Source organism: Variovorax sp. S12S4 (genome assembly GCF_023195515.1).
Classification (GTDB): domain Bacteria; phylum Pseudomonadota; class Gammaproteobacteria; order Burkholderiales; family Burkholderiaceae_C; genus Variovorax.
Genome location: NZ_JALPKR020000001.1, coordinates 1 through 53,450 on the forward strand (window position 1 = coordinate 1; position 53,450 = coordinate 53,450).

Here is a 53,450-nt window from a genome sequence, read left to right on the forward strand (position 1 = left end):
CGCCGGCGTCCAGGCCGATCTTCATCACGATGAGCTCCATCAGCCCGCGCGCATTCATGAGCGAACCGGTGGCAAGGCTGTCGCGCCATCCGTAGCCCGCCATGCGCGCGCCGATGGCCCCACCGGCCAGCTTGCCGATGGTGGCCACGCCGACGATCAGCAGCATTGCGCCCACGCTCGCGCCCGTAAAGGCATTGGCGGTGGTTCCCAGCCCCGCCAGCGCGAAGAACAGCGGCATCAGCACCACGATGGAAATCGGCTCGATGCGCTCGGTGAGCGAATTCAGCAAACGGTCGTCGCGCGGCAGGCAGGCGCCGAACAGGAAGGCGCCGAACACGGCATGCAGGTGCAGCCATTCGGTTGCCAGTGCGCACACCAGGAGGCCGATCATCAGCGAGGCCATCATGGTGGTCGAAGGCTCGCCGTTGGGCGCGCGCGTGCGCAGCAGCCATGCGAAGGCCGGCTTCATGCCGAAGAACAGCACAGCCAGCAGCACGACCACGCCTGCCGTGGTCTTGAGCAGGCCGGTGTAGCCCTCGCCCCGCGCCCGCGAGGGCCACCACCAGCGCCAGCAAGATCCACGCGAACACGTCGACCACCGCCGCCGCGCTCAGCGAAAGCTGGCCGAATGGCGTGCGCGTGAGCCCGCGGTCTTTCAGGATGCGCGCCATCACAGGAAACGCGGTTATCGAAAGCGCCGCTGCCATGAACAGCGCAAACGGCCAGAAGCCCACCCCCGCCGGCGCCAGCGACGGATGCAAGGCCGGCGAGATTGCAATGCCCAGCACCATCGGCACGGCAACGCTGAGCGCCCCCACGTAGCCGGCGGCCTTCAGCTGCGCGCGCACGCCCTGCGCGGCCCGCAGTTCGAGCCCCACCACGAACATGAAGAGCACCAGGCCCACCGTCGAAAGCGACGACAGCCCCTCGAGGTGGCTCTTGGAGAAAAGCTGCGCATGCAGCGAAGGAAACAGCGCCCCCATGACGACCGGCCCGAGCATGAGGCCGGCCGCCATTTCGCCGACCACGCTCGGCTGGCCCACGTGGCGAAGCACCCAGCCGCAGATGCGCGCTGTGCTCAGGATGACGATGAGTTGCAGCAGGAGAGAGGTGGCGGACATGGACCAGAGCGCGGGTGAAGGGGAATACGCGATGTTAGTTTTGTTCAGACGCTTCGAACCAACGATCGGCCCATTGATTGAGCGGCTTGAGCCGCTTGACGAGTTCACCGCCCGATTCGGTCAGCACGTAGCCCGCGTCGGCCAGCGCAACGATGCCGCCCGCGCGCAGTTCCTTGAGCCGGTCGTTCAGCACCGAGGGCGACATGTCACCCGTGCTCACACGCAAGGCCCTGAAGCTTTGCGGCATGCCATCGCGCAGTTCCCACAAGATGCGCAGCGTGCCCTTGCGGCCCAGTTGCTCGAGCAGCCGCATCACCGGTCGGCGCGATGCAGCAGGGGCCATTGGTTCATGCGGGGCTTCGGCTTTGCTCATGAGGCGAGTTTCAAAAAATCAGGTCCTGGGCTTCTCTTGCGCTACGCATTTCGTAGCGATAGACTGCAAACGTCGCTACGCTTTTCGTAGCGATTTGAACCGCATTCTACGAAGGATTCGACCATGACGACCCTCGCGGCAACAGACAACAGCGCGCCCCGCATCCGGCCGCTCGAAGCGCCTTACCCCGAACCGATTGCCGACCTGCTGGCGCGAATGAACCCGCCCGGAAGAGCAGAAGTTCTAGCGCTGTTCCGCGTGCTGGCCATCAACCCCGAACTGGCCGAGCGCACGCTGGGACTCGGCCGCTATCTTCTCGGCCGCAAAGCCGCAATCGACCTGCGCGACCGCGAGGTGGTGATCACGCGCGTGTGCGCGCGCTGCGGCGCGGAGTACGAATGGGGTGTGCACATCGCGGCGTTTGGCGATGCAGCCGGTTTCAGCGCCACCGACAGGCGCGTGATGGCCTCGGTCACCGAAGACCTCGAACTGCTCGCACCCCGGGACCGCCTGCTGGTTCAGCTGGTCGATCAGCTGCACGACACCAGCCATGTGGACGACGCGCTGTGGGAGGCTCTGGGCGCCCACTGGAGCCCACCGCAGCTCATCGAGCTGATGATGCTTGCGGGCTGGTACCACGCCGTGAGCTACGTGTGCAACGCGGCGCGCGTGCCGCTTGAAAAATGGGCCGCACGCTGGTGAGGCCAGGCTTTCGATCGCCTGCTCCCCGGTAGCCTCAGCCGCCGTCACTCGCCTTCGGCATGCGCATCAACCGCAGTCCGTTGGCCACCACCAGCAGGCTCGCCCCCATGTCCGCGAACACCGCCATCCACATGGTGGCGCTGCCGAACACCGCAAGCACGAAGAACACGCCCTTGATGCCCAGCGCCAGCGTGATGTTCTGCCACAGCACCGAGTGCGCCCGGCGCGACAGGCGAATGGTCTCGGGCAGGCGGCGCAGGTCGTCGTTCATGATGACCACGTCCGCCGCCTCCATGGCCGTGTCGGTGCCGGCGCCGCCCATTGCAAAGCCGATGTCCGCCTGGGCGAGCGCGGGCGCATCGTTGATGCCGTCGCCCACCATGCCGGCCACGCCGTGGCGCTGCTGGAGCGCCTTGACAGCGTCGAGTTTTTCTTCGGGCAGCAGGTTGCCACGCACGTCGTCGATGCCCGCATGCGCGCCGATGGCCCGGGCCGTGGCGGCGTTGTCGCCGGTCAGCATCACGGGCGTGACGCCGAGCGAGCGAAGCTCGGCCATGGCGGCCTGCGAAGAGGGCTTGATGGTGTCGGCCACCGCAAACAGCGCGAGCACCTCCGGCCGGAGGCCAGCAGCGTGACGGTGCGCCCGGCTTCTTCATGGCGCTTCAGCTCGGCTTCGAGCGCCGGGGTGCACAGCCCCCGCTCCTCGATCAACCGATGGTTGCCGAGCACATAGGCTTGGCCCCCGTGCGTGGCCTGTACGCCGCGCCCCGGCAGGGCCGTGAAGTCTCCGACCTCCAGCGCTTCGATCTCCAGGCCCTCGGCAATGGCCTTGGACACGGGGTGATCAGAACGGCTTGCGATGCTTGCCGCAACCGCAAAGACCGCATCCTTGTCAGCCGCGGTCCCGATCAGGCTCGACTCGACCAGCCGCGGCTTGCCTTCGGTGATGGTGCCCGTCTTGTCGAGCGCCACCGCCTTCAGCTTGCGCGCCTCTTCGAGGTAGGTGCCGCCCTTGATCAGAATGCCGCGCCGCGCCGCCGAAGCCAGCGCGCTCACCACGGTGACGGGCGTCGAAATGACGAGCGCGCAAGGGCACGCGATGACCAGCAGCACCAGCGCCTTGTAGACGGCCTGCAGCCAGGTCCAGCCCATGAGCCAGGGCGTGAGCACCGCCACGGCAATGGCCAGCACGAAGACAGCGGGCGTATAGACCGACGCGAACTTGTCGACGAAGCGCTGCGTGGGCGCACGTGAGCCTTGCGCCTCTTCGACCGCATGGATGATGCGGGCCAGCGTGGTGTTGGCTGCCACCGCCGTCACGCGGAATTCAAGCGCGGCCGTCTGGTTGATGGTGCCCGCGAACACCGCATCGCCAGCCGACTTGTCGACCGGAATGCTCTCGCCGGTGACGGGTGCCTGGTCGATGGCGCTGGTTCCCTGGGTGACGACGCCGTCCAGCGGCACGCGCTCGCCGGGGCGGATGCGCACAACGGCGCCCAGCGCCACGGTGTCGGCCTTCGCCGTATTCCAGCTGCCGTCGGGCTGCCGCACTCGGCCTGCTCGGGCGCCAGCGCCAGCAGCCCCTGGATGGCATTGCGCGCGCGATCGACGGCACGGGCCTCGATCATTTCGGCAATGGCATAGAGCGCCATCACCATCGCGGCCTCGGGCCATTGGCCTATCAGGAAGGCACCCGTCACGGCCACGGCCATCAGTGCATTGATGTTCAGCCGCCCGCGCACCAGTGCCGCAAAGCCCTTCTTGTAGGTATCGAGCCCGGCCAGGCCGATGGCTCCGAGCGCAAGCGCCATCTCCATCGCAGTGAACCCGGCGCCCTCCGGCGCGAGAAAGGAAATCGTCTCGGCCGCGATGGCCAGCACCAGCGCGGCAACCAGCCGCATAAGTTCCGGCGTCATGAAGCCGGTGGCGCGCGCCGTTCCGTCGGCGGCAGGCTGCCCGCCCGCCACGTCGTTCAGCGGCTCGGGCTTGAACCCCGCCTTGCGAATGGCGGCCAGCGCATCGGGCAACGTGGCCTCATCGGCCGTAATGGCCATGGTGCGTTCGCCGAGCCGGAAGCGCAGCCCGCTGATGCCCTGAACGGGCTCGAGCGCGCGCCGGATTTCCGACTCTTCCACGGCGCAGTCCATCGTGGGAATACGAAAGAGCAAGGCGCCCTTCGGAACATCGGCGGTGTCGACAGCTGCGATGGGGGCGGCGGTCGTTGATCCACACGCGGAGTTGCCGCAGCAGGCCGTTTCGGCAGGCGCGTGGGCGTGCGGCGCCAAGGGTTTCAGGGCATTCTGGTTCGTCATGAAGACAATTGGAAACCCTGAAGCAGGTGTAGAGTCAAACGACAAATTCCTTCACTTCGTTCTTGCCGCATCATGAAAATCGGAGAACTGGCCAAGGTCGCGAACACGCCGGTCGAAACCATCCGCTATTACGAGCGCGAGCAGCTGCTGCCCGAGCCGGCGCGCACCGAAGGCAACTACCGCATCTACGACGACGAGCACGCGCAACGGCTGGGCTTTATCCGCCGCTGCCGTTCGCTGGACATGACGCTCGATGAAATCCGCAGCCTGCTGCGGTTCCGCGATGCGCCGGGCGAAGACTGCGGCCAGGTCAACCAGCTGCTGGACGACCACATCGGCCACGTGGCCGCCCGCATCTCGGAACTGAAGCTGCTGGAAAAGCAGCTGAAGGCGCTCCGCCAGCAATGCTGCGGGGCCGAGTCGGCGCAGAACTGCGGCATCCTGCAAGAGCTGGACACCGCCACGCTCGCCACGGAGCCCTTCGGGCAGCACGCGGGGCATGTGCACGGCTCGCTGCACAGCACATCCGCCAAACGCTCGTCTTGATATGCCCTGACGTGATCCAGGGCGCGATCACATCGACCGCGTGCTCACACGCGAAGCAACCCGCGAAAGCCTCTTGCCGCGTAGTAAGACTGGGCACCGTTGTGATACACGAACACCTTGCCATAGCGGTAGTCGCCGAAGAGCGCTCCGCCAAGTGAGCGAACGTCAGGCGGCGTCTTGATCCAGCTGGAAGTCTTCGCATCGAACTTGCCGAGCTTCTGCAGCTCCCGGTACTGCTCTTCCGTCAACAGCTCGATGCCCATGGCGGCCGCCATGCCGAGCGCGTTGTCCTGCGGCTTGTTTTCCTTGCGCGCGTCGAGCGCCTCACGGTCATAGCAGAGGCTCCGGCGGCCTGTCGGGCTCTCGGGGGCGCAGTCGCAGAACACGATTTGCCCGGTTTTCTTGTCCTGGCCGATCACGTCCGGCTCACCGCCGGTTTCTTCCATGGCGCCAATCGACTTCACCGCAGCGGGGTTGCTTTCGAGCCTTGCCTGAACGTCGGCCCATGCGACGCCCTTGTGGCGTTGCATGTGCTTCTCGAAGCGGGCTTGCAATGTCTGGAGCAGTTCTTGCGTCTTCATGGTTCTGCTATTTGCCTATGAGCTGGGTGAGCTTCTCCGCCTCGAAGCTCTCGTCGCGCGCCGCGTCGCAGGGCACGCAGTCCTTGGTGCCGGGGTGCGCGGACAGCTTCTCGATGGCCTGCCAAAGCAGCGCGATCTGGTGCTCCTGCCCCGCGGCACTGTCGATCAACCCGCGCATGGCCTGGCTGAGCGGGTCGTCCTCCTGCGTGATGCCGTAGGCCGAGAACTTCTGCGGCGCAGCGACATCGGCGCTCTCGCCCGCCTTCGACGGAATGATGCGCGCGGGAATGCCCACCGCCGTTGCCCCGGCAGGCACCGGCTTAATGACCACCGCGTTGCTGCCGATCTTGGCGCCGTCGCCAACCTCGAAGCCGCCCAGCACCTTGGCGCCCGCGCTCACCACCACGTTGCGCCCCAGCGTCGGGTGGCGCTTGGCGCCCTTGTAGAGCGAGGTGCCGCCCAGCGTCACGCCCTGGTAGATGGTGCAGCCGTCGCCGATCTCAGCGGTTTCGCCCACCACCACGCCCATGGCATGGTCGAAGAACACCCGCTCGCCGATCTTGGCGGCCGGGTGAATCTCGATGCCCGTGAGCCAGCGGGCCACATGCGCGATAAAGCGGGCCGGCCACTTGAAACCGTGCGTCCAACAAGCGTGCGCCCAGCGATGCAGCACCACGGCATGAAAGCCGGGGTAGACCGTGATCACTTCCCAGGCGCTGCGCGCGGCCGGGTCGCGTTCGAGGATGCACCGGATGTCGGCGCGCAAACGAGAGAACATCGCTGCCTTTGTTGTCGTTATATCGATAGGGGCCGCGCAGTCTAAAGCCGGCAGTCTTTCGCGCACGCGCGATGGGGTTTTAGCCCTTGCGCGGGCCGTTTGCGGCGTCGGCCATGGCCTTGGCGATGCCCCGCAGGATGTGGATCTCTTCGGGCGTGGGCTGGGCGCGGTTGAAAAGCTGCTGAAGCCGGGGCATCAGCTTCTTCGGCGCCTCGGGGTCCAGAAAGCCGATGTCCACCAATGAGCGCTCCCAGTGCTCGAGCATGCCCGCCACCGCCTTCGCATCGGCCGCCTGCACCGGCGCCGTGGCGTCGCGCACCGCGTAGCCGCCCAGCGCAAGGCGCCATTCATAGGCAATCACCTGGATGGCCGCCCCCAGGTTGAGAGAGCCGAACTTCGGGTCGGTGGGAATGCTCAGGGCCACGTTGCAGCGGTAGACGTCTTCATTGCGCATGCCAAAACGCTCGGAACCGAAGAGAAAAGCCACATGCTGGTCGCCCTGCTGTGCCAGCGGCTCCAGGTGTTCCCGCGGGGTGCGCGTGGGCGGGCCGAAGTCGCGCGGCACCATGGCGGTGGCGCACAGGTGGGTCACCCCGTCGAGCGCCTCGTCCAGCGTTTCGACGATGCGGGCGTTGTTCAGCACGTCGAGCGCGCCGCTGGCCCGCTGGATGGTTTCTTCCCGCCGCAGCACGTTGGCCCACCGGGGCGTTACCAGCACCAGGTCGTCGAAACCCATGGTCTTCATGGCATGGGCGGCGGCGCCCACATTGCCTGCGTGGCTGGTCTGGATCAGGATAAAACGGGTGCGCATGGAGGGTTTGGAGGCACGAAACGGGCGGAGCCGGTAAAATGACCGATTCTCGCCGCCCGCATCGCCGGGCCGCAGGGTCGCCTCCAGGGGACCTCCTCCACCGTTCTTCTCACAATCCAGAATGTCGTCCCCCAACCTGCATCCCATGCTCAATGTGGCCGTCAAGGCCGCACGCGCCGCCGGCGCCATCATCAATCGCGCCGCACTCGACGTCGAAGCCGTGCGCATTTCGCAAAAGCAGGTCAACGACTTCGTCACCGAAGTCGACCACGCCAGCGAGCAAGCCATTATTGAAACGCTGCTTGGCGCATACCCGGGGCACGGCATCCTGGCCGAAGAATCGGGCACCCAGCACGGTGCAAAAGATTCCGACTACGTCTGGATCATCGATCCGCTCGACGGCACCACCAATTTCATCCACGGCTTTCCGGTCTACTGCGTTTCCATTGCGCTGTCGGTGCGCGGCAAGATCGAGCAGGCGGTCATCTACGACCCGAGCCGCAACGACCTGTTTACCGCCACCAAGGGCCGAGGCGCCTACATGAACGAGCGCCGCATCCGCGTCTCGAAGCGCACCAAGCTCAGCGAATGCCTGGTTTCGACCGGCTTTCCGTTTCGCACGGGCGACAACTTCAAGCAGTACCTGGCCATCATGGCCGACATGATGCCCCGCATGGCGGGCCTGCGCCGCCCTGGCGCAGCCGCTCTCGACCTGGCCTACGTGGCCGCCGGCTTTACCGACGGCTTCTTCGAAACCGGCCTCAACCCCTGGGACGTGGCCGCGGGCTCGCTGCTGGTCACCGAGGCCGGCGGCCTGATCGGCAATTTCACGGGCGAGCCCGACTTTCTGGAGCAGCGCGAATGCCTGGCCGGCGCCCCGCGCATCTACGGCCAACTGGTGCCGCTGCTTGCCAAGTATTCCAAGTTTGCCGGCATCGATGACAAGATGCGCGCCAGCGACCGCGTGCGCGCCGTGTCGGACGCAGCGCGCCCCAACGCCGACGAATCGGTCGACCTGTATGCGCGCAGCACGGTGCCCGACCTGCCCGCCGCATCGCTCGACGGCGAAGCGCCCGCTCCCGCGGCCGCGCCGGCAGCACCGGTGTCGCGGAAACTCACGCGCATTCGCCGCGACGCGCCTGCCGACGGCAGCCCCTCCGAAGGCGACGCTTCCGCCAAGTGATGCAGGGGCCCGGTGCCGCCCTTCGCTTTCGTGCGGCGCTGCGTGTTGCGCTGAGCCAGTACGTCGCCAACGGCTTCAGCGTTGCGCTCGGCCTGCTGGTCATCTCGGCCGGCGCGCATTTTTGGCTCGGCACCATTGCCGCTTCCGCAGCCGCGGTGGGCGTGATCGTCACCGCCCCGCCCGACCTGCCCGGCCCGCGCCGCGGCAAGTTCTTCCAGATGCTGCCGGCCCCGCTGATCGGGCTGCCGCTCTTCTTTCTGGTGCAGCTGCTGCACACCGCGCCCATTCGCCTTGGGCTGGTGCTGGTGCCCGCCACCTTCGTCGCCTTTCTGGCCATGGCATGGGGCAAGCGCGGCATTCCCATTGCCATTGCGGTGATGTTCTCGATGGTTTTCTCGATGGCCACGCCCGCGCCGAGCGGCATGGCCGAGGCGTTGGAGCGCACCTGGCACTTTGGCCTTGGCGCCGGCCTCTACGTGATCTGGGCCAACCTGGCCAACCATGCGCTTAACGGGCGCTACCGGGTGCAGTCGGTGTCGGACGTGCTGTATTCGCTGGCCGCGCTAATGCGCACCGAGGCCACGCAGTTCACGCCGCGCGACGACACGAGCGACATCCGCGAAACCCCTGCACCCTTGCTCGGCCGGCTGCTGCGCGAACAGGCCGCGCTGGCCGACCAGCTGCAGGCCACGCGCGACATCGTGCTCGAGTCGCCGCGCACGCCGCGCCGGCAGCGGCTGGCCGCCATGCTGGTGATCGTGCTCGAAATGCGCGACCAGCTGCTTGCGAGCGAGCTCGACCTGGACGCGCTCAAGAGCCACCCCGCGCATGCCGAGGCACTCATCGAGATGCGCCGCGTGCTCGAAGAGCTGGCCGACGAAACCACCGCGCTCGGCGACTCATTGCTCATGGGCCGCCACCCCGAGCCGGTGGCCGACCGCCGGCCGCGCCTTGCATCGATTCACCTTCCCGCCGAAGAGCACGCGGCAAGCCACGGCATGCCCGGCCCCAACGCCGCCATGCTCGCGCGCGGCCTGGCAAGCCGCATCGGCCACATCAACGACGAGGTGCTGCGCCTTTCGGCCATGGCGCGCGGCGATGCCGAGCCCAACCTGGCCGTGGTGCGGGCCAACTGGCAGATGTTCGTGAGCCCGACCGACTGGTCGCTGCGGCCCTTTCTCACGCTGTGGAGCTGGGACGCGCCGCCGCTGCGGCATGCCATTCGCGCCGCGCTGGCCATTGCGGCCGGTTACGCCATTGCGGTGTCGCTGCCCTGGGGTTCGCATGACTACTGGATCTTGCTGACCATTGTGGTGGTGCTGCGCGGCAGCCTTTCGCAAACGCTGGAGCGGCGCAACAGCCGCGTGGCCGGCACGCTGCTGGGCTGCGTGCTGGCGGTGGGCCTGCTTTCCGCGCACCCGTCGCCGCTGCTGCTGCTGGCCTTCGTTACGGTGTCGCAGGCCATTGCGCACAGCTTTGCGGTGCGGCGCTACCTGATTACGGCAGTGGCGGCCACCGTGCTCGGCCTGTTGCAGGCGCACATGCTCAACACCGGCGCCGCGCCCATCTTTGCGCTCTTCGAGCGCATTGCGGATACGCTCATCGGCGCCGCGCTGGCATGGGGCTTCTGCTATGTGCTGCCGTCATGGGAGCGCGGGCAGATTCCGGCGCTGGTGGCGCGCACGCTCACGGCGCAGGCACGCCATGCACGCCTGGCGCTGGGCCTGGGCCAGCTGCAGGCAGTCGACAGCAGCCCCGAGCTCGAATGGCGGCTTGCGCGCCGCGAGGCCTACGACAGCCTTTCAGCGCTGGTGCAGGCCACGCAGCGTTCGCTGTCAGAGCCGCGTGCGGTGCAGCCGCCGCTCGAGCCGCTGGAGCACCTGCAGGCGCACAGCTACCAGTTGCTCGCGCAGCTCAGCGCCGTAAAATCGATGCTCGTGCTGCGGCGCGACCGGCTCACCCCGGGCGAAATCGAAGGCCCGCTCGCGCGCACTGCACAGCGCATCGAAGCAGCCATCGGCACCGCGCCCACCACCGGTCCCACGCTGCCCGAAAGCCCCGGCTCCACCACCGTGGGCGGCCCGATTCCCCTGCCAGACCCCTTCGACAACGACATCAGCCCCTGGCTGCTGCGCCGCCTCGATCTGGCCACGGCACTCGCTACGCAGCTGCGCGACGACGCGGCGCGCATTCTTCAACCCCTGGAGACACAAGCCACGACCACCGCTCAATGACCGAAGAGATGCTTGCCCACCCCTGGTTCGGCACCTGGCTCGCAGCCGTGATTGCCGTTCCGCTCGCGCTGCTTGTTCACCGTCTCGGCGGCCTTGTGCTGATGCGAATCACCCGTCCGGCGCCCGCGCTGCATTCGATGGTGATCAACTGCAAACCCGTGGCGCGGGTGGTGCTGCCCCTTTTGGCGCTGCTGCTGGTGTTCCAGGCCGCGCCGAGCGATCTTCGCTTCATAGGCAGCGTGCGGCACCTCAACGGCCTGCTGCTGATTGCCGCCACCACGTGGCTGGCGGTAAAGGCCATCAGCGGCTTTGCGGACGGCGTGCTCGCGCAGCACCCGTACGACGTGGAAGACAACCTGCACGCGCGCCGCGTGCTCACCCAAACCCGCGTGCTTGCGCGCACCGCCATGTCGATGGTGCTGGTGGCCGGCGGCGCGATGATGCTGATGACTTTTCCGGGCGCGCGGCAGGTGGGTGCGAGCCTGCTGGCCTCGGCGGGCGTGATCGGCATCGTGGCCGGCCTGGCGGCCAAGCCGGTGTTCAGCAACCTGATTGCCGGGCTGCAGATTGCGCTGGCCCAGCCCATACGCATCGACGACGTGCTGGTGGTCGAGGGCGAGTGGGGCCGGGTCGAAGAGATTACCGGCACCTTTGTGGTGGTGAAGATCTGGGACGACCGGCGCTTGATCCTGCCGCTGAGCTACTTCATTGAAAAACCTTTTCAGAACTGGACGCGCAGTTCGTCGCAGCTGCTGGGCGCGGTTTTCGTCTATGCCGACTACGGCATGCCACTGCAGCCGCTGCGCGCAGAGGTCGAGCGCATCGTGAAATCGGCGCCCGAGTGGGACGGCCGGTTTTTCAACCTGCAGGTAACCGACGCCACCGAGCGCACCATGCAAATTCGGGTGCTTTGCACCGCCGGCAATTCCAGCCTTGCCTTCGATTTGCGCTGCAAGGTGCGCGAAGGGCTCATCGACTTCATGCAGCGGGAGTACCCGCAGTTCCTGCCCCGGATGCGCATCGAAAGCGATGGCAAGCCGGGCCGGCAAGACACTCAGGACATGCAGCGTCAGCCCGTGCCGTCGCCGCGCTGACCCGCAGCGTGGCTGCGGCGGCGCAGCGGCGGCAGCTGCAGGTTGGTGAACGCCCGCAGCAGCCACTCCGCGGGGCCATACGCAAAGTTTTGCATCCACCAGCGGCTCAGAACCAGGTTGCCCGCAAATATGGCCAATGCGACGCCAAAGGTTGCCAGCGGCCCGATGGTGCCGATCCACCGCAGCCCGTAGGCCAGAAAGATCCACGCGCAGACCAGCGATTGCAGCAGGTAGTTGGACAGCGCCATGCGCCCCGCAGGCGCCAGCCATTGCGCCAGCACGCGGCCAGGCCCGGTCTGGAACACCAGCAGCATGCCGGCTGCATAAGCGGCCGCCAGGAACGGTGCCGTCAGCAGCGTGGCCGCCAAGCCCTGGATCTGGCGCGCCACATCGTTCAGCCGCATGGCAGGCAAGGCATAGACCAGCGCACCCGGCACGCCGACGAGCAAGCCCCAGAACAACACCCGCCGCAGCAGCTTGCCATGCGCCTCTGCATGCGCGAGCAACCCGCGCTTGCCGGCAATGAACCCCGCAAAGAACATGGCCAGCGCCTCGGGTGCCTGTACCAGCGCGGTGATCCACCACACCTGCGACAGGTCGCGCAGGTGCTGCACCATCACCATGGTCGGCGAGGCACGGTAGGCGGCCAGCGCCCTGGCCGCGTCGGCGTAGGCGGCTTCGTTGGCCAGCCGCATGTCCGCATGCGTTACCAGATAGCCAACGGCGGCCCACGCCAGCGACACAAGCAGCACCAGCCCGATGGCCGCGCACGCCATGAACACATCGCCCCGTCGCCGCAGCAACAGCAGCACCGCGCCCAGCACCGCATATGTGGTGAGGATGTCGCCGTAATAGAGCACCACGGCATGCAGCACGCCGATGACCCACAGGCCCACCAGCCGCCGCACCATGCGCGGCGCAAAGCGCTTGCCGTCGCGCTCCGCCGCCCGCATCTGCAGCGTGAAGCTGTAGCCGAACAAAAACGAGAACAGCAGGTAGAACTTGGTCTCGAACACAAACGCCCGCACGAACGAGGCGCTGCGGTCGGCCAGCGAAACAGCGAGCGGATCGGGAATGCCCAGGCCGTAGTAGGTAGATGCGAAGCTTGCGATGTTGACCACCAAAATGCCCAGCAGCGCAAAGCCGCGCAGCGCATCGACCAGGTGCTGGCGCTCGTTCGTCGTTTCTTTCGGGGCAGGCGTCATTCAGGCTTTCTTGGCTTCAGGGGTAGATTGGCGCCACCCGCGCCGCGGCGGCCGCGGTCTGCCTTGGGCAGCACCGCCTCTTCGACCATGCGCTCCGCCCGGGCGTGCAGGCGGTGCAGCGACTCGTCGAGCCGCGCCGCGTCGTCGTCGCTCAACGCGCCCAGCAGCTCGGTGTTGATTTGCGTGACCAGCGGAAACAGCTCTTCATACAGCGCCTGCCCGCTTTCGGTGAGCCCCAGCCGCACCTGCCGCCGGTCGCCCGGCCGCACCACGCGCGACACCAGGTGCTTGGCGACCAGCGAACCGACCGCCTTGGAGGTGCGGGCCCGGTCCAGTTGCGCATGCTCGGCCAGCTCGGAAGAACTGAGCTCGCCGCGGCTTGCCAGCACCGCAACCAGCCGCCATTCGCGCCGGGTAATGCCAAAGCGCCCCTCGCACAGCCGGATGACCATGCTGCCCGCCACCGACAGCAGGCGCGACAGCCGGTACAGCAGCAAATCGTCCAGCGGGCGGCGCGGCGCGGTCATTTGGGGTTAGTCCGGGGGATGGTTGATTAGATCAATCGAATGTAGCGTCTCTAAAGTCGTTCGCAGCCGCGGCACCTGGGCCGAGCGGCGCCACCGAACGAGAACCGGAGACATCGACATGCCCTGCCCTGATTTCGACCGCCGCCAGATCGTTGCCGCCCTGGGCGGCCTTGCGCTGGCTCCGCTTGCACCATTGGCCAACGCACAGGCGTTTACGCCCGGCCAGCCCATCAAGGTGCTGATTGGCGTGCCCGCCGGCGGCACGCAAGACGTGCTGACCCGCGCCATTGCAGAGCAGGTGCGCGACACGCTCGGCCCGCTCATCGTGGACAACCGCTCGGGCGCGGCGGGCCGCATTGCGGTGGAAGCGGTAAAAACCGCGGCGCCCGACGGCCGCACCCTGCTGTTGGGCACCGCCAGCATGATGACCATGTTTCCAAGCGCCTACCGCCAGCTGTCGTACGACCCGATCAAGGACTTTGTGCCCATCATCAATGCGGCGCGCTTCGAGCTGGCGCTGGTCGTGCACAAGGACGTGCCGGCCAACACGCTGGCCGAGTTCATCGCCTGGGCCAAGGCGCAGGGCGACAAGCTGAGCTTTGCTTCTTACGGCGCCGGAACGCCTTCGCACTTCTTGGGTGAAATGCTCAACCGCGCGGCCGGGCTCAAGATGGTTCATGTGCCGTACCGCGGCTCTACGCCGGCACGGCAAGACGTGATGGGCGGCTCGGTGCCCGTGTACTTCGACACCATTGGCGGCGCGCAGCAGCTGCTGCCTTCGGGCCGCGTGAAGGTGCTGGCCACCAGTGGCGACAAGCGTTCTCCGCTGATGCCCAACCTGCCCTGCTTTGTAGAGAGCGGCTACAAGGACGTGGTGGCCACCGCCTGGTTTGCCTACTACGCGCCCCTTAAGACGCCGCAGCCCATCGTCGACAAGCTGCGCGCCGAATTCACCCGCGCCATCAATTCGCGCGAAGTGCGCCAGCAACTGCTGCAGAACGGCATGTACCCCGTGGGCGACAACAGCGACGCACTCTTGAAGACCATGCGCGAAGACACGGCACGCTGGGCAGGCATCATGAAGGCCGTGAACTTTCAGGCCAACGATTGACTGAACGACTGAACAACCAAACGACTGATCGACTGAACGAGGAGGAACCCGACATGCTGAACAACACCCCCACCAACACCCCCATCACCCGCCGCCTTGCCGCGCTGCTTGCCGCAGCCGGCCTCATGGCCTCCATGGCCGCCGTAGCGCCCCAGGCAAGCGCGCAAGCGCTCGACAGCCCGCTGCACATCGTGGTCGGCTACGCACCGGGCGGTGCCACCGACCGCGTGGCGCGCATCGTCGGCGACAAGCTGGCAGCGCGCCTGGGCGTGCCCGTGGTGGTCGACAACAAGCCCGGCGCCGGCGGCCGCCTTGCGGCCCAGCAGGTCAAGAACACCCCCGCCAGCCAGAACGTGCTGATGCTTGCCAACCCCGCCGTGATGGTGGTGGCGCCGCTCGTCTTCAAGGACAACAACTACGACCCCGAGCGCGACTTCGTGCCCGTGTCGCACGTCAACGCCTACGACTTTGCGCTGTCTGTGTCGCCCCACCTGCCGGTGCGCGAACTCAACCATTTGCTCGCCTGGATGCGCGCCAACCCCAACCAGGCCAACGTGGGCGTGCCCGCCACCGGCAGCCTGCCGCACTTCTTCGGCCTGATGGTGGGCGAAAAAGCCAAGGTGCAGACGCAGATCATCGGCTACCGCGGCTCGGCCCCGCTGCTGAACGACCTCATCGGCGGCCAAGTGCCGATTTCGGTCGACACCGAAGACGTGGTGCTGCCGCAGCACAACGCCGGCAAGCTGCGCATCCTGGCCCTTTCGGGCGCCAAGCGCTCGCCCTTTGCGCCCAACATTCCCACCTTCAAGGAAGCCGGCCTCGACCTGGCCGCCACCGGCTGGAACACCTTCTTTGCGCCCGCCAGCATGCCCAAGGACAAGGTCGAACGCCTGTCCAACATGATTCGCGACGTGATGCAAGACGCCGACACCCAGCGCAAGTTCAAGGACGCTGGCATGACCCCCGTGGTGAGCACGCAGGCGCAAACCGCCGCAATGCTCAAGGCCTACAAGGCGCAGTGGGCGCCCGTCGTTCAAAAGTCTGGCTACCAGCCCTGAACAACCGCCTCGCTTCAGACAGACCGACAGACAGACACATGAAAAGACCCAACATCATCTTCATAGTGGCCGACGACCTCGGCTACGCCGACCTTGGCTGCTATGGCGGCCGCGACGCCGCATTCGGCCCCGTGTCGCCCGTGCTCGACGGCCTGGCCGCCAACGGTTCGAAGCTCACCCAGGGCTACTCGAACTCGCCCGTGTGCTCGCCCACCCGCTTTGCCATGATTACCGCGCGCTACCAATACCGCCTGCGCGGCGCGGCCGAAGAGCCCATCAGGAGCAGCAGCCGCGGCAGCACCACGCTCGGCCTGCCCACCGACCACCCCACCCTGCCGTCATTGCTGAAGGCCGGCGGCTACCAGACCGCCCTCATCGGCAAATGGCACCTGGGCTACCCGCCCCACTTTGGCCCGCTGCGATCGGGGTACGACGAATTCTTCGGTCCCATGTCGGGCGGCGTCGACTACTTTACGCATTGCGACTCCACCGGCCAGCACGACCTGTGGTTTGGCGAAGAAGACAAGAAAGAAGACGGCTACCTGACCGACATTCTTTCGAAACGCGCAGTCGACTACGTCGAATGCATGGCCGCCAAACAGAAGCAGCAGCGAAGAAGGAAAAGAAGCCCCCTTCTTCTTGAGCCTGCACTACACCGCCCCCCACTGGCCGTGGGAAACCCGCGACGACGCAGACAAAGCGCCCACCGTCAAAGACAACCTCTTCGACCTGGCCGGCGGCAACTTTCATGTGTACCGCCGCATGATCCATCACATGGACGAAGGCATCGGCTGGATCATGGCCGCGCTCGAAAAGCACGGCATGGCCGACAACACCCTGGTGGTGTTTACCAGCGACAACGGCGGCGAACGTTTTTCAGACAACTGGCCCCTGGTCGGCGGCAAGATGGACCTGACCGAAGGCGGCATCCGCGTGCCATGGATCGCGCACTGGCCCGCAGTGATCGCCAAGGGCAGCGGAGTACGCAACTCTGCATGACCATGGACTGGTCCGCCACCATGCTCGACGCGGCCGGCGTGAAGGCCGATGCGACCTACCCGCTCGACGGCGTGTCGCTGATGCCTGTGCTGAAGGATGCGAAGCACAGCTTCCGCAGGCCGCTGCACTGGCGCATGAACCATCGCGGGCAGGAAGCGATGCGCGACGGGGACTGGAAGTACCTGAAGGTGGATGGGAACGAATACCTGTTCAACATTCCGGCTGATGAGCGCGAGCGGGCGAATCTGGGGAAGAAGGAGCCGGAGAGGCTGGCTGCGATGCGCGAGGAATGGGCGGCTTGGAACGCGACGATGCCTGGGATTCCGGAGGATGCGACTGTTAGTTTGGGGTATTCGGTTAAGGATATGCCGCAGAGGTAGGACGGAGTGGGCATGGGTCGGTGGCTGCTTAAGACTAAAAACAGTCGTTGACGTCAAGGTTCGAGCGACCGGTATTCGTGAGACCGGGCATCTGCGCCGCTAGCATTGCCGTCGTCAACCGCTTGCGGCGATGCGGAGCAGGACCACCCGGATAGTTTCGTGCCTCGCAACCGCGGCATCCTGGCAACGACAACCCTAGACGCTCGGCAAAGTTCTGCCGCTGCAAATGATCGTCAACGACTTCGCTCCCCTGGTCATGGCGACATAAAGGTCTTTGGTACCGAGCGAGTCGGCGTCCAAGATCACCGCATGGTCGTACTCGAGCCCCTTGACCAGCAACGTCGTGCCAATGAGCTTCTGGTGCCTGATCGGCCTGCCCGTGTGCCGCATTTCCCTCTGGTACAGGTTCGCCGCTTCAAGGAACGTCGCCCCTGCCCCGTCTATGTGCAGCTTCAGGACGTTCATGAAGCGGTAGAGCAAATCCCGACGGTAGGCCGCAGTCTCAGGGTTGTCCCTCAGCAGCAAGACAAAGGCTTTGAGGTTCTTGCTCGTCGGAGTCGTGAGATACAGGTTCGCCGCCGCCAGCAACTCGGGATACTTCGTGGCCTTCGTCTCCTTGGCAAGGCGCTCTTCTCGTTCGTTAAGAAGCTTGACTCGGCGAAGACCACGAAGGCCAGGTTCCTGCACGTCGTGGACTTCGCCAAGGACTGCTTCACCGCCGTCGACAAGGCGCTGACCGCTGGCACCAAGCTTGGCAACATTGGATCCGCGAAAGCAGGCGTCAACGTCTTGAACCACTGATCACCGCGGGTTGTGTCTTTGAACCAACCTGCCTTCTTCGCCGCCAACCCAATGTCGGCTCGCAGCTTGGCACTCTCAACCCACTTTCCAATGTCTTGATCCAAATCGGCCATAAACCGCGAGCGCACCTGGTCGTATGCGGGAAACTCAACACATCCTGCGCAAGCTCGACGCTATCGATCACGCTGGCCCACGGCAAATCCTGAAAAGCCCGTTCCTCCAACGACAACTTGCCGTCCCATACCGTCACGGGAATGCCAAGAGCAACGAGCTCGGCCACGTCAGCCGGTGAGAACTGGTCGTCAGCGTCGGCGTCGGCAAGAACCGCCACTTCATAGCAGAGCGACTTGAAGGCTTTCGCCAGTGCCCTGACCTTGTTGCCGCTGGCCGCATTGAGCAGGGACAGGCCGTGGTACGAAAACGGATCTTTGCCCTTGCCTAGCTGGTAGTCGTCAAAGCCCCTCAAGAAGCCCACCTCCGTGGCCCCCTCGCAAACGAGAACCTTCTTTGCCAAGAACGCTTCCGTGCTGGACCGAATCTTCCCCTGAACTTCGTGCTCTTTGAGACTGTCGGATGCGGCCGAAATGATCTGAACACTTCCGTCCTTGCTGTGGACTATGTAGAGCTCGCCCACGGTGAGTTCACGAAGCACGACAGGTGAATGGGTCGTCAGGAAATACTGACCCCGCTTGTCCTCTCGCACGTGCTTCAAGAGCCGAGAAATGCGGTGAGGCTCAAGCCCGAATTCAACCTCGTCAAAGAGCGTCACATGGCCTTCTTCAAGGCCCATTTTCTGAATGCCGCACAACAGCATTCGCCGTGACCCCAGACCCAACTGGCGAAGCGGAATGTCGCCGTCATGAAGAGCGAGGCCCCCGACCTTCAGGTTCACCGAACTCAGATCCAAGTGGGCCTTATAGGCGTCCACAACAGGCACCCCCAAAATCTTTGCCACCTCCTGAGACTTCACCGCAGCAGCGTCAAAGTTCTTCAAGGTGTTGGGCCTGTCAGCGTCAAGTGAGGTCCGGGCCGTTCTTGAAGCATTGGCAAGCAACTCGTTCAAGCTCTGGGCTTCAGTAAGCTTCGCCACGGTTCGTGACCCACCAAGCTATGCCGTGCTGCTTGGTCGTCTTGTCGGCCTTGCCGGTGTCAATGTGATAAATCTTGGCCGTGCCGTAGCCGGGCACTTCAACGTCCACAATCGAGAGGGACGACTTGCTGATGTCGGCAAACGAAATGGGAGTGCCGTTCAGGCTGACCTTGAAGGACGGGTTAGCAAGGAACCGACCACCAAGGAGCTCTCTGGCCTGTTCAACCGTGAGGTTGGTCTGACGGATTTCGCCTTCGCCTGTGATCGTCGTGCCATGCCCTTCAACACCCTTCTCAACGAACTCCACGAGTTCAGTGATGAGGGGCTTGTTGGCCGTGCGGCTGACCTTGTAGACGATCTTTTGGCCGTCCTTGACAGAGGTGACGACGTAGTTCTTGGTGAGGCAGAAGCTAGCGAAGCGGCCCTTGCCGTTCTTGCCGAAGACGAAGCGTGGAAGACCTTCTACACCTGGTGGGGGTGCCGCCGTGAGTCCGGTCTTGGCGATACGGTCATAGGACATGGCACGCCAGATGTAATCGAACTCGGCCTTGGTCATTCCCTTACCGTTGTCCGAAATGGAGAACTGCTTGTTCTTCTTCGAATCGGGCCAGCTTATGTCGACCTTCGTCGCATAGGCGTCCCAGCAGTTGGCAACGAGCTCAACGATGGCCGTGCTGGGGTTGGTGATGATGGAGCCAGCCCAGCTTTCAAGAAAGCGGTTTTCATAAAAAATGTCTTCCTGCTGCACAGACCGCCCCCATTTTTATTGCAATGAGATCCATCCGACGCCCACACCTTCGCTAAGCTGATGGCGGCTAGGGCCAAAGGCTAAGGTTCAATCACGAACCAATGGTTCGTCTTGTCATAGTGAGCGTATTCTCCGCCACCCACGTGTAATTCGCACTTCGGAGAACCATGCGTGGAATTTCTCGTCGGAAAAATAGCTGCTGCTCTCGGCAAGCAAGCTGTTGGCCGTGGCTCGTTCCAAGCTTGTACTGAAGTAGCTGATCTCTTGTTGCGAGATAGATCCCGCCGAACTTGAGCGTGTTTTTGCCCCTCGACATGTTTAGGAGCGTATGCACGCCATGAGCAGCAAAGCTGCTTCCCAGCCATTCGGGCGAGTGGGCCGGTCCGTTGAAGAAAGCTGCCGTTGGCGGCCGGGATCGAAAGACGGTTCACGCTGCATACCGGACTTCGAGCCCGTCACCTCGACGCACAGCTGGGTACATGCCTCGATATATGACACACGCCAAGGCCCGCATGACGCCTCCGCGCTCCGCACGCACATGAGAGAGGAGAGGGGCAGGTCGGGACCTTCGCCGCCTTGTTCGACGTAAATGTCCATTGCCCCTCAATCCTCCCGAACCAGCACATCTCCCTCAAACCGATACCGAAAATAGAACCACTTCTCAATCTCCGACTTAGTCTCGATCCGAAAAGCCGTAATCAGCCTTTCTCCATCCGTCTTCAGATAGATCGCGCCATACACCTCGACGTTGCTGCGCGCGAGCTGTTTCACATCGGCCTTCAACTGCGCAACCTTGTCTTGCGAGAGCGTGCCGGCGGCCAGCTTGTCGATGCCGGCCATCAGCGCGTCGACGGAGCTCTTGTTCTCCATGGCGCGCGAAGAGCGCTGGAGCTCGGTCGAAAGAATGACGGGCGCGCCGCCGCGGCCGAAGCGGCCCAAGCGGCCGAGCAGGTCGGGCCTGGGGTGGATGTGGCCCTCTTCGTCTCCTGACGAAATGATGAAGGCGGCAGGGTTCACGGCATCCAGAAACGCATCGGTCACCTTTTCGGAGCCGTGGTGGCAAGACTTCATGATGTCTGACCTGAAGATGTCTCGCGCCTTGGTCACCATGTCGTCGTAGGCGGGCGTGCCTGCTTTCGGAAACTTGTTATCTACGGTGCCGGTGTAGTGCTGCAGCAAGAATTTTTCGGCGCCTTCGTTCAAATCGCCGCCGAACAACACGCTGAACTTGCCGTACTGCAGGCGCAAGATGACGGAGTGGCCGTTCTTGGTTTCGTTGTACGAGCCCAGCTGCCGCAGCGCGGGGGTGCTGTCTGGGCCTTCTTCAACCACGGGCGCAAGCACGCGTATGGTGTAGCCGCGGTCGTCCGACGGGGCAAAGCCGGGCATCCAGGCGGTGTCGTCTTCTATCGTCGCGTGCTGGGCCGAGAGCATGCAGATGTCCTGGATCTTCGGGTTGCTTAGCGCGGCCTTCATGACTTGCGGAAAGAGGTGGGTGGTGCCCGCGTTTCCGAAGATGGTCTTCACGGTGGCGTAGTCGGCGGCAAGGTCGCCAATGTAGGCAACCGATGCGCCGTTTTCCTTCACGGGTTTGCCGCCGAGCTTTTCCCACGTGCCGCTCACGGGCCGCTCGACAAGGCCGCTGTGATACACGGTGCCAAAGCCGATGCCTGGGTCGGCAAAGATGTCCTTGAAGCCCAGGTAATGGTCGCTGTCGGGGTGCGTCATTACCGCGGCGGCAAAGTCGAAGCCGCGGTAGGTCTGAAACCTGGCGGCAAGAAAGGCGCGCATGTTGCCGCCCTCTCCGGCGTCGATGACGACGATGCGTTCATCGCCGCCGGTCTCGGGCGAAATGAGCACGGCGCCGTCGCCCTGGCCCACGTCGACAAAGATGATTTCGAGCGGTCGGCGGGCGACTGTGTCTTCTTTGGGGATGTAGAGGGTGCGCCGCTTGGCGGGCGAGCGGGCGGCCCAGTCGATTTCCAGCCAGCCGTCGCCAAGATCTTTCTTGACCTTGAGGAAGTCGCCCCAGATGACTTCGCGGATCTTTTTCTTCTTGTCGTCGAAGAGGTGAACGGGGCTTCCGTCCGCGCGCAAATTGACGAATCGGTGTGCTGCCATGCGCCCGCTCCCTCTTTTTGACGAATCCCGCACTTTTAGCAGCGCGGGGGTGCAGGCGCATCACTCAAAAGCGGTATGGCAATAGGCAGGCGGCTCCGGACAATGGCGGCTGTGTTGCTGGAAGTCTGCATTCGGACTATGGGAGTTGACCCGATCCCTGAAGACATCAACATGTAACACTATAGTTGCAGCACAATTCCGGGCAGCGAAAACTACAGCCTGAGATCGCCATGACCCTGGACGAACTGTTTGCCGAAAGCCATTTGCTTCCCACGGTGCCCAAGGTGGTGTTCGACTTGATCGAGCTCTTGCGCAACGAGGACGCCTCTATTCCCGTGGTTGCACGCAAGGTCGAGCTCGACCAGGTGCTGACGGCGCGGGTGCTGCGCATGGCCAACTCTCCGTACTTCGGGCTGCGCCGCAAAATCCTCTCGATCCAAGACGCGATCCAGCTGCTGGGTTTCTCGTCGATCCGCTCGCTGGTGGTGAGCTCCGGCCTTACGGGCACGTTCCGCAAGGTCGACGGGGTGCATCTGCCGTCTTTCTGGTCGCACAGCCTGCGCGTGGCGGCGGTGGCGCGCTACCTTGCCGGCAAGACCCGCAGCGTGGACCAGAGCCTTGCGTTCACCGTGGGCAGCATGCACGCCATCGGCCACCTGATCATGGCCGGCGCCATGAAGGAGCAAATGGCCAAGCTCAACGCCGTGCACCCGTTCGACATGATGGGCCGGCTCGAGGTCGAACGGCAGAAGTTCGGCTTTCACTACGGCGAAGTGGGCGCCCGGCTGGCTGCCCGCTGGGAGTTTGCGCCCGAGTTCATCAGCGCCCTCTCTTGCTTTGCCAACCCGATGGAGGCCGAGCAGGTCGACCCGTTGGCCAATGTTCTGCACCTTGCCGTCTGGCGCGTTGCGCTGGAGCGCGAAGGCCTGCGCATTGGCGACTCGCAGCACGTGTGGCCGGCCCAGTCGGCGGATGCCATCGGCATTTCTGAAGACGTGATGCAAGACATGCCGGCGCCCCGCGAGCTGGCGTCCGATCTGGAATCGATGATCGCCTGATCGTCGTTTGACCGTGCGTTGAGGGTGGCGCCTGCCGCCCGTTTTGCCTGGCTTCGGCCAGCGCCTCCTTCTCTCCCCTTCCCCTGATCGAGCCTTGAACGGTGCCGCACGACGATGCGGCAGGCACAGTCGTTTGACTTTTTTAGATATATCGAAAATAATTTCGACATACTTCGAGAGGACATCGATATGCGACACCCCCACTTCGGCCACCACCATCACCACCACTGCCACACGCCCCGTGGCGAGCACGAAGACGGCCTTTCGGGTGGCCGTGGCGGGCGCGGCGGCGGGCGGGTGTTCGGCCATGGCGGCCTGCGTTTTGTGCTGCTGCGGCTCATTGCCGACAAGCCGGCCCACGGCTACGAACTCATCAAGGCCATTGAAGACCGCCTGGGCGGCAGCTATGCGCCGAGCCCCGGCGTGGTGTACCCCACGCTCACGCTGCTCGAAGAAATGGGCTACCTGAGCGTGGAAACTGCCGACACCGGCGGGCGCAAGCGCTACAGCATCACGGCCAGCGGCCAGGAGTTTCTGGCCGCCAACAGCGACACGGCCGACGCGATGATGGCCCGCATGAACGGCGGCGTAGACGGTGCCGGCCCGCGCGGCGGGCGCCCGCCGCAGGTGACGCGCGCTATTGAGAACCTGAAGCTCGCCATGCGCATGCGCCTTTCGGGCCCGCCCCTCACAGAACAACAAGCCCACGATTTCGCCGCGGTGCTCGACAGCGCCGCCCAGCAACTGGAACGCATCTAGAAAGCTTTTTCTGAAATGACCGACTTCTCGACCGACACATCTCCCGCTTCTTCTTCCCCGCCCGACCGCACGCCGCGCCGCGTGCGGCACGAGCTTCGTTTTCGGCAGCTCACGGTAAAAACGGTGCAGCGCGTCACGCCGCACCTGATCCGCGTCACGCTCACCGGCGATGACCTTGCGGGCTTTACGAGCCTGGGCTTCGACGACCACGCGAAGATCTTTTTTCCCGATGCCGCAACCGGCAAGCTCACGCTGCCTACCGTGGGGCCTGACGGCCCGGTGTGGCCCGCAAGCGGCCGGCCGACCATGCGCGACTACACGCCGCGCCGGTATGACGCACAGGCCAACACGCTGGAGCTCGACTTTGCGCTGCACGAAGCCGGCCCGGCCACCCAATGGGCCGAACGGGCCAAGCCGGGCGACATGCTCGGCGTGGGCGGGCCGCGCGGCTCGTTCATCGTGCCGACCGATTTCGACTGGCACTTGCTCATCGGCGACGACACCGCCCTGCCCGCGATCGCACGGCGCCTGGCCGAGTTGCCGGCCGGTGCGCGCGTGGTGGTGCTGGCCGAGGTAGACAGCGAGGCGGACCAGGTGCCGTTCGAAACGCAGGCCGAGCTCACGCTGCAATGGGTGCACCGCAAGGGCGCTGAACCGGGGCTGAGCCCGGTGCTGCTCGATGCACTCAAGGCAATGAAGCTGCCGGCCGGCGACTTTCACGCCTGGGTGGGGTGCGAGTCGGCCATTGCGAAGGCCCTGCGCGCGCACCTGGTGGGCGAGCGCGGCGCCAATCCGAAGTGGGTTCGCGCGTCAGGCTACTGGCGCCGCGGTGCCGTGGCTACGCACGACACGCACGACGAGTAAGCGCCTTGGTTTTGCTCCTTCCCCTTCCGGGGAAGGTTGGGATGGGGGCACGTGGCATATCAAGCGTTCGCTGCTCTCGATACGCCGCCTGCCCCCACCCCTGCCCTCCCCGGAAGGGAGGGAGAAAGAAGCCTATTCAGAGCCAGCCGGCGCGCCTGAAGCGGTAGTAAAGATAGCTGCAGGTGCCGCCCATCAGCACCAGCGCGGCCGCATAGCCGTAGCGAAGTTTCAGCTCTGGCATGTGCTCGAAGTTCATGCCCCAGATGCCGGCAAACGCGGTGCACACCGCAAAAATGCTGGCCCAGGCGGCAAGCCGCTTGGTCACTTCGCTCTCTTCGATGGTGACCATCGACAGGTTCACCGAAATGGCCGTACCAATGGTGTCGCGCATCGCGTCTATGGAGCCGTTGATGCGCACCAGGTGGTCGGCCACGTCGCGAAAGTATTCCTGCGAACTCACGCAGATCTGCGGCACGCGTCCGCCGTGCAGCTTGCCGGCCGCCTCGGTCAGCGGAGCCACCGCGCGCTTGAGGATCATGCTGCGCCGCTTCAGGTCATAAAGCTGCTTGATCTTGTCGCGCGCCGCGCCGCCCTGGGTAAAGATCTGCTGCTCGATGGATTCAAGCTCCACCTCGAGCGCGTCGATCACCGGAAAGTAGCGGTCGACCACCGCATCCATCAGCGCATAGAGCACAAAGCCCGCGCCGTTGCGGAGCAAGTCGGGCTCGCGCTCGCAGCGCTCGCGCACGCCCAGAAAGCCCTGCTGGCTGCGGTTGCGCACTGAAAGCACGTAGTTCTTGCCGACGAACACGTCGACCTCTCCCACGTTCACGCAATGAGCGCCTTCGGTAGAGGGCTCGACGAGGTGCATCACCACGAAGAGCGAGTCGCCGTACTCCTCGACCTTGGGGCGCTGGTGGCCGTGATGGGCGTCTTCGACCGCCAGCGGATGCAGGTTGAACTCGTCCTTCATCTGCGCCAGCTCTTCCGGCGTGGCGTCGCTCAGCGCCACCCACACAAAGCAGCCGGGGCGGGTGATGTATTCGCTGATGTCCTCGACCGGGATGTCGGCGAGCTTGGCGCCGTTTTCGTAGGCCACGCAGTTGATCAGCATCGGTACTCGTCCATGGTCAATCTTTGAATCGGAGTCAGGCCGCCGCGGCCGGATTCGAAGCGGCCGCCAGCGCCGCGGTGGCGGCCAGCGAAGCTTCGATGGCCTGCGTCTCGCTCTTGAGCAGCGCCAGGCCTTTCTCGGCCAACGCAGAGTGGCTTGCAACGTCGGCCCACAGGCTGGCTGCGGCTTCGGCGCAGGTCAACGATGTGAAGCGGATGCGGCCCTTTGCCAGTTCCGTGAAGCGCTTCTCGCGCAGGGGGTCGGCCCGGTCCCAGGCGCCGCCGATGAGCACTCGCCTGCCGCGCTTGACGCGGGGTTCCAGCTCGGCAAAGAACGGCAGCTTGGCGGACACCCAGCCCAGCATTCCGGAGTTCAACGCGGTGTCGAACGCCGTTGGGGCGGTGTGGGCCTTCGCAAAGCTGCGCAATGTGCCGAGCGTGTAGAGCAGCGGGTCTTTCGGCCCGGCTGCACCGCCTTCCACCGGCCTGATGACGGGCGGGCCGTTGCCTGCGCGCCCGTCGGGCCGCTTCGATTTGCGCAAGTCGGCAAGCTGGGCAGGCGACATGCAGAGGTACAACGCGGCAAACTCTGCGGGCAAGGTGGCGGTGTCGGGCAGCGCGTCCGCTTCAGGGCCTTTGAATTCATCCGGGTGAGCCATGGGCGCCTTGTTCTTCACGCGGGGTTTGCGTCGGCGGATTTTAGAGCGGCGGGTGCGCGCCGGCCGGCCGCAACCGCCGCAATGTGCACCGGCTTGCCGCTCGCTCGTCCCCGATAATCGCCCGAGTGAAAACGACGACTGCCCAACCCTCCCCCTCGACCAGCGACTTCTCAGGCCACACGCCCATGATGGCGCAGTACCTGGGCCTCAAGGCCAACCATCCGGACACGCTGCTGTTCTACCGGATGGGCGATTTCTACGAGCTGTTCTGGGCCGACGCCGAAAAGGCCGCGCGCCTGCTCGACATCACGCTCACCCAGCGCGGCCAGTCGGCCGGCCAGCCGGTGGTGATGTGCGGCGTGCCCTTTCATGCAGTCGATACTTATCTTGCACGGCTCATCAAGCTGGGCGAATCGGTGGCCATTTGCGAGCAGGTGGGCGAAGTCGGTGCCAGCAAGGGGCCGGTCGAGCGCAAGGTGGTGCGGGTGGTTACGCCCGGCACGCTGACCGATTCGGAGCTGCTCAACGACAAGAGCGAATCGCTGCTGCTTGCCGTGCATGCGGGCACGCGCAATTTTTGCGGCCTGGCATGGCTCAGCGTCACGGGCGCCGAGCTGCGGCTGGCCGAATGCCCGGCCGACGCGCTCGAAACCTGGATTGCACGCATCGCCCCAAGCGAGCTGCTGTACAGCGCCGAGGTAACGCCGGCTTTCGAGCAGCGCCTGAAGGCCGCACGCGCAGCCACGCCTTTCACGCTGTCCATCCGCCCGGCCTGGCAGTTCGACGGCGGCCTGGGCGAACGCAAGCTCAGCGAGCAAATGGGCAGCAAGAGCCTGGCCGCGTGGAACGCCGAATCGCTCGCCAACGCGCATGCCGCCGCCGCCGCGCTGCTGGGCTATGCCGAGCACACGCAGGGCCGCGCGCTTTCGCACCTGCAGCGCCTTTCGGTGGAGCGCGACGGCGACCTGATCGAGCTGCCGCCCACCACGCGGCGCAACCTGGAGCTGGTGCAAACGCTGCGCGGCGAAGATTCGCCCACCATGTTCTCGCTGCTCGACACCTGCATGACGGGCATGGGCAGCCGCTTGCTGAAGCGCTGGCTGCTGTCGCCCCGGCGCGACCGCAGCGAGGCGCAGGCGCGGCTCGAAGCCATCGGTGCGCTGCAGTCGACGGTGCTGGGCGGCACGGCCGCGCCCTGGCGCACGCTGCGCGAACAACTCAAGAACACGAGCGACGTGGAGCGCATTGCGGCGCGCATTGCCCTGCGCCAGGTGCGCCCGCGCGAACTGCTGGCGCTGCGGCTTGCACTGGCCAAGGCAGAACAGTTGTCGCCGCTTCTGCCCGGCTCGGCCGCGCTGCTCGACCAGATCGCCGAGCGCCTTGCGCCGCCGCCCGGCTGCGCAGCCCTGCTGACAAGCGCCATCAAGCCCGACCCGTCGGCGCTGGTGCGCGACGGCGGCGTGATTGCCACCGGCCACGACGCCGAGCTCGACGAGCTGCGCGCCATCAGCGAGAACTGCGACGACTTCCTGCTGAAGCTCGAAGTGAGCGAACGCGAGCGCACCGGCATCAGCAACCTGCGGGTGCAGTTCAACCGCGTGCACGGCTTCTACATCGAGGTCACGCAAAGCGCGCTCTCGAAGGTGCCCGACAACTACCGCCGCCGCCAGACCCTGAAGAACGCCGAGCGCTTCATCACGCCCGAGCTGAAGGCTTTCGAAGACAAGGCGCTGAGCGCGCAAGACCGGGCCCTCGCCCGCGAAAAGTGGCTCTACGAGCAGCTGCTCGATGCGCTGCAGCCCTCGGTGCCGGCGCTCACGCAACTGGCCGGCGCCATTGCCACGCTCGACGCGCTCTGCGCGCTGGCCGAGCGCTCGCACACGCTGCACTGGCGCGCGCCGAGCTTCGTTTCGCACCCCTGCATCGAGATCCAGCAGGGTCGGCACCCGGTGGTGGAAGCGCGGCTGGCCGAAAAGTCTTCCGGCGGGTTCATCGCCAACGACACGGTGCTGGGGCCGCAGCAGCGCATGCAAGTCATCACCGGCCCCAACATGGGCGGTAAATCGACCTACATGCGGCAGGTGGCGATCATCGTGCTGCTGGCTTCCATTGGCTCGCACGTGCCCGCGGCGGCCTGCCGGCTGGGGCCCATCGACGCGATTCACACCCGCATTGGCGCGGCGGACGACCTGGCCAACGCGCAGTCGACCTTCATGCTCGAGATGACCGAGGCTGCGCAAATTTTGCACAGCGCCACCGCGCAGTCGCTGGTGCTCATGGACGAAATCGGCCGCGGCACCAGTACCTTCGACGGCCTGGCGCTGGCCGCCGGCATTGCGGCCCAACTGCACGACCGCAGCAAGGCCTTCACGCTCTTTGCCACCCACTACTTCGAGCTGACCGAGTTTCCGGCCACGCACCACTGCGCGGTGAACATGCACGTGAGCGCCACGGAGGCGGGCCGCGACATCGTGTTCTTGCACGAAATGCAGCCCGGCCCGGCCAGCAAGAGCTACGGCATTCAGGTGGCGCGGCTCGCAGGCATGCCGGCCGCGGTGGTCAACCATGCGCGGCAAGCGCTCGAGGCGCTGGAGTCGCAGCACGCCCAAACGCGTGCGCAAGTCGATCTGTTTGCCCCGCCCCCGGCGGCCGAAACGCCCATGGCCAGCGCCGTAGAATCCGCCCTGGCCGCGCTCGACCCCGACGCGATGACGCCACGGGAGGCGCTCGACGCGCTCTATGCCTTACAAAAACTGAACACGCGCGAACGCGGCGCCGCGTAGCGGGCATCCTTCGTGCGAGATGAAAAAATGACTTATTGCGTAGGCATCAAACTCAACGCCGGCCTGGTGTTTCTCTCCGACTCGCGCACCAACGCGGGCGTGGACCACATCAGCACCTTCCGCAAGATGATCGTCTACGAGCAGCCGGGCGACCGTGTCATGGTGCTGCTGTCTTCGGGCAACCTGAGCATCTCGCAGTCGGTGCGCGAAATCTTGCAGATAGAAGAGCTGCGCGAAACCCGTGAAGACGGCTCGCAGGGCGACCCCATCACCATCTGGAACGCCAAGAGCATGTTCGATGCCGCGCGCGTGCTCGGCTCGGCCGTGCGCCACGTGTACGACCGCGACGCCGAGGCGCTCAAGCATGCGGGGCTCGACTTCAACGTGTCGTTCATCTTCGGCGGGCAGGTCAAGGGCGAAGGCATGCGCCTCTTCCTGGTGTATTCGGCGGGCAACTTCATCGAGGCCACCACCGAGACGCCCTACTTCCAGGTGGGCGAATCGAAGTACGGCAAGCCGGTGCTCGACCGCGTGCTCACGCCCGAAACCCCGCTCGACGAAGCCGCCAAGTGCGCGCTGGTGTCGATGGACTCGACCATGAAGTCGAACCTCTCGGTGGGCCTGCCGCTCGACCTGGTGGTGTACGAGGCCAACAAGTTCGAAACCGACCGCGTGATCTGCATCGACGCCGACAACCCCTACTACCGCATGATGCACAACAGCTGGGGCCAGAAGCTGCGCGAGGTGTTCGACAGCATTGAAGACCCGGTGTGGGACGACTCCGCCACCCAGCATCCGCTGAAGATGCCGGCCACGCGGCACAGCCCGCTGCGCAAGATTTCCACGCCCGACGAAAAGCTCATCTGAGCCCGGCGCAGCAGCCATGGCGATGCCGCCCATCGTCTTCTCGCACGGCAACAGCTTTCCGGCGAGCACCTACCGCGTCGTTTTAGACAGCCTGCGCAACCGCGGCTTCGAGGTCGACGCCATAGAGAAGTTCGGGCACGACCCGAAGTACCCCGTCACCGACAACTGGCCGCACCTGGTGCAGCAGTTGGCCGACTTTGCCAAGCAGCACGCCGACAGTGCCGGCGGCCCGGTGTTTCTGGTCGGCCATTCGCTCGGCGGATTCTTGAGCCTGATGTGCGCGGCGCTGCATCCGGCGCTCGCCCGCGGCGTGGTGCTGCTCGACTCGCCGATTCTGGGCGGCTGGCGCGCAAACACGCTGAGCCTGGTCAAGCGCACCCCGCTCATGAAGACCGTGTCGCCCGGCGCCATCAGCCGCCGGCGCAAGAACAAGTGGGAGCACCGCGAAGCCGTGTTCGAGCACTTCCGCAGCAAGAAGGCCTTTGCCAAGTGGGACGAGCAGGTGCTGCACGACTACATCGACCACGGCACCTTCGACAGCGAAGACACGCGCGAACTGAGCTTCGACCGCAACGTGGAAACGGCCATCTACAACACCTTGCCCCACAACCTGGGCGCGCTGCGCCGCCATCCGCTCAAGTGCAAGGTGGCCTTCATCGGCGGGCGCCAATCGGCCGAGATGAAGCAGGTGGGCATGGCCATGACCCAGAAGGTGACCAAGGGCCGTATTGCAATGCTCGACGGCACGCACCTGTTTCCCATGGAAAAGCCGCTGGCCACGGCGGCGGCAGTCGAGGCGGCGCTGCGCAACCTGCTGGACTGATCGGAGCCCCATGTCTTCCTCCCAACCGGCAGTGATTGAAGCGGTCTCCCTGAGCCCTTCGCTGGTTGTCGAAGACGACCCCGCAATGCGCGAGCGCCTGGGCCGCGTGTTGGCCATGCTCGGCTACGGTGGCCCGCAGATCGCCTGGGCGGAGAGCATTGCCTCGGCAAAGGAACTGCTTCGCACACAGAGCTTTGGGGTCGCGCTGGTCGACATCGGCCTGCCGGACGGCAGCGGGGTCGAACTCATCGGCTGGATGCAGGCGGCGCATCCCAAGGTGCCTGCCGTGGTGATTTCAGCCTGGCGCACCGAAGAAACCATTTTCGCGGCGCTGCGAGCCGGCGCCATCGGCTACCTGCTGAAGGAGCGCGACGACCTCGAGCTCAGCATTGCGCTGCGCAGCATCGAACAAGGGGGTGCGCCGATCGACCCAGCCATTGCACGCCACATCCTCGCTTGGCTGGCAACGCAGCTGGCTTTGCCGGCGGTGGCAGCCGATGCGCCTGCCCCGCTGCCCGTGGCGCTGACACCGCGAGAGTTGAGAATTCTCGAGCTCGTGTCGCAAGGGCTCAGCAACCGCGACATGGCAGAGCTGCTGTCGATCTCGAAGCTGACGGTGGAATGCCACACCAAGAACATCTACCGCAAGCTGGCCGTCACGTCTCGCACCGAGGCCGTCTACCAGGGCCGCAGGCACGGGCTGCTGCCCTGACCGGCACCTCGCTCTTTCTTTTCTTAGCGCCTCACCAGGCGTAGCCCGCCTGCACACGGGCTGCAATGCGGTTGCTGCTGCCGCTGCTGGTCGCGGTGGAAACACCCAGCCCCAGGTTGAAGTTGTCGCTGACCTGATAGCCGAAAGCGAAGCCGACGGCCGAAGCTCCGGCGTAGTTGCCCATGGCGGCCCCCATCCATTTCTTGCCCACGGCCAAGGTCGGCATCGAAGGCATGGCCAGTGCGGCCGCAACGCCCTGCGCTGCAAAGGCGTTGGCCTGGCTGGTCGCGTTGCTCACCGCCTGCTGCAGCTGGTTGACGTTGACGGCATCGGTGCCCAGCAGGCCGGGCGCGACGTTCGCAATGCTGCGCAACAGACCGGTGGCGGCGTTGCCCACCGACACGGTGCTGTCACGGTCGGCCACCGATCCCTGGCCCAGCGCGACCGCGTTGCTGCCCGATGCCAGCGTGTTGGCTCCCAGCGCCACGGCGTTGTTGCCCGTGGCCACCGCGTTGTTGCCGACGGCCGTGGTGGGGTCTGCCAGCGCCCTGGCGCCGGCACCAATGGCTACCGAACCCGCATGGCTGGCTTGTGCACCGTTGCCGACGGCCACGGTGTCCTGGCCATTGGCCTGTGCATTGGTGCCCATCGACGTGCTGCCGGCACCGCTAGCGCCCGCCCCAGGCCCGCAGGCCACGGCGCCGCCCGCTCCCACCGCGCAGACCCCGCTGGACAGTGCCTGGTTCATCAAGGCCTGCAATGCCGTGACCTGCTGAACGGTGAAGTTGTTTGCCGTGGTGATGGCGGTCTGCTGAGCCTGCTGCACCTGTCCCACATTGGCGGCATCGGTTGCCACCTGGCCCGCACCGACGTTGCTGATGGTGGTGCCGGCGCCGCCGTTGGCATTGAGTTGCAGCGAAGTGCCGCCCGCGCCGTACTGCGCCGAGTTCTGCGCCAGGCCGAGCGCGGAGTCGGCCGTGCCTTGTGCGGCCGAGGCTGCGGATACCGCCGTGTTGGCTGTCTGCTGCACGGTGTACAGCTGGCTGCCGTTGACTGCATCGGTGCTTGCGGCGGTCACCGCTCCGGCGCTCACGTTGACCAGGCCGCGCGTCTGGCCCGCGCTCCCGAAAGACACCGTGTTGGCCGCCGTAGCGACAGAATTCGCGCCGATGGCCACGCTGCCGTTCGCGCCGCTCGCGACCCGGCTGCCGGAACCCATCGCCACGCTACCCGTGGCCAATGCGGCCGCGCCCGAGGCTCCGCCGTTGGCGCCACCGATCGCAGTGCTGCCGCTGCCGGATGCCACGGCGCCTTGGCTGGTCCCTGAAGCGCTCCCGATGGCGATCGCGGCAGTGCCCGAGGCCTGGGCCCCGCTGCCACCTGTCGGGCCGGTGTCGAGGCAGCAAGCCTCGGGGCCCACGCTTCCCGCGCCGAGCGCAATCGCACCGCTCGCCGAGGCTTGGGCCCCGCGCCCCCTGTGCCCCCGTTCCCCCGCCCCGCCGAGCGCGCCGGTTCCTCCGCCTCCGATGGCCGTTGCCCCGTTCGCAGTTGCGCTGGCCCCCGCCCCGCCCGTACCGCCGGTGCCACCGGCCGTTCCTACGCCGCCATCGCCGCCCGCACCAAGTGCGGTGGCCCCGTCTCCCGAGACACTGGCCGCGGCGCCTCCCGTTCCCGCCGTTCCGTTGATGGTTCCGGGGCCGACATTGCCCGCGGAGCCCTCGACAAATCCGGCCGCGAAAGCGCTGCTCGCACACAGCAGCGAAAGGGCTGGCAGATGCCCAAGCGCTCCCCGCGTCAGCCCTTTTCTGTTCGGCTTTTTGCGCTGCACTTCGTGCGCAACGGCAGCGCGGGTCGGGAATGCCATGGCTTCTTCTTTCTTGAAAGCAAACAAAACAATAGAGACAAAGTGTGTGTTTTCGGTCTCTACTAGGCCATCCCCGAAAATTGGTAAATGAAATGCCTGATGAAGAAGCTGCGCTGCAGGCTGGCCTTCCGTTTGCACACCGAGGCCGCCGCTTGTCGGGACCGAAGGCATGGTTTTGCAAGCTGATCGGCGCATGCGTGCTTCTCTTGGCGGCCGGCTCCGCCGTAGCGCAGCCCTCGCCTGATATCCACGTAGAAGCGGTGCGCGGCACTGGATGGAACGAGGCCGCACCTCCGGCCGACGGCTGGGCACCCGTCACCCTGCCCGACAGCTGGGCCGCGCGCTGGCCCGGCTTCGACGGCGTGGTCTGGTACCGGTTGACCTGGAACCAGCCCACGCAAGTAGCCGAAACCGGCTTGCTGCTGCACTACCTCAACATGGCCGGTGCGGTGTCGCTCAACGGCACACCCATCTGGCGCGACGAGAGCCTGGTCGAGCCGCTTACCCGTGCCTGGAACAGCCCGCGCTACTGGCTGCTGGCCCCGCCGCTGCTGCAGACGGGCCGCAACACGCTGCTGATACGGGTTTCGGGACTTTCGGCCTATCAGGCAGGGCTCGGTCCGGTCAGCCTCGGCGTACCCGCGGCCATGCAGGCGGCATACGGGCATGAGCGTCTCTTGCGCCGCGATCTCCAGATGCTCGGCCTGGCGGTGAGCGCGGCGGTGTCGGCCTTCTTCGCTGCGCTTTGGCTATTGCGGCGGCGCGAAACGGCCTATGGCTGGTTTGCTTTGATGTCGGTGCTGTGGCTGCTGTTCGGCTACAACCAGATCGCGACCAGCCCCTGGCCTTTTGCGAGCAACCACAGCTGGCAGGCGTCGAACACCTCGCTGCTGCTTCTGTTCAGCGTGTCTTATGCCGTTTTTGCGCTGCGCTTCTGCGAGCGCCGCATGCCGCGCCTGGAAGGCTTTGCGCTGCTGGTCGCGGTGGCCGGCGTGCTCGACCTGTGGCTTGCCGGTTCCGCGAACCTGGTCACCCATCGCGCCCTTTGGACGCTGGTGGGCGGCCTCACGATCATTGCCGTGAACAGCGCCTCGCTGGTTCACGCCGCGCGGCACCGGGGCAGCCCCATGCGTTCGCTTGCGCCCTTCATGGCACTGTCGGCGGTAACCGGCGCTCACGACCTGCTGGTGTTCACCCAGGTGATCGACAGCAACATCTACTACACGACCATGTCCTCATATGGCTTGCTGCTGGGCATGGCGCTGACGCAGGCCGGCCGCTTCGTGAGCAGCCTGAAGCGCATCGAGAACTTCAACACCGAGCTGATCGAAGAAGTGAACGCCGCCAAGTCGGAACTGGCCGCCACGCTTGCGCAGCAGCACGCGCTGGAGCTCGCGCATGCGCGCATCGGCGAGCGCGTCAATCTTGCGAGCGACCTGCACGACGGCCTGGGCGGCATGCTGGTCGGCAGCATTGCAACGCTTGAGCGCAGGCCGGAGGAGCTTTCGGCACCGGCCCTTCTCGCCATGCTCAAGAGCCTGCGCGACGACTTGCGGCTCATCATCGACGCCACGGGCCGTCACGACGGCGCACGCGCGTTCGGCGAGCTGCTCGCGCCCCTGCGGCATCGCACTTCGCAGCTGCTCGACGCCAACGGCATCGACTGCCGGTGGCAGGTGTCAGGCATCGAGACGCTCGAGCTGCCGCCCTCGCAAAGCCTCGACCTGCTGCGTTTTTTGCAGGAGGCGCTGACGAACACCCTCAAGCACAGCGGCGGCCGACGTGTGGATGTGGCCGTAACCTGCGCCGGCGCCGACCTGCAACTCGACGTGCGCGACGACGGCCAAGGCTTTGTCGTGGCAGACGCTGCCAAGGGCGGCGGCTCGGGTCTGCGCAGCCTGCACGCACGCGCCCGCAGGCTGGGCGCCGAGCTCCATTTGGAGTCTCGCCCGGGTGCCACTCAGCTCGCGCTGCGCATGCCTGTCAAGACGGGAATAAACGGGGCGATACAAATTGCAATCATCGGTAACAATGGACGAAAATAAGTAAAAACGTCCCAGTTCATCGGTCGCCGCTTCAAAATGTCGAGCAAATGTCAACTTCCTACCCGGAAGCCGTTGAAGCCGTTTCTCTGAGTCCGACGCTCGTCGTCGAAAACGATCCGTCGATGCAGGAACGTTTTCGCTACATCCTGTCGACGCTCGGATGCGACGAGCCCCAGATCGTCTGGACCGAGAGCGGTGAGACGGCCATGCAACTGCTCGAGAGCCAGCGTTTTGGTGTGGCTCTTGTGGACATCGGCTTGCCCGATGGCAGCGGTATCGAACTCATCGACTGGCTGCAGGCCCACCAACCGAAAGTGCCCGCCGTCGCGGTTTCCGCGAAGCGCACCGACGAAACCATTTTTTCAGCGCTGCGCGCCGGCGCGATGGCCTACCTGCTGAAGGAGCGCGACGATCTCGAGCTCAGCATCGGCCTGCGCAGCATCGAGCAAGGCGGCGCGCCGATCGACGCAGCCATTGCGCGGCGCATCCTGGCGTGGGACTCGAGTCACGCGGCCGATTCACCGGCCGATTCGGACACGACGCTGTCGCTGCGCGAACGCAAGATGCTCGAGCTGGTGGTGCAGGGGCGCAGCTACAGCGACATTGCCGAAACGCTTTCGGCGCCCAAGCTGGCGTTGGAGCGCCGCACCAAGGGCATCTACAGGAAGTTGGCGCTCGGCTCGCGGGCCGAGACGGCGCACGCGGGCGGCGAAGATTCCTTTTCGCGCTGAGGCTTACTCCGCCCAGACCACCATGCCGGTCCACGCCGTGGCCAGCACCACGATGCCGAAGGCGATGCGGTACCACGCAAAGGGAATGAAGTTGTGCGTGCTGATGTACCGCAGCAGCCAGCGCACGCAGAGCCACGCGCTCAGAAACGAAAACACCAGCCCCACCGAGAACAGCGGAATGTCGGCCACCGACAGCAGCGCGCGCTCCTTGTAGAGGCTGTAGGCCCCGGCGCCGATGAGCGTCGGAATGGCCAGGAAGAACGAAAAATCGGTGGCCGCCTGGCGCGAGAGGCCCAGCAGCATGCCGCCGATGATGGTCGAACCGCTGCGGCTGGTGCCCGGAATCATTGCAAAGCACTGCACCAGGCCCACCTTGAGGGCGTCCCACGTCGTCATGTCGTCGACATGCTCGATGCGCACCGAACCGGGCGGCCGCTTCTCGGCCCATAGGATGATGAAGCCGCCGATGATGAAAGTACTTGCCACGACCACCGGGGTGAAGAGATGCGCCTTGATCATCTTGCCGAAAATCAGGCCCAGCACCACGGCGGGCAGAAAGCCGATGACCACGTTGATGGCCAGGCGCCTGGCCTTGGGCTGCCGCGGCAGCGCCACCACGGTGGAGTGGATCTTCTGCCAGTACACCAGGATCACCGCGAAGATCGCACCCGTCTGAATGGCAATGTCGAACACCTTGGCCTTGGCGTCGTCGAAGCCGAGCAGCGAGCCCGCAAGAATCAGATGCCCGGTCGACGAGATCGGCAGAAACTCTGTCAGCCCCTCGACAATGCCCATGACAGCGGCCTTCACCAGCAAAACGATGTCCACGCTTACTCCTTTAAAGAGCGCCAATTATGGCGAGGCATCGAGTCAGGCCGGGTTCAGGCGGCCCCGTGCGGCTGCGGGCTTTTATCGGGGGCCCTGCCCGGAGCGCGCTCGCAGCGCTCGCACGGCGCTGTCTACGGTGGTGAGCACCGGCAGGCCGCTGGCTTGCTCGCAGGCGGCACGGGCGCGCGCCATGCTGAACTGTGCGAGCGCAATGCGCGTGCAGCCGCGCTCGCGCAGGGCCAGTGCCTGCGCGGCAATCAGGGCGTCGTGCCGCGCCGTATCGCCGGCATTCAGCGCGTCGAGCGCGCCTTCGGCCAAGGCGGGATCCAAATCGAAGCCGGGCGGGAACTCGAGCGGCATCGACGCCAGCGTGGCTGCGAAGGTTGCAATGAGGCCGAGCCGGCCCTGCCCTTGGCCTTGCGCCTGCACGGCCTCGGCCACCATCGCCTCGTTGGGCTTGAGCACCGGAATGCCCGCGTGCCGCTTTGCTACCGCCTCGATGCACGGGCCGAAGGCCGAACAGGTGAAGAGAATGCCCTGCGCGCCGGTGTCGACCGCGTACTGCGCAAGCCGCTGAAAGCGCTCGTGCATCGCGGCGTCGAGCCCCCGGCCGCCGCGTGCCAGGTCGGCCGAGAGGCTGTCGTCCAGCAGGTTCATGCGCTCGGCCTCGGGCCAGTCGCGCTCGAAGGCGGCGTTGATGGGCGCAACCGAATGAGAAAGCGCGTGGATCAGGGCGATGCGGATCATGCGGCAGGAATCGTCAGATGCCCTTGGACGACGGGTTGGCAAAGGCCTCCTTCGTCTCGGCGTTGAGCGGGTAGTTGATGTTGATGCCCTTGGGCGGAATCGGCGACATGAACCACTTGCTGTAGAGCTTTTCCATTTCGCCCGACTTCATCATGCCCGACACCACGCGGTCGACCAGCGCCTTGAAGGCCGGGTCGTCCTTGCGGAACATGAGCGACTGGTTCTCGGTGCGCAGGCTCTCGCCGGTAATGACAAAGTCCTTCGGGTTGCGCGCGTTCGCAATCTGCCCGGCCAGCAGGATGTCGTCGAGCACAAAGGCCTGCGCCCTGCCGCTTTCCACCAGCAGGAACGAATCGCTGTGGTCCTTGCCGCCGAGGTTGTTCACCTCGAGGTTGCGGCCCTTGTCGGCCTCGCGCAGCAGGCGGAACGAGGTGGTGCCGGTGGTGGTGACCACGGTCTTGCCCTGCAGGTCGGCAATGCTCTTGATGCCCGAATCGGCCTTGACCAGCATGCGCACGTTGTAGCGGAAGATGTCCGGTGAAAACGCCACCTGCTTCTGGCGCTCGACCAAGTTGGTGGTGGAGCCGCACTCGATGTCGACCGTGCCGTTCTGCACCAGCGGAATGCGGTTGGCCGAGGTCACGGCCTGGTATTTGATCTCGATGGCCGGCAGCTTCAGCTCGCTCTTCACCGCTTCGACGATGCGGTTGCAGATCTCGATGCTGTAGCCCACGGGCTTCAGGGCGCCGTCGAGGTAGGAGAAGCCGAACGACGACTCGCGGTACCCGAAGGTGATGGCGCCGCTCGCCTTGATCTTGGCGAGCGTGTCGTTGTTGTCCTGGGCCCGCGCGGCCGTATGCGGCAACAACAGGGCGAAGGCCACCGCGAGAGCGGCAGCACCGAAGGGAATCGGCAGACGAAGCTTGGGCATGGAAGCGCTCCTCGGAACGGCGGTTGAAAAAAACAGCGAAAGAAATTCGAGAGCGGTCGTCAGCGCGCGGCGGCGCTCGTCACCGCATCGATGGAAGCCGCGAGGCGGGCGGCGATTTCCCGCAGGTCTTGCCGCGTGGCGATAAAAGGCGGCGCGAGCAGCACGTGGTCGCCCTGTCGGCCATCTACGGTGCCGCCGAAGGGGTAGCACAGCAGGCCGCGCGCCATGGCGTCTTTCTTGATGGCTGCGTTGACCTTCAAGGACGGATCGAACGGTGCCTTGCTCGCACGGTCGGCCACGAGCTCGATGCCCCAGAAAAAGCCGCGACCGCGGATGTCGCCGACATGCGGGTGGCCGCCGAGCGCCTCGGCCAGCATGGCGCCGAACGCCACGCCGTCGTCGCGCACCTTGGCAACGAGGCCGTCGCGCCGGATCACCTGCTGCACCGCGAGCGCCGCCGCGCAGGCCATCGGATGGCCGAGGTAGGTATGGCCGTGCTGGAAAAAGCCGCTGCCCTTCGACATGGCATCGACGATCTTTCGCTGCGCCAGCACCGCGCCAATCGGCTGGTAGCCACCGCCAAGGCCCTTGGCAATGGTCATGAGGTCGGGCACCACGCCCTCCTGCTCGCAGGCGTGCAGCGTGCCCGTTCGGCCCATGCCGCACATCACTTCATCGAGGATCAGCAGCACGCCATATTTGTCGCACACCGCGCGCACGGCCTTGAAGTAGCCCGGCACCGGCGTGAGCACACCGGCCGTGGCGCCGCCCACTGTTTCGGCCACGAAGGCGATTACACGATCGGCGCCCTGCGCGACGATGGCAGCCTCGAGCTCGGCCGCGAGGCGCAAGCCGTATTGCTCGGCGCTTTCATCGGCCCGCTGCTCGCGGTACGGGTAGCACGGCGCGACGTGCGTGGCCGGCACCAGAATGGGCGCGAACGGTTCGCGGCGCCACGCATTGCCGCCCACTGCAAGCGCGCCCAGCGTGTTGCCGTGATAGCTCTGGCGGCGCGCGATGAAGTGCGTGCGCTGCGGCTGGCCAATCTCTACGAAGTACTGCCGCGCCATCTTCAGCGCCGCCTCCACCGCCTCGGAGCCGCCACTCACCAGGTACACATGGCTCATGCCTTCGGGCGCCGAGGAAATCAGCTCGTCGGCCAACTGCTCGGCCACCTCGCTGGTGAAGAAGCTGGTGTGCGCGTACGCCAGCTTGTCGAGCTGCGCGTGCATGGCGGCCAGCACTTCGGGGTGCGCATGGCCGAGCGAAGACACGGCTGCGCCGCCCGAGGCGTCGAGGTATTCGCGCCCTTCGGCGTCGCGGATGAACATGCCATTGGAGCCCGCGGCAACCGGCGGGCTCTGGCAAAGGTGGCGGTGAAAGACGTGCGTCATGGTGGCGGGTGGCAGCAAGATGGCGGATTCGCGTTTGGAACTAACGTTTCGACGGATTATTGTTTGGAACATTTGTTCCGTCAACTGCTGTTGTTCCATGTCCGGTACATTCGTTCCAACAGCAGCTGCCAAAGAGACACCGCCATGGGCGCCAGAGACCAGATCCGCCAGCGTTTCAACGAACTGAGCCCCGCCTTGCAGCAGGTGGCGCGCTATGTGCTCGACCATCCGAACGAAGTGGTGACCACGTCGATGCGCAACGTGGGCACGCGCGCGCAAAGCACGCCCGCCACGCTGGTGCGATTTGCGCAGCACCTGGGCTATGCGGGCTGGCCGCAGCTGAAGGAAGCCTTTGCCGGCGACATGGGCCTGGGCACAGAAACCTACGGCGGGCGCGCCAAGCAGCTCATCGGCCGCGCGCAGGACAGGAGCCTCACGGGCGAGATGTTCGAAGTGCAGCGCCGCAACCTGGAGGCCACGCACCAGCAGAGCGAGCAGGCGCTGCAAAAGGCCTGCGCATTGATCGAGAAGGCGCCCGCGGTGCACGCGGCGGGGTTCAGGGCCTGCTTTCCGATCGCGTTCTCGTTCGTCTACGTGTACCGGCTCTTCCGCGCCAGCGTGCACCTGGTCGACGGCCAGGGCGGCTCGCTCGAAATGCAGCAGCGCGCCTTTGCCAAGGGCGATGCGCTGGTGGTGGCCAGCTTCATGCCCTACTCGCGCGAGGCGCTGCAGGTGACGGAGGCGGCCAAGGCGGCGGGCTGCCGCATCGTTGCCATTACCGACAGCGTGGCTTCGCCGCTGTCGCTGCTGGCGGACGAAACGCTGCTCTTCACGATCAACAGCCCCTCGTTCTTTCCCTCGGTGGCGGCCGGCGTGGCCGTGACAGAGGCGCTGGTCGAACTGCTCGCGAGCCGCGCGGGCAAGCCGGTGATCCGGCGCATCGACCAGGCGGAGGCGCAGCTGTTCGAATCAGGCGCGTACCTGGTGCCGCCGGTGGCGCGCGGTAGCTAGAAAAATAGGTGCGGCCAACCAATCGCATGCTGCGGTGCCGCATTGCGGAACCCGCGCAAAACCGCCCGGTCAAACAGCTGTCGCGGCTTTGTGCTGCGACAGGAGGTAATGACCATGAAGCAAGTGAAACACTGGCAAGACCCGGTCAACATCGTTCTGGGTGTGTGGCTGATCGTCTCGCCCTGGGTCCTGGGTTTCCAGGACGTGACCTTCGCGATGTGGAGCACGGTAGTGACCGGTATCGCACTGGGCGCCGTGGCGCTGGGGGCGACCCTGGTTCCGCGTGCTTGGGAAGAGTGGACCGAAGGCGCGCTCGCGATCTGGCTGGCCGTATCCCCCTGGGTACTCGGCTTTGCCACCGTCGAGAACGCAATGGTCAACGCGGTGCTCGTGTCCGCGGCCATCCTGGTGCTTGCGCTCTGGGTGCTTGTGACCGACAAGGACTACCTGGGCGGGTCGATGGACCGTCACGCGCACTGAAGGCACGTTGATTACGTTGCCCCAGCCTGCCAGCCGCCGCCGAGGGCTTGGATGAGCGCCACTGCGGCGGTCTGGCGATTTACAAGCAGCTGCACCAGCGTGCGGCGTGCGTTCAACGCGGCTGCCTGCGCAGTGACCACCTCGGTGTAGCTGACCTGGCCGGCGCGATAGCGGTTGAGCAACTGCTGCTCGGTCTTGTCGGCCGCGGCCGAGGCTTCGCGCCGCAGGCCTTCCTGCTGTGCCAGCGCGGCACCGGCGGTGAGCTGGTCTTCCACGGCCTGGAAAGCGGTGAGCACCGTCTGCCGGTAACGCGCCACGCTGGCTTCGTGGCCCGCCTTGGCCGAATCGACGCTCGCGCCGATGGCGCCCGCGTCGAACACCACCTGCGCCACCGAAAGGCCGAGCGCCCACAGCGTGTTGGATGCGTTGAACAGGTCTTTCACGCGGCTTGCGTTGCCGCCCACCGAGGCGCTGAGCCCGAAGTTGGGAAAGTACGCCGAGCGCGCAATGCCGATCTGCGCATTGGCGGCCGCCACCGCGCGCTCGGCCGCCGCGATGTCGGGCCGGCGCTGCAGCAGCGTCGATGGCACGCCAGTCGGAATCCCCGGTACCGTGGGCGTCCACTGCGCCGCGGGCAGGCTGAAGTCGGCCGGCGCCACGCCCACCAGCATGGCGATGGCGTGCTCCAGCGTGGCGCGGGTGCGCTGCAAGCCCACGCGCTCGGCCTGGGCGCTGACGAGCTGGGTCTGTGCCTGCAGCACGTCGGTCTGCGCGGCAATGCCGGCCTTGTATCGGTTGTTCGTGATCTCGAAGGCGCGCTGGTAGCCCTCGATGGTCTGGTCGAGCAGCACGATCTCGGCATCGGTTTCGCGCAGCGAGAAGTAGTTGGTGGCCAGGTCGCCAATGGCCGAGAGTCGCGCCGAAGCGAGATCGGCCTCGCTGGCCTCTGCATTGGCCTGCGCGCTGCTCACGGCCTGACGCAGCCGGCCCCACACATCGGGCGCCCAATCGACACCCAGCGTTGCGGCAAAAGTGCTGCTTGCGTTGCTGGTGCTGCCGGCGTTGCCGCTCCGCCTGCCGCTGCCGTCGAGCGACACCGTCGGGAACAGCGCGGCGCGCTCTCCGCGCACCAGTGCCTGGGCCTGCGCGTAGTTGGCCACGGCCGCGGCAATGTTCTGGTTCGACACCTGCACGCGGGCAGCCAGCTCGTCGAGCGTCGCATCGCCGAAAAGCTTCCACCATTCGCCGCGGTCGAGCGCGTCGGCCGGCGCGGCGGGCAGCCAGCCTTCGGCGGCCTTCTGCTCTTTCCATTCGACAGGAGCGGCCGAGCTTGGCACCTGGTATGTGGGACCTACGGCGCAGCCGGCCACCATGGCGGCCAACACGAGTGCGGACAGCCTGCCGGGCAGATGCGAGCGAATGCGTGGTCGTTGTTTCATGGCAGGTTCGTTCATTCTTCTGTTCATGTCGGCGAGCTTGCGGCGCGGCTCAGGTGGCGCTCGTTGCCGGAGCGGCGGCGCAGCTTGTCGAGCAGCACATAGACCACAGGCGTTGTCAGCAGCGTAAGCAGCTGGCTCGCCACCAGGCCGCCGATGATCGCGACGCCCAGCGGCTGGCGCAGCTCGGAGCCCTGGCCGAAGCCGATGGCCAGCGGCAACGCGCCCAGCGCGGCAGCGAGCGTGGTCATGAGAATCGGCCGGAAGCGCAGCAGGCAGGCCTCGCGCACCGCTTCCACGGCCGAAATGCCGCGCGCACGCTCGGCCTCGAGCGCAAAGTCGATGATCAGGATCGCGTTCTTCTTCACGATGCCGATCAGTAGGAAGAGCCCGATCAGCGCAATGATCGAAAACTCCATGCGGAACAGCAGCAGCGCCAGCACCGCGCCCACGCCCGCAGAAGGCAGCGTGGTGAGCACGGTGATCGGGTGGATCAGGCTTTCATAAAGCACGCCCAGCACGATGTAGATGACCACGATGGCGGCCACGATGAGCGCCAGCTGCTGCCCCTGCGATTGCTGCGCCGCCAGCGCCGTGCCCTGGAAGCTGCCGCGCACATTCACGGGCATGGCAATGTCCGCCTCGGCCTGCGCGACGATGCGCCGCGCATCCTGCAGCGTGACGCCCTCGCCCAGGTTGAACGAGACGGTGCTCGCGAGCTCGGTGTCCTGGTGGTCGATGGAGCTGGGCACCGCCCGCTCGCTCACCTTGGCAATGGCCGAGAGCGGCACCATGAGCGTGGTGTTGGCCGCCAGCGCCTGGCCCGTGGAAGCGGTACGCAGCCCCGGGTTGGCCGACGTGGTGGTCGATGTGCCGGTGCTCGCGTCGGTGGTGTTGGCCAGCGAGCTCACGGTGGTGGCGCCGCTCGCGGTGGTGCTGGTGGTGAGCGTCGAAGGCACGTACAGGTCCTTCAGCACCACGGGCGCGCGCTGGTAGCGCGGGGCCCATTCCATGATGACGGAATACTGGTTGAGCTCGTCGTAGATGGTGGCAACCGAGCGCTGGCCGTAGGCGTTGTAGAGCGCGTTGTCGACCGCGCTCGAGGTCACGCCCAGCCGCGCGGCGCTGTCGCGGTCCACGTCGACGAAGGTTTCCACCCCGTTGTCGGCTTGGTCGCTGTCCACGTCGGTGAGCGCGGTTTCCTGGCGCAGCCGGTCGGCCAGCTTCGCAGTCCAGGTGCGCAGGTCGGCAAGGTTGTCGCCTTTCAGCGTGTACTGGTAGGTCGAATTGCTCGAACGCCCGCCCATGCGCAGGTCTTGCACCGGGCTCAGGAACACGCGCAGGCCGGTCAGCTGGTTGAGCTGCGGCCGCAGCCGGTTGACGACCGCCGCGGTCTTTTCGGTGCGCTGCGACAGCGGCGAGATTGACGAACATGAAACCGCCACCCGAGCGGCTGCCGCCCGCAAAGCCCACCACGGAATCGACGGCCGGGTCCTTGTGAATGATGTCGACCGCCTGGCGCAGCTTTTCGCTCAGTGCCACCGATGAAATGCTCTGGTCCGCGCGCAGGCCCGCATTCAGCTGTCCATTGTCCTGCTCGGGGAAGTAGCCCTTGGGAATGGCGGCGAACAGGTAGAAGTTCAGGCCGACCACCGCCAGCAGCACCACCATGACCACGGCCTTGCTCGCGAGCGCCCAGTCGAGGCTGTGGGCATAGGTGCGCAGGCTCCACTGGTACACGCCTTCCGACATGCGCGCCAAGCGCCCCGGCGGCTTGGCATTGGGCTCCTCGGGCTTGAGCAGCATGGCGCAGAGCATCGGCGTGGTGGTGAGCGATATGACCAGCGAGATCAGCACTGACACCGACAGCGTGACCGCGAATTCGCGGAACAGCCGGCCGATCTGCCCATCCATGAACAGCAGCGGAATGAACACCGCCACCAGCGAGAGGCTGATCGACAGCACGGTAAAGCCCACCTCGCGCGCACCGCGCAGCGCAGCCTCCACGCGGCCCATGCCGGCCTCGATGTGGCGGCTGGTGTTTTCGAGCACCACGATGGCGTCGTCCACCACAAAGCCGGTCGCCACGGTGAGCGCCATCAGGCTCAGGTTGTTGAGGCTGTAGCCCAGCAGGTGCATCACGCCGAAGGTGCCGAGCAGCGACACCACCGTGGCAACCGCGGGAATGATGGTGGCGCGCGCCTTGCGCAAGAAGAGGCCGACTACCAGCACCACCAGCGCAATGGAGATCATGAGCGTGGCCTCGATCTCGCGCAGCGAGGCGCGGATGGAGTTGGTGCGGTCCGAAGCCACCTGCACCTCGATGTCCTGCGGCAGCTGCGCGCGGAGTTCGGGCAGCAGTTCGCGCACGCCATCCACGGTTTCGATGATGTTGGCGCCGGGCTCCTGCGTCACCAGCACGATCACCGCAGGCTGGCCGTTGAAGAGGCCCAGCGTGCGCGTGTTCTCCACGCTGTCGATCACCCGCGCCACATCTCCCAGCCGCACGGCCGCGCCGTTGCGCCAGGCAATGACCATGTCGCGGTACTCCACGGCGTGGCGGCCCGGCGAGGGCGTGTAGATCTGCAGCCGGCGGTCATCGTTCTCGATCGCGCCTTTGGGCCGGTTGGCGTTGTTGGCCTGGATGGCGGCGCGCACGTCTTCGCTGCTGATGCCGAACCGGTTGAGCGAGAAAGGCTCCAGTTCCACCCGCACGGCCGGCAGCGAGCCGCCGCCGATCTCGACCTCGCCCACGCCTTCCACCTGCGAGAGCTTCTGGCTCACGATGTTGGACACGGCCTCGTAGATCTGCCCCGGCGTGCGCGTCTTGGAGGTGAGCGCCAGGATCGCAATGGGCGCGGCCGTCGGGTTGCGCTTGCGGTAGGTCGGGTTGCTGCGCAGGGTGGCCGGCAGGTCGGCCCGCGCCGCGTTGATGGCCGCCTGCACCTCGCGCGCGGCGCTGTCGATGTTGCGCTTCAGGTCGAACTGCAGGCTGATGCGGGTCGAGCCGTTCGAGCTGGTCGAGGTGAGCTCGTTCACGCCAGCAATTACGCCCAGCCGCCGCTCCAGCGGCGTGGCAACGCTCGACGCCATGGTGCTCGGGCTCGCACCCGCGAGGCTGGCGGTCACCGAAATGGTCGGAAAGTCGACCTGCGGCAGCGGCGACACAGGCAGCACGAAGAACGCCGCAATCCCGGCCAGCGCGATGCCGACGGTCAACAAGACCGTGGCGATCGGGCGTTCGACGAAAGGCCTGGAGAGGTTCATTCGGCCACAGCCTCCCGCTTGCGCCCGAATCGGCGGCCCATGCGGTCAAAGGCCAGGTACACCACCGGCGTGGTGAACAGCGTGAGCACCTGGCTCACCACCAGGCCGCCGAAGATGGCCAGGCCCAGCGGCCGGCGCAGCTCTGCGCCCTCGCCCCAGCCGAACATCAGCGGCAGCGCCGCAAAAAGCGCCGCCAGCGTCGTCATCAGAATGGGCCGGAAGCGCAGGAGCGCCGCCTGGTGAATGGCCTCCTGCGGCGACTTGCCCTCGCGACGCTCGGCGTCAATGGCAAAGTCGATCATCATGATTGCGTTCTTCTTCACGATGCCGATCAGCAAGATGATGCCGATGATGCCGATCACGCCCAGGTCGTTGCCCGTGACCATGAGCGCAAGCAACGCGCCCACGCCGGCCGAAGGCAGCGTCGAGAGAATCGTGAGCGGATGGATGTAGCTCTCATACAGCACGCCCAGCACGATGTACACGCACACCACCGCCGCCAGAATGAGCCACAGCTGGTTGGAGAGCGACTTTTCGTAGGCCCCCGCCGCACCCAGGAAGCTCATCGTCATGCTCGCCGGCATGCCGATTTCCTTTGCCGCCGCGCGAATGGCCGCCACCGATTTGCCGAGCGCCACGTTCTCGGCCGTGTCGAAGCCCACCGTGGCCGCAGGGTACTGCGCCACGTGCGTCACCTGCAGCGGCGCGGACTGCTCGCGCACCGTGGCAATCGACGACAGCGTGGTCGGCGCGCCGCTGCCGGTGCGCAACTGCAGGTTGCCCAAGAGCTGCGGCGAGGCCAGGGCTTCGCGCTGCGCTTCCAGGATCACGCGGTACTGGTTGGTTTCGGTGAAGATGGTCGAGACGATGCGCTGGCCGAATGCGCTGTAGAGCGTGTCGTCCACCGAACTGGCCGTGACCGAGAGACGCGACGCCGTGTTGCGGTCGATGTCCACATAGGCAGCCAGGCCCTTCGCGCCTGCGTTGGTGGTGGCATTGCGCACCAGCGGTTCGGAGCGCAGGCGCTCCACCAGCTTTTGCGCCCAGGCATCGACGGTGTTGGTGTCCACCCCTTCGAGCGAAACGCGGAACTCGGTCGGACCGGTTTCGGCATCGATGGTCAGGTCTTGCGTGGGCTGCAAATACAGCGTCACGCCCGCCACGGCGCGCACCCGCTCGCGCAGGCGCTGCATCGTGTCTTCCTGGTTGCCGCGGTCGGCGCGCATGTTGATGAGCATGCTGCCGGTGTTCAGCGCCGTGTTGTTGGCCGCGTCCACGCCCACCACCGAGCTCACGCTCGCCACCTCGGGGTCGGCCAGGATGGCATTGGCGGCTTGCTGCTGCAGCTCGGCCATGCGCGTGTACGACACGTCCTGTGCCGCCTCGATGCGCGCCTGCAGCTGCCCGGTGTCCTGCGTCGGAAACAGGCCCTTGGGAATCACCACATAAAGCAGCACGGTAAGCGCCAGCGTGGCCACCGCCACGATGAGCGTCAGCGGCTGGTGGCGCAGCACCCATTGCAGCCACACGTCGTAGCGGGCAATCACGCGGTCGAAGAAGCGCTGCACGCTGGCACCGAAGCGCCCGCCCTCTTCGGCTTGCGGCTTGAGCCAGCGCGCCGACATCATCGGCACCAGCGTGAGCGACACCACGGCGGAAATCAAAATGGTGATGGCCAGCGTGACGGCGAACTCGCGGAACAGCCGGCCCACCACGTCGCCCATGAACAAGAGCGGAATCAGCACCGCGATGAGCGACACCGTGAGCGAGATGATGGTGAAGCCGATTTGCGTGGCCCCCTTGAGCGCGGCCTTGAACGGCGGGTCGCCCTCTTCCAGGTAGCGGGCGATGTTCTCGATCATGACGATCGCGTCGTCCACCACGAAGCCGGTGGCAATGGTCAGCGCCATCAGGCTCAGGTTGTTGAGGCTGTAGCCCAGCAGGTACATCAGCCCGCAGGTGCCGATGAGCGAGATCGGCACCGCAAGGCTGGCGATGATGGTCGCGCGCACGCTGTGCAAGAAGAAGAAGATCACCAGCACCACCATCACCACGGCCAGCCCGAGTTCGAGCTGCACGTGCGAGACCGAGGCGCGGATGCCGGTGGTGCGGTCGCTCAGCACTTCCACCTTGAGCGAGCCCGGCAACGAGGCCTGGAGTTCGGGCAGCTGCTTCTTGATGGCGTCCACCGTGCCGATCACGTTGGCGCCCGGCTGGCGCTGCACGTTCAGGATGATGGCCGGGTACAGCGCGGGTTGCTGCTCGCCGGTGCGCAGCGCGGCCCAGGCGCCCAGCTGCGTGTTCTCGGCACCGTCGACCACGCGCGCCACGTCGGTCATCTTCACCGGCGCGCCGTTCTTCCACGCGACGATGAGGTTCTTGTAGTCGTCCGCCGTCACGAGCTGGTCGTTGGCGTTGATGGTGTAGGCCCGCCGCGGGCCGTCGAAGCTGCCCTTGGCGCTGTTGGCGTTGGCCGCGGTGATGGCGCTGCGCAGCGTGTCCAGCCCAATGCCGACCGAAGCCAGCGCATTGGTGTCGGCCTGGATGCGCACGGCCGGACGCTGCCCGCCCGAAAGCGACACCAGCCCCACGCCGCTGACCTGGCTGATCTTCTGCGCGAGCCGCGTGTTCACGAGGTTCTGCACCTCGGTGAGCGGCATGGTCTCGGAGCTCACCGCCAGCGAGAGAATGGGCGCGTCGGCCGGGTTCACCTTGGCGTACACGGGCGGCGCCGGCAGGTCGGCCGGCAGCAGCGAGCCGCCGGCATTGATGGCGGCCTGCACCTGCTGTTCGGCCACGTCGAGGGTCTGGTCGAGCGCGAACTGCAGCGTGACGATCGACACGCCCGCTGAGCTCACCGAGCTCATGCGGTTGAGCCCGGCCATTTGCCCGAACTGACGCTCGAGCGGCGCGGTAACGGTGCGGCTCATCACCTCGGGGCTGGCGCCGGGGTAGAGGGTCTGCACCTGGATGGTCGGGTAGTCGACCTGCGGCAGTGCGGCCAGCGGCAGCGACCGCAGGCCCACGAAGCCGGCCAGCACAATGGCCACCATCAGCAGCGCCGTGGCCACCGGCCGATCGATAAAAGGGCGTGAGGGGCTCATCGCGAACGCGCTCGCTTGTTCCGTGGGTTGATGCCGATGCTCTTCATTGCGGCGGGCGCTGGCGCCGCCGCTCTCCACCCCCTTCGCCGCGCTCTCCGCGCGGGCCCGATGCCGCACCGCGGGGCCCCGACGCGCCGCCGCGCGGGCCCATGGCCGGGCGCTCGCCCTGCAGCTGAACAACGGCGCCGTCCTTGATGCGGTCGCCGCCTTCGGTCACCACGTTCTCGCCGGCCTGCAGGCCTGAAGTGATGGCGACCACATCGACATTCGCCTCGCCGCGCTTCACCTGGCGCATCGAGACGGTGCGGTCCTGGTTGATGACATACACATAGTCGCCATTGGGGCCGGTGCGCACCGCCGTGACCGGTACCACCACCGCGCGCACCTTGCGCAGCAGCATCTGCACGTTGACGAACTGGCTCGGGAACAGCGTGGTCTGCGCATTGCCGAAGCGGGCCTTGGCCTTGACGGTGCCGGTGGTGGTGTCGACCACGTTGTCGAGCGTGGAGAAGGTGCCCGTGTCGAGCGTTGCCGCGCGGGTGCGGTCGAACGCGGTAACCGGCAGCGGCTCGCCCTTGGCAAGCTGCGTCTGGATGTCTGGCACGCGATCTTGCGGCACCGAGAACTGCACATCGATGGGGTTCATCTGCGTGATGACCGCAATGCCCGTGGTCGCGTTGGCCGTGACGGTGTTGCCCGCGTCCACCGCGCGCAGGCCGATGCGGCCGGCCACTGGCGCTGTGATGCGGGTGTAGTCGAGGTTCAGCTTGGCGGCGGCTTCGGCGGCCAGGTCGGTGGTGACCGTGCCTTCGAGCTGCCGGACCAGCGCGGCCTGGGTGTCCACGTCTTGCCGGGCGATGGAGTCTTGCCCCAGCAGCGTGCGGTAGCGAGCGAGGGTGACGCGCGCGGCCTCGAGCTGCGCCTCGTCGCGCTGGCGCGTGCCGCGTGCCTGCATCAGCGCCTGCTCGTAGGGCCGGGGGTCGATGCGCGCGAGCAGCTGGTTCCTGGCGACGGTCTGCCCTTCGGTGAACAGCACCTCGGTGAGCACCCCGCCCACCTGCGCCCTGAGCGTGATGGTTGCGAGCGGCGTGACCGTGCCGAGCGCGTCGATGGTCACCGGCAGCTCGATCTCGCGCGCCATCGCATTGCCAACGGTAACGGTGGCGCCGCCGAAGCCCGGCCCGCCGGCGGTGCTGGCCTTGCGGTTGATGAGGTACCAGGCGCCGCCTCCCAGCAGCAGCAATAACAGCAGCGCAATCAGGCTGCCAAGCCAGAGCCGGCGGCGCGAAGGCGGCCGGGGCGGCGGGGACGAGGCGGGGTGTACCGGTTGAACAGCAGGCGAATCGCCGGAAGAAGGCTCGGAGTTCGGTGATTCCATGTGTGGTGTGGCAATGCGCAAGTACGGCCGCTAGTGGAGCGCTGGATCGTAGCGCTCCTGTCTTATGAACCGTAAAGCATCGGTAAAGCTTCGGAAAACGGTGCGTTTCGCGCCCGTTGGCTGCATTCCGCGCGCCCGGCCTGCATTTCGTCGCAGACCCATGGCCCGGGCTCGCATGCGCCGGCACAGTCCGGCCCATCGAATCATCTTTTCACCGGAGAAACGCCATGCTGCTGCAGATCATTCTTCATACCCCGAAGTGGGTCTTTGCCGTTTTTGCGCTGCTCCTGTGGCTTGGCTGCAGGCAGTTGCTGACCGGCCAAGTCAGCCTGGCCAAGGTGACGGTGATGCCCGTTGCCATGACCGGCCTTTCGCTGGCGGGCGTGATCTCGGCCTTCGGCGATTCGCCGGGTGCCCTGCTCGGCTGGGCCGTGGCCGCCGCCGCGCTGGTGCTGGTGGTGCTTCAGCAGCCCCTGCCCGCCACCACGCGCTATGACCGCGACGCTCGCAAGTTTCACGTGGCCGGCAGCGCCGTGCCGCTGGTGCTGATGATGGGCATCTTCTTCACCAAGTACGCGGTCGGCGTGTCCCTCGCCATGCACCCTGAACTGCGCCAGCGAGGCCAGCTTCGCCGCTGCAATCCCGATGCTGTACGGCGCCTTCAGCGGCATCTTCGCGGCGCGCGCCGTGCGGCTCTGGAAGCTGGCCATCCGCACCGACGCCATGGCCGTGCAGGCCCGTGCGGCCTAAGATCGCCAGCCGGCCCCACCTTCCAGAACCACCACGCCCGTGAACCTTCAACCATCCCACCTGGCATTTGCGGCCGGCACCGCCGTCTACCTGGCGATTCGCGCCGTGTTCCAGCATCGCGCCGCGTCCAGCCGCAAGGCGGTCAGCCGTGCCGACACGCGCGACCGCCTGCTGATCGTTCTCGCGGGGGCGTGCCAGATCGGCCTGCCGTTGATCCTGATGCTGACGCCTTGGCTCGATGCAGCAAGCTACACGCAACCCGTCGCACTGACTTGGGCGGGCGCGCTGGTCATGGTGTGTGCGCTGTGGTTGTTCTGGCGCTCGCACGCAGACCTTGGCACCAACTGGTCCGTGACGTTGGAGCTCAGCCAGAATCATCGTCTGATCACGCAGGGCGTCTATCGCCGCATCCGGCATCCCATGTATGCGTCATTCTTTGCCATGGGACTCAGCCAAGCCTTGCTGCTGAACAACTGGATCGCCGGCTGGGCTGCACTGTTGGCGGTTGGCGTGCTCTATGGGATCAGGACGCCGCACGAGGAGCGAATGATGCTCGAGTCGTTCGGCGACGAATACCGCGCCTACATGCAGCGCACCGGCGGCATCTTGCCGCGCTTCGTGCCACGCGCTACTACCACCAATTCCTGATCCGATTTTGTCCTCCTGAGGAGCCTCGCCATGAACCTCCATACTTCTTCGAACCCGACCCTTTCCGACATCGAAAAGCGCGCCCCGCCGCGCCGGCGCCAAGATGGGCTGGTACATCCATGCCTTCGTCTATGTACTGGTCAACCTCGGGCTGGTGGCCATCTCCGCGTCGCGCGGCCACACCTGGGCGATGTATCCGCTCATGGGCTGGGGCCTGGGCCTGCTGATTCACGGCGCCGTCATCTGGTTCATTGCGCCCGGCGGCAGTTTTTATGACCGGCTGGTGGAGCGCGAACGGCGCGTGCTGCGAGCGGGGAACGCGGATGAGCGTCGGCGCGCTCTCTCGCTTTCGCGCAGAGAACATCCGCGGCATGCTTCGGCATGGCCTGATCACCGTCGTCTTCTGCTGCTTCATTGCCGCGGCACTGGCCATCACCCAGCACGAGCCTTGGGGCGCGCAGATGGTGTATTCGCTGTCGATTGGGCTGATCAGCTGGCTCTTCATCGACGTGGGCCGGCTGCTGATCAGCGGCCACCGCGAAATCCTCTGGCCGTCCGGCCCCTGGGGCTATCTGCTGGTTGCGGGTGGCGTGACGGTCGGCTTTCTGGGGGGCAATGCCATCGGCGACGCGTGGACTCATCAGCCCCTGCTCAATTTCCGCAGCTTCGCCGAACGCAAGCTCGCGACCACGATCATCATCACGCTGACAGCCACCGTCTGCATGTGCTTCTTTTTCTACAGCCTTGGCAGAAGCAAGCACATGCGGGGCCAGATCGAGCTGGCGCAGCGCAACGCCACGGAAGCGCGGCTCAAGCTGCTCGAAACGCAACTCGAGCCGCACATGCTCTTCAACACGCTGGCCAACCTGCGCGTGCTGATCACGGCCGACCCGCCGCGCGCCGTGGCCATGCTCGACCGCCTCAACAACTACCTGCGCATGACGCTCAGCGGCTCGCGCGCTCTTGCGCATCCGCTGTCGGCCGAGTTCGAACGGCTGGCCGATTACCTCGAGCTGATGTCGGTTCGAATGGGCGCCCGCCTGCGCTACACGCTCGATCTGCCCGAAGATTTGCGCGACACGCCGGTGCCGCCGCTGCTCTTGCAGCCGCTGGTTGAAAACAGCATTCGCCACGGGCTCGAGCCCAAGGTGGAGGGCGGCAAGATCGTTGTGCGCGCGCGGCAGGACGCCGGCCGCCTGGTCATCGAAGTGAGCGACACCGGTGTCGGCCTCGACGCGGCCCGGCCCTCGCCGATCGACGGTGACGAAGGCGAAGGCAGCGGCTTCGGGCTCGAACAGGTGCGCGAACGGCTTGCCACCATGTACGGCGACCAGGGCCGCATGAGCCTGGCCGCCGCGCCCGCGGGCGGAACCCGCACCACGCTCAGCTTTCCCTTGCCCACAGCCGCATGAAACCCACTGCC

The 53,450-nt window shown here is 65.9% G+C and carries 41 protein-coding genes and 6 pseudogenes; 23 read left to right on the top strand and 24 right to left on the bottom strand.

Going from position 1 to position 53,450, the window contains the following annotated elements:
* The 3 genes and pseudogenes from M0765_RS00005 to M0765_RS00015 form a co-directional block, all read right to left on the bottom strand.
* Positions 1-502, bottom strand: a 502-nt coding sequence (locus M0765_RS00005) for a cation:proton antiporter domain-containing protein (protein ID WP_258501282.1), incomplete at its 3' end; no start/stop codon positions are given.
* A gap of 100 nt (positions 503-602) precedes the next feature.
* Positions 603-1,121: pseudogene (locus M0765_RS00010) on the bottom strand (cation:proton antiporter); the annotation flags it as partial.
* A 34-nt stretch (positions 1,122-1,155) separates the two neighbouring features.
* A complete protein-coding gene (locus M0765_RS00015; RefSeq protein ID WP_258501283.1) occupies positions 1,156-1,494 on the bottom strand; it encodes a winged helix-turn-helix transcriptional regulator in 339 nt (112 codons plus the stop codon).
* Between the two features lie 123 nt (positions 1,495-1,617).
* Here M0765_RS00015 and M0765_RS00020 point away from each other — a divergent pair, with 123 nt between their 5' ends.
* The gene (locus tag M0765_RS00020; protein WP_258501285.1) at positions 1,618-2,196 is read left to right on the top strand and encodes a carboxymuconolactone decarboxylase family protein; all 579 of its coding nucleotides are present in this window, start codon (positions 1,618-1,620) and stop codon (positions 2,194-2,196) included.
* A 34-nt stretch (positions 2,197-2,230) separates the two neighbouring features.
* On the opposite strand, the pseudogene M0765_RS00025 reads toward M0765_RS00020, so the two are convergent.
* Positions 2,231-4,508 (bottom strand): annotated as a pseudogene (locus tag M0765_RS00025) (heavy metal translocating P-type ATPase).
* Positions 4,509-4,580: 72 nt separating this feature from the next.
* On the opposite strand from M0765_RS00025, the gene cadR reads away from it, so the two are divergent.
* Positions 4,581-5,054 carry a Cd(II)/Pb(II)-responsive transcriptional regulator gene (cadR, locus tag M0765_RS00030; protein ID WP_258501287.1) on the top strand — a complete coding sequence of 158 codons (474 nt, stop codon included), beginning with the start codon at positions 4,581-4,583 and terminating at the stop codon, positions 5,052-5,054.
* 44 nt (positions 5,055-5,098) lie between these two features.
* Here cadR and M0765_RS00035 read toward each other — a convergent pair whose 3' ends face one another.
* From M0765_RS00035 to M0765_RS00045, 3 genes are read right to left on the bottom strand one after another with little or no spacing between them, the layout of a single operon-like run.
* The gene (locus tag M0765_RS00035; RefSeq protein ID WP_258501288.1) at positions 5,099-5,635 is read right to left on the bottom strand and encodes a DUF4256 domain-containing protein; all 537 of its coding nucleotides are present in this window, start codon (positions 5,633-5,635) and stop codon (positions 5,099-5,101) included.
* Positions 5,636-5,642: 7 nt separating this feature from the next.
* A complete protein-coding gene (gene cysE / locus M0765_RS00040) occupies positions 5,643-6,434 on the bottom strand; it encodes a serine O-acetyltransferase (protein WP_258501334.1) in 792 nt (263 codons plus the stop codon).
* A 58-nt stretch (positions 6,435-6,492) separates the two neighbouring features.
* Complete coding sequence (locus tag M0765_RS00045) at positions 6,493-7,224, bottom strand: RNA methyltransferase (RefSeq protein ID WP_258501290.1); 732 nt, start codon at positions 7,222-7,224, stop codon at positions 6,493-6,495.
* Between the two features lie 121 nt (positions 7,225-7,345).
* Between M0765_RS00045 and M0765_RS00050 the strand changes: the two genes are divergently transcribed.
* From M0765_RS00050 to M0765_RS00060, 3 genes are read left to right on the top strand one after another with little or no spacing between them, the layout of a single operon-like run.
* Positions 7,346-8,407: an inositol monophosphatase family protein gene (locus M0765_RS00050; protein ID WP_258501292.1), complete on the top strand. Its 1,062-nt coding sequence runs from the start codon at positions 7,346-7,348 to the stop codon at positions 8,405-8,407.
* Entirely contained in the window at positions 8,407-10,641 is a 2,235-nt protein-coding gene (locus tag M0765_RS00055; protein WP_258501293.1) for an FUSC family protein, read from the top strand. Before M0765_RS00050 ends, M0765_RS00055 begins: the two co-directional genes overlap by 1 nt.
* Positions 10,638-11,735: a mechanosensitive ion channel family protein gene (locus M0765_RS00060; protein ID WP_258501294.1), complete on the top strand. Its 1,098-nt coding sequence runs from the start codon at positions 10,638-10,640 to the stop codon at positions 11,733-11,735. Before M0765_RS00055 ends, M0765_RS00060 begins: the two co-directional genes overlap by 4 nt.
* Here the strand turns inward: M0765_RS00060 and M0765_RS00065 are convergent.
* Positions 11,711-12,940, bottom strand: a complete 1,230-nt coding sequence (locus tag M0765_RS00065; protein ID WP_258501296.1) for a DUF418 domain-containing protein — start codon at positions 12,938-12,940, stop codon at positions 11,711-11,713. The genes M0765_RS00060 and M0765_RS00065 overlap by 25 nt on opposite strands.
* Complete coding sequence (locus tag M0765_RS00070) at positions 12,937-13,467, bottom strand: MarR family winged helix-turn-helix transcriptional regulator (protein WP_258501298.1); 531 nt, start codon at positions 13,465-13,467, stop codon at positions 12,937-12,939. Before M0765_RS00070 ends, M0765_RS00065 begins: the two co-directional genes overlap by 4 nt.
* Before the next feature lie 118 nt (positions 13,468-13,585).
* On the opposite strand from M0765_RS00070, the gene M0765_RS00075 reads away from it, so the two are divergent.
* The 3 genes and pseudogenes from M0765_RS00075 (at position 13,586) to M0765_RS00085 (ending at position 17,015) form a co-directional block, all read left to right on the top strand.
* The gene (locus M0765_RS00075) at positions 13,586-14,578 is read left to right on the top strand and encodes a Bug family tripartite tricarboxylate transporter substrate binding protein (RefSeq protein ID WP_258501299.1); all 993 of its coding nucleotides are present in this window, start codon (positions 13,586-13,588) and stop codon (positions 14,576-14,578) included.
* 53 nt (positions 14,579-14,631) lie between these two features.
* Positions 14,632-15,636 (top strand): Bug family tripartite tricarboxylate transporter substrate binding protein, encoded by a 1,005-nt coding sequence (locus M0765_RS00080; RefSeq protein ID WP_446751523.1) that lies wholly within the window; start codon positions 14,632-14,634, stop codon positions 15,634-15,636.
* A gap of 38 nt (positions 15,637-15,674) precedes the next feature.
* Positions 15,675-17,015, top strand: a pseudogene (locus tag M0765_RS00085) (sulfatase family protein).
* A gap of 195 nt (positions 17,016-17,210) precedes the next feature.
* Here M0765_RS00085 and M0765_RS00090 read toward each other — a convergent pair.
* From M0765_RS00090 to M0765_RS00105, 4 genes are all read right to left on the bottom strand, one after another.
* On the bottom strand, positions 17,211-17,813 hold the full coding sequence (locus tag M0765_RS00090) for a hypothetical protein (RefSeq protein WP_258501301.1): 603 nt from the start codon (positions 17,811-17,813) through the stop codon (positions 17,211-17,213).
* Positions 17,797-18,810 carry an ATP-dependent nuclease gene (locus M0765_RS00095; RefSeq protein WP_258501302.1) on the bottom strand — a complete coding sequence of 338 codons (1,014 nt, stop codon included), beginning with the start codon at positions 18,808-18,810 and terminating at the stop codon, positions 17,797-17,799. The genes M0765_RS00090 and M0765_RS00095 overlap by 17 nt, the downstream gene beginning before the upstream one ends.
* Before the next feature lie 79 nt (positions 18,811-18,889).
* Complete coding sequence (locus M0765_RS00100; RefSeq protein ID WP_258501303.1) at positions 18,890-19,654, bottom strand: ATP-binding protein; 765 nt, start codon at positions 19,652-19,654, stop codon at positions 18,890-18,892.
* 603 nt (positions 19,655-20,257) lie between these two features.
* Positions 20,258-21,775 carry a ComEC/Rec2 family competence protein gene (locus M0765_RS00105; protein ID WP_258501305.1) on the bottom strand — a complete coding sequence of 506 codons (1,518 nt, stop codon included), beginning with the start codon at positions 21,773-21,775 and terminating at the stop codon, positions 20,258-20,260.
* Between the two features lie 230 nt (positions 21,776-22,005).
* Between M0765_RS00105 and M0765_RS00110 the strand changes: the two genes are divergently transcribed.
* From M0765_RS00110 to M0765_RS00120, 3 genes are all read left to right on the top strand, one after another.
* Positions 22,006-22,833, top strand: coding sequence for an HDOD domain-containing protein (locus M0765_RS00110; protein ID WP_258501306.1), 828 nt, complete (start codon positions 22,006-22,008; stop codon positions 22,831-22,833).
* 189 nt (positions 22,834-23,022) lie between these two features.
* Positions 23,023-23,592: a PadR family transcriptional regulator gene (locus M0765_RS00115; protein ID WP_126746121.1), complete on the top strand. Its 570-nt coding sequence runs from the start codon at positions 23,023-23,025 to the stop codon at positions 23,590-23,592.
* Positions 23,593-23,607: 15 nt separating this feature from the next.
* Positions 23,608-24,456, top strand: a complete 849-nt coding sequence (locus M0765_RS00120; protein ID WP_258501308.1) for a siderophore-interacting protein — start codon at positions 23,608-23,610, stop codon at positions 24,454-24,456.
* A gap of 136 nt (positions 24,457-24,592) precedes the next feature.
* On the opposite strand, the gene M0765_RS00125 is transcribed toward M0765_RS00120, so the two are convergent.
* Together M0765_RS00125 and M0765_RS00130 are read right to left on the bottom strand one after the other, a co-directional pair.
* Positions 24,593-25,570 carry a magnesium and cobalt transport protein CorA gene (locus tag M0765_RS00125; protein ID WP_258501310.1) on the bottom strand — a complete coding sequence of 326 codons (978 nt, stop codon included), beginning with the start codon at positions 25,568-25,570 and terminating at the stop codon, positions 24,593-24,595.
* 34 nt (positions 25,571-25,604) lie between these two features.
* On the bottom strand, positions 25,605-26,228 hold the full coding sequence (locus M0765_RS00130; protein ID WP_258501312.1) for a hypothetical protein: 624 nt from the start codon (positions 26,226-26,228) through the stop codon (positions 25,605-25,607).
* Positions 26,229-26,413: 185 nt separating this feature from the next.
* Between M0765_RS00130 and mutS the strand changes: the two genes are divergently transcribed.
* The 4 genes from mutS to M0765_RS00150 are packed head-to-tail and all read left to right on the top strand — an operon-like array spanning position 26,414 to position 31,413.
* Positions 26,414-29,011, top strand: a complete 2,598-nt coding sequence (gene mutS / locus M0765_RS00135; RefSeq protein WP_258501336.1) for a DNA mismatch repair protein MutS — start codon at positions 26,414-26,416, stop codon at positions 29,009-29,011.
* Positions 29,012-29,038: 27 nt separating this feature from the next.
* A complete protein-coding gene (locus M0765_RS00140; protein WP_157614818.1) occupies positions 29,039-29,878 on the top strand; it encodes a proteasome-type protease in 840 nt (279 codons plus the stop codon).
* A gap of 16 nt (positions 29,879-29,894) precedes the next feature.
* Positions 29,895-30,701, top strand: coding sequence for an alpha/beta fold hydrolase (locus M0765_RS00145; RefSeq protein WP_258501314.1), 807 nt, complete (start codon positions 29,895-29,897; stop codon positions 30,699-30,701).
* Between the two features lie 10 nt (positions 30,702-30,711).
* Entirely contained in the window at positions 30,712-31,413 is a 702-nt protein-coding gene (locus M0765_RS00150; RefSeq protein ID WP_258501315.1) for a response regulator transcription factor, read from the top strand.
* A 31-nt stretch (positions 31,414-31,444) separates the two neighbouring features.
* On the opposite strand, the gene M0765_RS00155 is transcribed toward M0765_RS00150, so the two are convergent.
* On the bottom strand, positions 31,445-32,719 hold the full coding sequence (locus M0765_RS00155; RefSeq protein ID WP_258501316.1) for a YadA family autotransporter adhesin: 1,275 nt from the start codon (positions 32,717-32,719) through the stop codon (positions 31,445-31,447).
* Between the two features lie 710 nt (positions 32,720-33,429).
* Here M0765_RS00155 and M0765_RS00160 point away from each other — a divergent pair.
* Complete coding sequence (locus M0765_RS00160; RefSeq protein ID WP_258501317.1) at positions 33,430-35,322, top strand: sensor histidine kinase; 1,893 nt, start codon at positions 33,430-33,432, stop codon at positions 35,320-35,322.
* A 47-nt stretch (positions 35,323-35,369) separates the two neighbouring features.
* A complete protein-coding gene (locus tag M0765_RS00165; RefSeq protein ID WP_258501318.1) occupies positions 35,370-36,053 on the top strand; it encodes a response regulator transcription factor in 684 nt (227 codons plus the stop codon).
* 3 nt (positions 36,054-36,056) lie between these two features.
* Here the strand turns inward: M0765_RS00165 and M0765_RS00170 are convergent, their stop codons facing one another.
* The 4 genes from M0765_RS00170 to M0765_RS00185 all read right to left on the bottom strand — a co-directional run bounded on the left by M0765_RS00170 (position 36,057) and on the right by M0765_RS00185 (position 39,953).
* A complete protein-coding gene (locus tag M0765_RS00170; RefSeq protein ID WP_258501319.1) occupies positions 36,057-36,881 on the bottom strand; it encodes an undecaprenyl-diphosphate phosphatase in 825 nt (274 codons plus the stop codon).
* 81 nt (positions 36,882-36,962) lie between these two features.
* On the bottom strand, positions 36,963-37,628 hold the full coding sequence (locus M0765_RS00175; protein WP_258501320.1) for an aspartate/glutamate racemase family protein: 666 nt from the start codon (positions 37,626-37,628) through the stop codon (positions 36,963-36,965).
* 13 nt (positions 37,629-37,641) lie between these two features.
* Positions 37,642-38,559, bottom strand: coding sequence for a transporter substrate-binding domain-containing protein (locus M0765_RS00180; protein ID WP_258501322.1), 918 nt, complete (start codon positions 38,557-38,559; stop codon positions 37,642-37,644).
* Positions 38,560-38,618: 59 nt separating this feature from the next.
* Complete coding sequence (locus tag M0765_RS00185) at positions 38,619-39,953, bottom strand: aspartate aminotransferase family protein (RefSeq protein ID WP_258501337.1); 1,335 nt, start codon at positions 39,951-39,953, stop codon at positions 38,619-38,621.
* A 144-nt stretch (positions 39,954-40,097) separates the two neighbouring features.
* On the opposite strand from M0765_RS00185, the gene M0765_RS00190 reads away from it, so the two are divergent.
* Both M0765_RS00190 and M0765_RS00195 read left to right on the top strand, forming a co-directional pair.
* The gene (locus tag M0765_RS00190; protein WP_258501324.1) at positions 40,098-40,964 is read left to right on the top strand and encodes a MurR/RpiR family transcriptional regulator; all 867 of its coding nucleotides are present in this window, start codon (positions 40,098-40,100) and stop codon (positions 40,962-40,964) included.
* Between the two features lie 114 nt (positions 40,965-41,078).
* Positions 41,079-41,444: an SPW repeat protein gene (locus M0765_RS00195; RefSeq protein WP_258501325.1), complete on the top strand. Its 366-nt coding sequence runs from the start codon at positions 41,079-41,081 to the stop codon at positions 41,442-41,444.
* A gap of 11 nt (positions 41,445-41,455) precedes the next feature.
* Here M0765_RS00195 and M0765_RS00200 read toward each other — a convergent pair whose 3' ends face one another.
* The 4 genes and pseudogenes from M0765_RS00200 to M0765_RS00215 form a co-directional block, all read right to left on the bottom strand.
* Positions 41,456-42,898 (bottom strand): efflux transporter outer membrane subunit, encoded by a 1,443-nt coding sequence (locus tag M0765_RS00200; protein WP_258501326.1) that lies wholly within the window; start codon positions 42,896-42,898, stop codon positions 41,456-41,458.
* 8 nt (positions 42,899-42,906) lie between these two features.
* Positions 42,907-46,147: pseudogene (locus tag M0765_RS00205) on the bottom strand (efflux RND transporter permease subunit).
* Entirely contained in the window at positions 46,144-49,251 is a 3,108-nt protein-coding gene (locus M0765_RS00210; RefSeq protein ID WP_258501328.1) for an efflux RND transporter permease subunit, read from the bottom strand. The pseudogene M0765_RS00205 and the gene M0765_RS00210 overlap by 4 nt, the downstream one beginning before the upstream one ends.
* Before the next feature lie 43 nt (positions 49,252-49,294).
* A complete protein-coding gene (locus M0765_RS00215) occupies positions 49,295-50,629 on the bottom strand; it encodes an efflux RND transporter periplasmic adaptor subunit (RefSeq protein ID WP_258501330.1) in 1,335 nt (444 codons plus the stop codon).
* A gap of 227 nt (positions 50,630-50,856) precedes the next feature.
* On the opposite strand from M0765_RS00215, the pseudogene M0765_RS29105 reads away from it, so the two are divergent.
* The 4 genes and pseudogenes from M0765_RS29105 to M0765_RS00235 form a co-directional block, all read left to right on the top strand.
* Positions 50,857-51,183, top strand: a pseudogene (locus M0765_RS29105) (DUF6622 family protein); the annotation flags it as partial.
* Positions 51,184-51,418: 235 nt separating this feature from the next.
* Positions 51,419-52,027: a protein-S-isoprenylcysteine O-methyltransferase gene (locus M0765_RS00225; RefSeq protein ID WP_258501331.1), complete on the top strand. Its 609-nt coding sequence runs from the start codon at positions 51,419-51,421 to the stop codon at positions 52,025-52,027.
* A gap of 103 nt (positions 52,028-52,130) precedes the next feature.
* A pseudogene (locus M0765_RS00230) lies at positions 52,131-52,220 on the top strand (2TM domain-containing protein); the annotation flags it as partial.
* 130 nt (positions 52,221-52,350) lie between these two features.
* On the top strand, positions 52,351-53,439 hold the full coding sequence (locus tag M0765_RS00235) for a sensor histidine kinase (RefSeq protein ID WP_258501332.1): 1,089 nt from the start codon (positions 52,351-52,353) through the stop codon (positions 53,437-53,439).
* Positions 53,440-53,450: the final 11 nt, after the last annotated feature.

Coding starts and splice junctions, on each gene's coding strand:
- M0765_RS00165 (WP_258501318.1), top strand. CDS start 35,370: ATGTCAACTTCCTACCCGGAAGCCGTTGAAGCCGTTTCTCTGAGTCCG.
- M0765_RS00050 (WP_258501292.1), top strand. CDS start 7,346: ATGTCGTCCCCCAACCTGCATCCCATGCTCAATGTGGCCGTCAAGGCC.
- M0765_RS00175 (WP_258501320.1), bottom strand. CDS start 37,628: ATGATCCGCATCGCCCTGATCCACGCGCTTTCTCATTCGGTTGCGCCC.
- M0765_RS00020 (WP_258501285.1), top strand. CDS start 1,618: ATGACGACCCTCGCGGCAACAGACAACAGCGCGCCCCGCATCCGGCCG.
- M0765_RS00130 (WP_258501312.1), bottom strand. CDS start 26,228: ATGGCTCACCCGGATGAATTCAAAGGCCCTGAAGCGGACGCGCTGCCC.
- cadR (WP_258501287.1), top strand. CDS start 4,581: ATGAAAATCGGAGAACTGGCCAAGGTCGCGAACACGCCGGTCGAAACC.
- M0765_RS00120 (WP_258501308.1), top strand. CDS start 23,608: ATGACCGACTTCTCGACCGACACATCTCCCGCTTCTTCTTCCCCGCCC.
- M0765_RS00110 (WP_258501306.1), top strand. CDS start 22,006: ATGACCCTGGACGAACTGTTTGCCGAAAGCCATTTGCTTCCCACGGTG.
- M0765_RS00195 (WP_258501325.1), top strand. CDS start 41,079: ATGAAGCAAGTGAAACACTGGCAAGACCCGGTCAACATCGTTCTGGGT.
- M0765_RS00215 (WP_258501330.1), bottom strand. CDS start 50,629: ATGGAATCACCGAACTCCGAGCCTTCTTCCGGCGATTCGCCTGCTGTT.
- M0765_RS00115 (WP_126746121.1), top strand. CDS start 23,023: ATGCGACACCCCCACTTCGGCCACCACCATCACCACCACTGCCACACG.
- M0765_RS00035 (WP_258501288.1), bottom strand. CDS start 5,635: ATGAAGACGCAAGAACTGCTCCAGACATTGCAAGCCCGCTTCGAGAAG.
- M0765_RS00055 (WP_258501293.1), top strand. CDS start 8,407: ATGCAGGGGCCCGGTGCCGCCCTTCGCTTTCGTGCGGCGCTGCGTGTT.
- M0765_RS00080 (WP_446751523.1), top strand. CDS start 14,632: ATGCTGAACAACACCCCCACCAACACCCCCATCACCCGCCGCCTTGCC.
- M0765_RS00070 (WP_258501298.1), bottom strand. CDS start 13,467: ATGACCGCGCCGCGCCGCCCGCTGGACGATTTGCTGCTGTACCGGCTG.
- M0765_RS00190 (WP_258501324.1), top strand. CDS start 40,098: ATGGGCGCCAGAGACCAGATCCGCCAGCGTTTCAACGAACTGAGCCCC.
- M0765_RS00125 (WP_258501310.1), bottom strand. CDS start 25,570: ATGCTGATCAACTGCGTGGCCTACGAAAACGGCGCCAAGCTCGCCGAC.
- M0765_RS00185 (WP_258501337.1), bottom strand. CDS start 39,953: ATGACGCACGTCTTTCACCGCCACCTTTGCCAGAGCCCGCCGGTTGCC.
- M0765_RS00060 (WP_258501294.1), top strand. CDS start 10,638: ATGACCGAAGAGATGCTTGCCCACCCCTGGTTCGGCACCTGGCTCGCA.
- M0765_RS00140 (WP_157614818.1), top strand. CDS start 29,039: ATGACTTATTGCGTAGGCATCAAACTCAACGCCGGCCTGGTGTTTCTC.
- M0765_RS00065 (WP_258501296.1), bottom strand. CDS start 12,940: ATGACGCCTGCCCCGAAAGAAACGACGAACGAGCGCCAGCACCTGGTC.
- M0765_RS00235 (WP_258501332.1), top strand. CDS start 52,351: ATGAGCGTCGGCGCGCTCTCTCGCTTTCGCGCAGAGAACATCCGCGGC.
- M0765_RS00045 (WP_258501290.1), bottom strand. CDS start 7,224: ATGCGCACCCGTTTTATCCTGATCCAGACCAGCCACGCAGGCAATGTG.
- M0765_RS00105 (WP_258501305.1), bottom strand. CDS start 21,775: ATGGCAGCACACCGATTCGTCAATTTGCGCGCGGACGGAAGCCCCGTT.
- M0765_RS00015 (WP_258501283.1), bottom strand. CDS start 1,494: ATGAGCAAAGCCGAAGCCCCGCATGAACCAATGGCCCCTGCTGCATCG.
- M0765_RS00210 (WP_258501328.1), bottom strand. CDS start 49,251: ATGAGCCCCTCACGCCCTTTTATCGATCGGCCGGTGGCCACGGCGCTG.
- M0765_RS00145 (WP_258501314.1), top strand. CDS start 29,895: ATGGCGATGCCGCCCATCGTCTTCTCGCACGGCAACAGCTTTCCGGCG.
- M0765_RS00150 (WP_258501315.1), top strand. CDS start 30,712: ATGTCTTCCTCCCAACCGGCAGTGATTGAAGCGGTCTCCCTGAGCCCT.
- mutS (WP_258501336.1), top strand. CDS start 26,414: ATGATGGCGCAGTACCTGGGCCTCAAGGCCAACCATCCGGACACGCTG.
- M0765_RS00180 (WP_258501322.1), bottom strand. CDS start 38,559: ATGCCCAAGCTTCGTCTGCCGATTCCCTTCGGTGCTGCCGCTCTCGCG.
- M0765_RS00075 (WP_258501299.1), top strand. CDS start 13,586: ATGCCCTGCCCTGATTTCGACCGCCGCCAGATCGTTGCCGCCCTGGGC.
- M0765_RS00200 (WP_258501326.1), bottom strand. CDS start 42,898: ATGAACGAACCTGCCATGAAACAACGACCACGCATTCGCTCGCATCTG.